Here is a 57,671-nt window from a genome sequence, read left to right as displayed (position 1 = left end):
AACCGGAGTTCTTGTGCGGGGCGGCGACCGCCACGCGGTCAGCCGTGGGTGGAAGGAAGTCCTTTGCCTGGGCCGACGAACGGGCGGTTCGTGGGTTGTTATGGTGCGCCCGAGGATACTGAAAGCTCATTGCATGATAGCACGCGAATATGACGCTTCCGCCCGTTCGGCGGGCCGCGAGCAGGACCTTACGTCGACCTGCGGCAGGATCGGCGCAGATGTCGTGCAAAGGGCTGTGACGCGTCCGTGTCATGCGGTGCCGGGGCCGTGCTGGCCATGGTGTCCATGAGGACCGCTGGTGTCGTGGGTGTTACGGTCGGCGCGCTCGATCCATGCGGCCAGTTCGTCGCGGCGAGCCAGCGCGTCGCGGCGGCCGAGGTCGATCAGTTCACGCGTGAATTCGCTTTCGAACAGCAGATAGCTCGCGAACGACGCGCCCGACGCGCGATTCCCGCCCACCGCGCCGAGCAGCCCGCGCACCGTCAGCGGCAGGCGCTTCAGATGCCGTGCGGCGATCAGCTCGATGCGCTCGCTCGGCGCGATCGCGAGCACCTCGACGTGACGCCAGCCGCTTTCCGGTTCGACCACGTGCGGCAACTGCAGCACCATCCGGTTCACGTGCTCCATCCGCTCGATGTCCGCGCCGATCGAATCGAGAAACACACTCGCGAGCACCTGCTGACCGATCTGCGCGAGCGACGGATAGCCGTTTTCCGGTGCGGTCGCCGGCACTTCGGGGCGCGCCGCGGCTGCGCCGATCACGACGATGCGGTCGGCGCCGAAGTGGATCGCCGGACTGAGCGGCGCGATCTGGCGGATCGAGCCGTCGCCGAAATACTCGTGACGACCGTCGACTTCAAGACGCACGGCCGGAAAGATGAATGGAATCGCAGACGAAGCAAGCAGATGCGCGGGCGTCAGCTCGACCATCCGCGCGGTGCGCTGCGCGCGCCGCCACGCGTGAATCGGCTCGCTCGCCTGATAGAACGTCAGATGCCGCCCCGACGAATAGCTGAGCGCCGTCACCGATAGCGCATGCAGCGCGCGCGACTCGAGCATCTGGTCGATCCGGTGGAAGCTGAGCGCCTCGTGCAGCAACCCCGCGAGCGGCGTGTTGTCGAACAACGCGCGCGGCGAGCGGCGCGCCGCCCAGCCGACCGTCATCGCCGCGAGCCAGCGCACGCCTGCGCCGACGACGCCCGGCCAGTCCGTGCGATACACGCGATTGGCGCGCATCGCCGACCACACGTCGACCAACCGGTCGGCGCCACGCAGGAAGTCGTCGGCGTGGCTCGCAATCGACGTCGCGTTGATCGCCCCCGCCGACGTGCCGCAAACGACGCTGAACGGCGACGCCCGATGCGCAGGCGCCACTTCGCGCGCGATCTGCGCGAGCGCGGCGAGTGCGCCGGCCTGGTAGGCCGCACGCGCGCCGCCACCCATCAGCACGAGCGCGAGCCGCATGCGTCACGCTCCGCCGTCGTCGCGCGGTTTCATTCGGGCTGCGGCGGCGCTTTCTTCGCGCTGCGTGTTGTGCCGGTTGCTCCGGTTCCGCCGGTCGCACTGGATTGCTTGCCGGGCGCCGCGCGCTTCGCGGCCGGACGCTTTGCCGCCGCAGGCTTTGCGTCAGCCTTCGACGACGCCGCGCCCGGTGCAGCGGTCGTACCCGCAGCGCCGGCAGCACCCGCTGCACCGGGTTGCGTCATCGCGAATTGCGCAAGCTGGTTGAACTGCGATTGCAGCAGGTTCCACCAGCCCGATGTATCGAATGCCGGCCCGGTCTGCACGCCACCTTCGGCGCCTTCGCTGCTTTCACTGGCTTTGGCCGATGCGCTGCTTTCAGTCGAAGCCGCAGGCTCGCTCTCTTTCTTCGCAAACGGCGACCCGCTCGCAGGCGACGACCATGGAGAAGGCGAAGGCGCAGCACCCGCCCCCGCCGGCGACTGCGCAAACGACGCACCGAACGCCCGCAACGTAGCGAGCGTCGCGCGCTGCACTTCGAGCGCCTGAATCGCCGATTGCAGCATGTTCAGATTCAGCTTCAGCCATTGCTCGACGGCGCGCATGTCGGTGATGCGTTTGTCGAGTTCTTCGACGTTCGTGAGCGGCGCCATCATGTCGGACATCATCGACAGCGACGGTCCGAGGCCTTGCGCCGCCCCAGGCTGCCCGCCCGGAAACGACGAGCCGAACGGCGTGAGACGCATCATGTCCCACATCCGGTCGACCATCTCGGCAGGAGGAAACCCCGGGAAACCGGGAAAGGGCGGCGTAACGCCGGGTCTATCGGTCATGCATTTCTCCTCGCACCGAATACAGATGAAACGATTGAAGCATTGCGCTCGTTCTCGCGCATTGTTTGTGTGTCGCGTCCGATCATACCGTGCGGGCGTCGGGGCGCGGCGTATGGGCCCCGGTCGCACGACGTATCGTGCGCCGTGCATCGCGTGCGCTGCGCGGCGAAGCACACCGCACCACCTGCAACCTCAAAACGGCTCACCGCCCGGAAAATCCGGCGCGCGCCGCTCGCGCAGCGATTTCACACCTTCATGGACATCAGGCCCCGCGAAGCCCATGAATTCGAGCGCCAGCGACGTGTCGAACGCCGGCCCGGCCGAGCGCAGCCAGTTGTTCAGCGCGTACTTGGTCCAGCGGATTGCGGTCTGCGAACCGTGCGCGAGTTTCTCCGCGACCTCGAACGCTTTCGGCACGACGTCGGCGTCGTCGACGGCGAGCGACACGAGGCCGATCCGCTCCGCCTCCTCGCCGCTCACCGGCTCGCACAGCAGCAGGTAGTACTTCGCCTTCGCCATCCCGCACAGCAGCGGCCACACGATCGCCGCGTGATCGCCGGCCGCGACGCCAAGGCGCGTATGGCCGTCGATGATCCGCGCCGACTTCGCCGCGATCGAAATGTCGGCCAGCAACCCCGCGACGAGTCCCGCGCCGACAGCCGGTCCATGCATCGCCGACACGATCGGCTTGCTGCAGTTGATCACGTTGTAGACGAGGTCACGTGCTTCGCGCCATACGCGGGTGCGCACGTCGAAGTCGGTCGCCATCTCTTCGACCAGATGCAGGTCGCCGCCCGCCGAAAACCCTTTGCCTTCGCCGCGGATCACCGCGACGCGGGTTTCGTCGTCGCGGTCGACGTCGCGCCAGATCTCCGCAAGCTCGCGATGCGTCTGCGCGTCGGCGGTCGCGAGACCACTGCGGTTCGCGCCCGCGCCGTTCATCACGATCTCGAGAATTCCATGCGGATGACGCCGCAACTGCAGCGACGTGTAGCGCTCATACGGCGCGGGATTGCCCGCAGGCGAGGCCGATGAAGGCGATCCAGATGAAGCAGACGGTTCTTGCGACATAACGTTCTTCCGTGAGTCGAGAGGATGCGGCAGGTGTCACCCGTTTCGCGTCAGCGCGGCTGGTAGACCCACTTCGCGTCGCGGATCTGCACCATCACGCGGGCACGTTGATCGAGCCCAAGATGATCGGTCGGGCTCATGTTGACGAGCCCGTTTGTATCGGCAAGGCCGCGCGTCGCTTCGAGCGCGTCGCGCAATGCACGGCGAAACGCTGGCGTACCCGGCGCGGCGCTCGTCAACGCGATCGGCACCGCGTTCCCGAGAAGCAGGTTCGCATCCCACGCATACGAGCCGAACGCCGATACGCTGCCGGGTCCGCGCAACGCCTCGAAGCGCGCGATGTAGTCGAGCGCGAGCCGCTTCGCCGGGTGATCCTGCGGCAGCTGCGCGGCGACGAGCACCGGGCTCGCGGGCAGGAACGTGCCGTTGCAGTCGGTGCCGCAGACGCGCAGGAAGTCGTTACTGCCGACCCCGTGGTTATGATAGATCTTGCCTTTGTAGCCGCGCGCAACGAGCGTTTTTGGCGGCAGCGCGGCCGGCGTGCCAGCCGCGCCGACGACGACCGCATCCGGATTCGCCGCAAGAATTTTCAGCACCTGACCCGTGACGCTCGTGTCCGTGCGATTGAAGCGCTCGTTCGCGACCACGCGGATGTGATGCAGCTCCGCGAATTTCGCGACCTCCGCGTAGAACGTCTCGCCGAGCGCATCCGCCTGGCCGATGTACGCGATCGTCTTCACGCCGTGCCCGCTCGCGTGTTCGGCGATCGCGGACGCCATCATCGCGTCGGTCTGCGGCGTCTTGAACATCCAGTAGCGCTTCGCGTCGACCGGTTCGATGATCTTCGCGGACGACGCAAGCGAGATCGCCGGCGTCTCGCCCTCGGCGACGACGTCGAGCATCGCCAGCGAGTTCGGCGTGATCGACGAGCCGATGATCGCGTCCACGTGATTTTCGGAGATCAGCTTGCGCGTGTCCTGCACCGCGAGCGTCGTGTCTGAGGCGTCGTCGAGCACGATGTACTCGACCTTCTGACCGGCAATCTCTTTCGGGAACAGCGTCGACGTGTCGCGTGCGGGAATGCCGAGCGATGCAGCGGGGCCAGTCAGCGACAGCACCAGTCCGATCTTCACCTGTGCGAATGCAAGCGCAGGCAGACTGCCCAGCATCAACACGCCGATCCTCCGCCAATGCGCTGACCATCGCGTCGTTCCCGTTGTTCGTGCCGACGCACTCCTCGCCCCGCGCAATCGCAGCATGCCTGTCTCCTCGCGTGTCTGTTATCGATGCCGGTTGCCCACTACACGGATACACAGGCTGTCGTGCGAGGCGGACGGACCGGCGCGCGTCCCGTGTCGCGCGTCAGCCAGTGTAGCGGGCGCCCGCTGGACCGGCATCGGGCGAAACCCTTTCGACGATCGGGTTTGTGGCTGGCTTGTGGTTGACCCTCGGCCGGCCTGGCGGCCGCCGCACGCGATGAGCCGCGCGTGTGCTCAGTGCGCCGGATCGAGCGGCGCGATCGCCTGTTCGATCGCACCGAAGATCGACTTACCGGCTTCGTCGAACATCTCGATCTTCACGGTGTCGCCGTACTTCATGAACTCGGTCTGCGGCGCGCCGTGCTCGATGGTTTCGAGACAGCGCTTCTCGGCGATGCAGCAGTAACCGCGCTTCGCGTCCTTGTTCGACACGGTGCCCGACCCGACGATCGAACCGGCCCGCAGGTTACGCGTCTTCGCCGCATGCGCGATCAACTGGCCGAAGTGGAACACCATGTCGGTGCCGGCATCGGGCTGGCCAACCTTCTTGCCGTTCCAGTGAACGATCATCGGACGATGCACGCGACCGCCGCGCCAGTGCTCGCCGAGTTCATCGGGCGTGACGGCGACCGGCGCGAACGATGTCGCGGGCTTGCTCTGGAAGAAGCCGAAGCCCTTCGCGAGTTCGGCCGGAATCAGGTTGCGCAGCGACACGTCGTTGACGAGCGTCACGAGCCGCACGCCCTTCAGCGCCTGGTCGGGCGTTGCCGTCATCGACACGTCGCCGGTAATCACCGCGACCTCGGCCTCGAAGTCGATGCCGTAGTCCTCGGACGCGCACACGACGTCGTCGCGCGGCCCGATGAAGTCGTCGCTGCCGCCTTGGTACATCAGCGGGTCGGTCCAGAACTCGGGCGGCATCTCGGCGCCGCGCGCGCGGCGCACGAGTTCGACGTGATTCACGTACGACGAGCCGTCGGCCCATTGGAACGCGCGCGGCAGCGGCGCCATGCAGTCTTTCGCGTCGAACGGGAACATGTTGCGCGCGCGGCCCTGGTTCAATGCGTCGGACAGGTCGTGCAGTTGCGGCGCGTAGAAGGTCCAGTCGTCGAGCGCGCGCTGCAGCGTCGGCACGATCGCGTCGGCGATCGCCGCGGTGTGCAGGTCGCGGGACACGACGATCAGTTGACCGTCGCGCGTGCCGTCCTTCAGCGAAGCGAGTTTCATAGGGGAATAAGCGGTAGGGATGACGGTAGAAGGAATCTATTCTACGATGGTGAATCGACGCGCCCCAAGCGCGCCTTCTTTCACCGCTGTTTATCGCGTGCCTTTGCGGCTCGCGCCACCTTCCGCTCATGCCGTCACCCGCCCGTCCCCGCGCCGCCCGCCATCCGTCTGCCGATGATGCCGCTGCACCATCGACAGCCGCTCCGTTCGATGCCGACGACGAAGCCGACGCCCGCGATCCCGCCGACGGCAGCGAAAACAGCGAAGAGAAACTGCGCTCGGGCATCCAGTCGATCGAGGTCGGCTTCCGGCTGCTCGACGTGCTCACGCACGAACCGCGCGCGATGATGCTGCGCGACCTCGCGCAACGCGCGGGCATGAGCCCGGCGAAAGCGCATCGCTATCTGGTGAGCTTCGCGCGACTCGGCGTGGTCGCACAAGACCCGCTGTCCGGGCGCTACGAACTCGGCGGTTTCGCGCTGCAACTGGGACTGGCGCGGCTCGCGCGCGTCGACGGCGTGAAGCTCGCGCGTGTCGCGCTCGCGGAATTGCACGACCGGCTTGACCTGACGGTCGGCATCGCGGTGTGGGGCAACCAGGGGCCGACTGTCGTTCACTGGATGGAATCGAGCCATCCCGCGAAGGCATCGCTGAAACTCGGCGACGTGATGCCGCTGCTCGGCTCCGCCACCGGCCTGCTGTTCGCCGCCTATCTGCCGCGCAGCAAGACCGCGGCGATGATCGAGCGCGAACTAGCGGTGGTGCATCGCTCTGCCCGCACCGACACGCCGCGCACGCCCGAAGACGTCGAGCGCACGCTCGCGGACGTGCGTGCGCATGAAGCGGCGCGCGTCGAAGGGATGCTGCTCGCGACGATCCACGCGTTCTGCATGCCGGTCTTCGATGCGACCGGCGATCTCGCACTCGGCCTGATCGCACTCGGTCACGAAGGCTCGTTCGACATCCGCTGGGACGGCGAGATCGATACGGCGATGCGCGAATGCGCGCGCAGGCTGTCGTACGAACTGGGTAATAGTCCGACGCCGCGTTGAGGCGTATAGCTGGCGTGGCTTTCCGCGCCGGTATCTTGCCGCAGGAACATCGGGCGCCGGCATGCGGTCGAACCTCCGTTCCGCTGTTTCACCCATCGCACCGCTTCGATCCGATCCGCCGCTTCGCATGTCGTCATCCACGCTTAACCATCGCCCGACTACGCCGCCCAACGCGGGGCGGTCGCGTGCGCGCACGGTGCGCTGGATCGCGGTGCTCGTGGCGGTGCTGGGCCTGCACTGGATTGCCGCGGAGTGGATCGAGCGACATCGCGAGACGTTCCAGCCTGTCGATGCCGCGCATGCGCCAGTCGAAATCGCGTTGCTGAAACCGGAGCGCATCGAGCAGCAGCCAGCCGCCCAGCCGCAGGCGGCCGCACCTAAACGGGCGCCCGCTCCGTCACGTGCGCCCCGTGCACCGAGTGAGCATGTGCTGACGGCGACGCGTTCCGAGCCGGCCGCTCCCACGCCCGCCGTCCCCGACACGGCATCGGCACCACAGGCCGCGTCTGCATCCGGCGCGGCAAGCACGTCAGCAAGCGGAGCAACGAGCGCATCGGCACCCGCTGCTGCAAGCGCACCGCACGCGGCGTCCGGCGTGAAGTTCTCAGTGCCGCCTTCCAGCGAGATGCAATACGACACGTTCTACAACGGCGTGCGCAACCAGCCAGGCACGATCCACTGGGCGAGCGACGGCCAGCATTACGAGATGATCGTCTCGATGCCGGTGCCGTTCGTCGGTACGTTCAGCTACTCGAGTCACGGGCGCGTCGACGCGTTCGGTCTCGCGCCGGATCAATACATCGAGAAACGCGGCCGGCGCGCAGAAGACGTGACGATCTTCAATCGCACCGACAAACAGATCGCGTTCACGCGCACGCCCACGACGCTCGCGCTGCCCGACGGCGCGCAGGACCGCTTCAGCATGGTGATGCAGCTCGCGAGCCTCGTGCGCGGCGATCCCGATGCGTACAAGCCGGGCGTCACGCGGCAGTTCTACGTCGCGGACAACGACAGCGGCGAGATCTGGCCGATCGAAACCATCGGCGACGAGACGGTGCGCACCGCGCAAGGCTTCATCGATGCGCGGCACTTCATGCGGCTGCCACGTCACGCAGGCGATGCGCGACGGATCGACGTGTGGCTCGCGCCGTCGCTCGGCTGGCTGCCGGCACGGATCGTACAGACCGAACCGAACGGCACGCAGATCGAACTCGTATGGCGCGGCAAGCTCGCGGCACCCGATGCGAATGGTGTAGCCGGTGTGAACGGTGCGACAGGTAACACGTCAGGCAACCCCAGCGGCAACGCAGACAATCCTTCTGCACCCGCGCCTCAACCCACACCAGACACCCCGCCAGAAAGCGAAAAGCCCTGACCCTGAACGGGTCTTCGGTCGATCGCGGAAACTTCGTAGCGCGACAGCGTTCGCATGAGGAAAGCCCCCGCCGCACGAAGGTTCTTCAAGTCTTACCAGTTCTTACGCAGCCCCCCTTTTTCGTGCGACGGTTCCCGTTCACCGCACCTTTTCGAGATGGAGTCCGCACGCAACTGAACCTCGACGGCGTCGACACGCGTTATGTCCTCAGCAACGAAGGCGGTGGCTCCTGGCTGACGTTCGTTCATCAACCAGGCGGCGATCTTTCGATCTGGGATCAGCTGGCCGGCTATTTTCGCGATGACCATACGGTGCTGCGCTACGACGTCTGCGGCCACGGTCGGACCGTTGTCGCCACTCAGGCCATCGCGAACGCCATTCAAGGCGCACAATACGAACTGCTCGATGCCGCACATCTCGCGCCCATTGAGCAGTCGCATCGATTTGCCGGGTTGCTTGAAACGTTTCTGGAAAGCCCTGTCTAACCTTCAGGTCCGGAAATTTTTACTAGCGTTGCTTCGGACCCACCCCTTGAATTCCACACCACACGCTCCATGTATGGCGCAGGAATGGCCAGGAGCCAACGGAAAGAAGGAGTGTCGCCATGCAAATGATCTACAACAGTCCCAACTACTGTGTTGTCGAGTTCCCGCCGGAAGACGGCCATCTCGCGATGAAGTCCGGTGGTTACGAGATCGTCGATAAAAATATGCAACGCGAGATCTATATCGATGGCGCAATGGCGGCGCGTTTCCGCGAGCACGTGCAGAAGCTGATCCAGGAAGAACCGTCTCTCGATGAAGTCGACGAATTCCTCGGTCAATTCGACAGTCTGATGAATCAACCGGTGGTGCTGCACTAAAGCTCGCACGGCACCTACTCGACTCCCGCTCCGGCGGCACTCCCTGAAAGCCCTGTCCGGCGTGCCGGACAGGGCTTTTTGTTGGCGCTCCGCCGACGGCCGCACGCGGAGCGCCATGGTCCGGCTGCGGCTACAATGCACGTTTCCCGACTGATCCGGCGCAAGGCCTTAGCCCGCGCGTCCTTTTAGTACGCTTACTAGCGCCCATTGCCATGAACCAGCCCGCCTCTTCCGCCGTCTCCGCCCGACCGGGTGCGCCCGCCACGGCCTACACGCGCGGCGCGACGCTGCCCGCGCTACTCGAGTCGCGCATCCTGATTCTCGACGGCGCGATGGGCACGATGATCCAGCGCTACAAGCTCGACGAAGCGGCTTATCGCGGCGAGCGCTTCAAGGACTTCGGGCGCGACATCAAAGGCAACAACGAACTGCTGTCGATCACACAGCCGCAGGTGATCCGCGAAATTCACGACCAGTACCTGGCCGCCGGCGCGGATATCCTCGAGACCAACACATTCGGTGCGACCACCGTCGCACAGGCCGACTACGGCATGGAAAACCTCGCGGTCGAGATGAACCTCGAATCCGCGAAGCTCGCGCGCGCCGCGTGCGACGCGTACTCGACACCCGACAAGCCGCGCTTCGTCGCCGGCGCCATCGGACCGACGCCGAAGACCGCGAGCATCTCGCCGGACGTCAACGATCCGGCTGCACGCAATGTCACGTTCGACGAGTTGCGCACGGCCTACTACGAGCAGGCGAAGGCGCTGCTCGACGGCGGCGTCGACCTGTTCCTCGTCGAAACGATCTTCGATACGCTGAACGCGAAGGCCGCGCTGTTCGCGCTCGACGAACTCTTCGACAACACCGGCGAGTGCCTGCCGATCATGATCTCGGGCACCGTCACCGACGCGTCCGGCCGCATTCTGTCCGGCCAGACTGTCGAAGCATTCTGGAATTCGCTGCGGCACGCGCGGCCGCTCACGTTCGGCCTCAACTGCGCGCTCGGTGCGGCGTTGATGCGCCCGTACATCGCCGAACTGTCGAAGCTGTGCGACACCTACGTGTCGTGCTATCCGAACGCGGGCCTGCCGAACCCGATGAGCGACACGGGCTTCGACGAAACCCCGGCCGACACGTCGAGCCTGCTGAAGGAGTTCGCGCAAGCCGGTCTCGTGAACATCGCGGGCGGCTGCTGCGGCACGACGCCCGAGCACATCGCCGCGATCGCGAAAGCGCTCTCAGACATCAAGCCGCGCCGCTGGCCGAACCACTACCGCGACGCCGCGTGAGCCTTGCCGCCTCGCCTACGCTCCGATCATAAAAAACACGACGCCATGACCGATCACACCCTGCGCCTTTCCGGCCTCGAGCCGTTCAACGTCACGCCCGGCACGCTCTTCATCAACGTCGGCGAACGGACCAACGTCACCGGCTCGAAAGCGTTCGCGCGGATGATCCTCAACAACCAGTTCGACGAAGCGCTCGCGGTCGCGCGGCAGCAGGTCGAGAACGGCGCGCAGGTGATCGACATCAACATGGACGAAGCGATGCTCGATTCGAAAGCGGCGATGGTCCGCTTCATGAATCTGATCGCGTCGGAGCCGGACATCTCGCGGGTGCCGGTGATGATCGATTCGTCGAAGTGGGAAGTGATCGAAGCAGGCCTGAAGTGCGTGCAGGGCAAGGCGATCGTCAATTCGATCTCGCTGAAGGAAGGCGAGGACGCGTTCCGCCATCATGCGAAGCTGATCCGCCGCTACGGCGCCGCTGCCGTCGTGATGGCCTTCGACGAAAAAGGCCAGGCCGATACCTACGAACGCAAGACACAGATCTGCAAGCGCTCGTACGATTTCCTCGTCAACGAAGTCGGCTTTCCGCCGGAAGACATCATCTTCGACCCGAACATCTTCGCGGTCGCGACCGGCATCGAAGAGCACAACAACTACGCGGTCGACTTCATCGAGGCGACCCGCTGGATCAAGCAGAACCTGCCGCACGCGAAGATCAGCGGCGGCGTGTCGAACGTGTCGTTCTCGTTTCGCGGCAACGATCCGGTGCGCGAGGCGATCCACACCGTGTTCCTGTATCACGCGATCCAGGCCGGCATGGACATGGGCATCGTCAACGCGGGGCAGCTGGGCGTCTACGCGGACCTGAACCCGGAACTGCGCGAGCGTGTCGAGGACGTCGTGCTGAACCGCCGCCCCGACTCGACGGACCGGCTGCTCGAAATCGCCGACCAGTTCAAGACGGGCGCTGCGAAGAAGGAAGAAAACCTGGAGTGGCGCAACCAGCCCGTCGAGAAACGCCTCGCGCATGCCCTCGTGCACGGCATCACGAACTTCATCGTCGAAGACACGGAAGAGGTGCGCGCGAAGATCGACGCGGCCGGCGGCCGCCCGATCAACGTGATCGAAGGGCCGTTGATGGACGGTATGAACATCGTCGGCGACCTGTTCGGCCAGGGCAAGATGTTCCTGCCGCAGGTCGTGAAGTCGGCGCGCGTGATGAAGCAGGCGGTCGCGCATCTGATCCCGTTCATCGAGGAAGAAAAGCGCCTGCTCGCCGAAGCCGGCGCCGACGTCCGCGCGAAGGGCAAGATCGTCATCGCGACCGTGAAGGGCGACGTGCACGACATCGGCAAGAACATCGTGACGGTCGTGCTCCAGTGCAATAACTTCGAAGTGGTCAACATGGGCGTGATGGTCCCGTGCAACGAGATTCTCGCGAGAGCGAAGGTCGAAGGAGCGGACATCGTCGGGCTGTCGGGGCTCATTACGCCGAGCCTCGAGGAAATGGCCTACGTCGCGTCCGAAATGCAGCGCGACGACTATTTCCGCATCAAGAAGATTCCGCTGCTGATCGGCGGGGCGACGACGTCACGCGTGCATACCGCCGTGAAGATCGCGCCGCATTACGAAGGCCCGGTCGTGTACGTGCCGGACGCATCGCGTTCGGTATCGGTCGCGTCGAACCTGCTGTCGGACGAAGGCGCCGCGAAGTATCTCGACGAACTGAAGGCCGACTACGATCGCATCCGCGACCAGCACGCGAACCGGAAGGTACAGCCGATGGTGACGCTCGCCGAAGCGCGCGCGAACCGCACGAAGATCTACTGGGCGAACTACCAGCCGGTGAAGCCGAAGTTCATCGGCCGCCGCGTATTCAAGAACTACGACCTGAGCGAGCTGGCTAACTACATCGACTGGGCCCCGTTCTTCCAGACGTGGGATCTCGCGGGTCCGTATCCGGCGATCCTGAACGACGAGATCGTCGGCGAATCGGCGCGGCGCGTGTTCTCCGACGCGAAGTCGATGCTCGCGCGGCTGATCCAGGGCCGCTGGCTCACCGCGAACGGTGTGATCGCACTGCTGCCCGCGAACACCGTGAACGACGACGATATCGAGATCTATACCGACGAATCGCGCTCCGAAGTCGCGCTCACGTGGCGCAACCTGCGTCAGCAGAGCGTGCGTCCGGTGGTCGACGGCGTGATGCGGCCGAATCGCTCGCTCGCCGATTTCATCGCGCCAAAAGACTCGGGCGTCGCCGACTACATCGGCCTGTTCGCGGTGACGGCCGGCCTCGGCGTCGACGTGAAGGAAAAGCAGTTCGAAAAGGATCACGACGACTACAGCGCGATCATGCTGAAGGCGCTCGCCGACCGCTTCGCCGAAGCGTTCGCCGAAGCGATGCACGCGCGTGTACGGCGCGACCTGTGGGGCTACGCGGCCGCCGAGTCGCTGTCGAATGACGACCTGATCGGCGAGAAGTACCGCGGCATCCGCCCGGCGCCGGGCTACCCCGCGTGCCCGGACCATCTCGTGAAGCAGGACATGTTCGACGTGCTGCGCGCGAACGAGATCGGCATGAGCGTCACCGAATCGCTCGCGATGCTGCCGGCCGCAAGCGTGTCCGGCTTCTATCTCGCGCATCCGGACAGCACGTATTTCTCGGTCGGCAAGATCGCTCAGGACCAGCTGGAAGACTTCGCGCAGCGGATGTCGCTGTCGAAGGCGGACGCGGCGCGGGCACTCGCGCCGCTGCTGTAGCCGCTGTTGCTATATCGGGCCACGAAATCCGAATATTTCACTCGACACGATTTTCGGTTTTGTAAACTGAAGTGGCTGTACCCGCCAGACGCGACGTGCATAACGCGTCGGCTCAACGACTAGCAACCGACCCGGAGAAAAATCGTATGAAGAAGCTGACGCTGGTACTCACCGCCCTGTCGCTCGCCGCGGGATCGTCGCTCGCGCTCGCACAGACTGCCGCACCCGCCGACGCGAGCACAGTCAGTTCGTACTCGCCGCCCACGCAAAAACACGTGAAGAAGGCGAAGAAGAAAAAGCATAAGAAGGGCGCATCGGCGCCGGCCGCGACACCGGAAGCGGCCAGCCAGTAACGCGAACGCTGCCAGGCTACCCCTGAAACAACGAAGCCCGCTTTACGCGGGCTCCGTTTTTTTCATGCTCAGCTTTCGTCGCCCTTGCGGTCTTCGCGCCAGACACACGACGCGCCTGCGCGCAACGCAGCGCGCCCTACCGCAAAGCACTCGTCACCGCGATCAGACGCCCCACAGCACGTCGGTGTTTTCCTTCTGCGCGAGGCGCAGCATGTCGAGGAACGGGAACGCGCGTTGCGCGAGGCCGATCGGAATCTCGTGGTGCTCACGGCCTTCTTCCCCTTCGTGGAAGTGACCGTCGTGTTCGGCGCGTTCCTGCTTGTCGGTGACGATGGCCGCCTCGAGCTTCGTGATCGCCTCGTCGAGTTCGTCATGCGCGATGACGCCGCGTTCGCCGAGCCGCTTGCCGACGATCCCGACCAGGTACTGCGCGAGGTTCTCCAGCATCATGACGTCTGGTGCGGAGCGGCATTTGAAAGTAACCAGCATGGCAATTCCCTTTTCGTTATGTGGATTCGCGCACGAACCACCGGACTGCAATGGGCTCGCGCGAGTTTCGTTGGCTTGCCGACTTATGCCGGCCGCCACGGCCCTTTGACCGGGCATCCTGTCTGAACACTCATTGGACATATTAGCACCTGCTAAAATCCGTCTACACCCGAAAACGCACCCCGGGGCGCCGGCCCGGCGCCGTGCGCCCGCTCCCGCCTCGCCGATTGCCGCCGCGCGGCCACGCGGCCACGCGGCCACGGCGCAGGCTGCGAGCCGGCGTACCGCCGGCGCCTCGATCGCCTGACCGCACTGCCTCACTGGACTCGCAACAAGCATGCTGCCCGCACAAAAACAGACTCTCGAAACCCTGCTCGCCGACACCGTCAAGCAGGTCGTCCAGACCACCCAGGGCGCGGCCGAAGCCGCGTTCGTCACGCCGTCGATCGCCCTCGAACGACCGAAGGTCGCCGCGCACGGCGACGTCGCGTGCAACGTGGCGATGCAGCTCGCAAAGCCGCTGCGCGCCAATCCGCGCCAGCTCGCCCAGCAGATCGTCGATGCGCTGCTCGCGCATCCGCAGGCGCAAGGTCTGGTGGATGGTGCGGAAGTCGCCGGTCCCGGCTTCATCAACCTGCGCCTCGCACAGGCCGCGAAGCAGGCCGTGATCGCCGCGGTGTTCGCCGAACAGGCCGCGTTCGGCCAGTCGCAGCGCGACGCGGGCAAGCGCGTGCTGATCGAATTCGTGTCGGCCAACCCGACCGGTCCGCTGCACGTCGGCCACGGCCGTCAGGCGGCGCTCGGCGATGCGCTCGCGAACGTGCTCACGTCGCAGGGCTACGCCGTGCATCGCGAGTTCTACTACAACGACGCGGGCGTGCAGATCCACACGCTCGCGACGTCGACCCAGGCGCGCGCGCGCGGCCTGAAGCCGGGCGACGCTGACTGGCCCGAAGCCGCGTACAACGGCGACTACATCGCCGACATCGCGCGCGACTACCTGGCCGGCGAGACCGTCGCGGCGAAGGACGGCGAGCCGGTGAAGGGCAAGGGCGACATCGAGGATCTCGATGCGATCCGCCGCTTCGCGGTCGCGTATCTGCGCCACGAACAGGACATGGACCTGCAGGCGTTCGGCGTGATCTTCGACCAGTACTATCTGGAGTCGTCGCTGTACAAGGAAGGGCGCGTCGAAAAAACCGTCGACTCACTGATCGCCGCCGGCAAGACCTACGAGCAGGAAGGCGCGCTGTGGCTGCGCACCACCGACGACGGCGACGACAAAGACCGCGTGATGCGCAAGACCGACGGCACGTATACGTACTTCGTGCCGGACGTCGCATATCACGTCGCCAAATGGGAGCGCGGTTTCACGAAAGTGATCAACGTGCAGGGCTCGGACCACCACGGCACGATCGCGCGCGTTCGCGCCGGCCTGCAGGGTCTCGGCATCGGCATTCCGCAGGGCTACCCCGACTTCATCCTGCACAAGATGGTCACCGTGATGCGCGACGGCCAGGAAGTGAAGATCTCGAAGCGGGCTGGCAGCTACGTAACGGTGCGCGACCTGATCGAATGGTCGGGTGGCGCGACGCAGGGCGCCGAGACCTCGCCCGATCTGCTCGACGAAGCGACGATTCGCCGCGGCCGCGACGCGGTGCGTTTCTTCCTGATCTCGCGCAAGGCCGACACCGAGTTCGTCTTCGACATCGACCTCGCGCTGAAGCAGAACGATGAAAATCCGGTGTACTACGTGCAGTACGCGCATGCGCGGATCTGCTCGGTGATCGCCGAATGGAAGACGCGCTTCAACGCCGACGAGGCCGCGCTGCCGTCGTTCGACGTGACGCCGCTCACGAGCGAACGTGCAATGGCACTGCTGCAGAAGCTCGCCGAATACCCGGACATCCTCGCGCACGCGGCCGACGAGCTCGCGCCGCACGTGGTCGCGTTCTATCTGCGCGACCTCGCCGGTGAATTCCACTCGTTCTACAATGCCGAACGCGTGCTCGTCGACGACGAAGCGCTACGCAACGCGCGCATCGCGCTGCTGGCCGCAACGCGCCAGGTGCTGGCCAACGGCCTCGCGGCGATCGGCGTATCGGCGCCCGCCAAGATGTAGGCTCGCAAGGGCGATGCGTGCGGCCGTCGTTATAATCGACGGTCGTTCCACGATTCTTTTCGCAGGTGATTCAAACGATGGCAAAACCGCGCCGCACTTCGAAGCAGTCGAAACAAACCGGGGGCACTTTTCTCGGTATCGTGCTGGGCCTGATCGTCGGCCTGGCGATCGCGGTAGTGGTGGCGCTCTATATCACGCGCGCGCCGACGCCTTTCGTCGCGAAGGTCGCGCCGCCATCGGCATCGGACGCGAGCGCGAGCCAGCCTCAATACGATCCGAACCGTCCGCTGCAGGGCAAGACGCCGGGCGTCGCGGTGCCGCAGGCCGCACAGCCGGCGCCGCCGAACACCGCGCCGGGCCAGTCGACCAACCAGACGCAGTCGTCGGGGATGCTCGAAGAGCCGCAGATCGTCGAAGTGCCGCCGACGAACCAGAACGGCGTCGCGGTCGGCTCGAAGCCCGCCGACAACACCACGCAGAAGAAACCGCAGGGCGCTTCCACTCCAGCGACGGGCAGCGCGGCCACCACCGCGAAGCCCGGCTCGACCGCCACGGCAGCAGCGAAGCCGGGCGCCTCGGCTGCCGCTGGCGACGCGAACACCGGTTACTTCCTGCAGGTCGGCGCCTACAAGACGTCCGCCGATGCCGAGCAGCAGCGCGCACGCCTCGCGTTCCAGGGTTTCGAGTCGAAGGTGACGCAGCGCGATGCGGGCGGTGTGACGTACTATCGCGTGCGCATCGGGCCATTCGCGAAGTTCGACGACATGAATTCGTCGCGTCAGCGGCTGTCGGACGCGGGCGTCGATACCGCGGTCATCCGCTTCAGTAAACAGTAAGCCGGACAGCCTGCGCGGCCGCTGAACCTTCAGTGTGCCGTGCGGGTCTGATCACGGCAAAGCCGTGCGCGGGCGAAAATGCCGGCGCGGGCACAGGGGCTGTCCGTCATATCGCTTTCGCCGCAGCGGCGCATGATCTGCCGGCGATGCCGCGCGCGGCGTAATGCCGCCCGGGTCGCCGCTGCACGCCGCCGTTCCTTCCGTCTCATGGGTCACATGACATGAAAAAACTGTTCAGCATTCTTTTCGTCTCTCTCGGTATCGTCGCGGGCGCCGCGCAGGCTTCGCCGTCCGCGCCGGTCGCCGGCAAGGACTACACCGTGCTGTCCACGCCGCAGCCCGTCGACGTGCCGGCCGGCAAGATCGAGGTCACCGAGTTCTTCTGGTACGGCTGCCCGCACTGCAACGAGTTCGATCCGTACCTCGAAGCATGGATCAAGAAGCAGGGTCCGGACGTCGTGTTCAAGCGCGTACCGGTTGCGTTCCGCGACGACTTCATCCCGCACTCCAAGCTCTATCACGCGGTCGACGCGCTCGGCCTCGCACAGCAGCTCACGCCGACGATCTTCAACGAGATCCACGTGAACAAGGACTACCTGCTGACGCCGGAGGATCAGGCCAAATTCCTCGCAACGAAGGGTGTCGATCCGAAGAAGTTCATGGAAGCGTACAACTCGTTCTCGACGCAGACGGCCATCCAGCGCGACAAGAAGCTGCTCGACGACTACAAGATCGACGGCGTGCCGACGCTTGCGGTACAGGGCAAGTATGAAACCGGCCCGGCCGCGACGAACAGCCTGCCGGGTACGCTCCAGGTACTCGACTACCTGGTGTCGCAGGTTCGCGCGAAAAAGATGTAATCCCCCGGGTGCCGGAATGACTACGCCGCTGAAGGTCTTCATTACCGGCGCCTCGAGCGGAATCGGCCTGGCGCTCGCCGCCGAATATGCGCGGCGCGGCGCCATCCTCGGCCTCGTTGCCCGCCGTGCCGACGCCCTCACCGCCTTCCAGCAAGCCCACCCCGATGCCACCGTCTCGATCTATCCCGCCGACGTGCGCGATGCCGAGACGCTCGCCGATGCCGCCCAGCAGTTCATCGGCCAGTACGGCTGCCCGGACGTCGTGATCGCCAACGCGGGCGTGAGCCGCGGCGCGGTCACCGGCCGCGGCGACCTGCGGACCTTCCGCGAGGTGATGGACATCAACTACTACGGGATGATCGCGACGTTCGAGCCATTCGCAGCGGCGATGATCGCCGGGCGCGCCGGCACGCTGGTCGGCGTCGCGAGCGTCGCCGGTGTGCGCGGTCTGCCGGGCTCCGGTGCGTACAGCGCGTCGAAGGCCGCGGCGCTGCGCTATCTCGAATCGCTGCGCGTCGAGATGCGCCCGCACCGCATCGCCGTCGTGACGATCGCGCCGGGCTACATCCGTACGCCGATGACCGAAGACAACCCGTACCGGATGCCGTTCCTGATGGACGCCGACCGCTTCGCCGCGAAAGTGGCCGATGCGGTCGCGCGCAAGGTGTCGTTCGCGGTGTTCCCGTGGCAGATGCGGATCGTCGCGATGCTGCTGCACGCCGCGCCACGCTGGCTCTACGATCGCGCGTTCGAAAAGGCGCCGCGCAAGCCGCGCGTCGACGACTGACACGGCTCGCGCGCGATCAGCGGCATCGGTTTATCCGCAGCGCCACGCGGGCACAGAGTGAGAGCCGACTGAACGGACAGCGGCCCGCCACCCATATACATATGCGGTATAAGTGGTTGTCGGCGCTACGGCCCACGGATAAGCTTTCCCCCGGGCGGGGAGCACCGACAGGCACAGAGTGGCACGATAGACCCCGCATTCGCACCGCGCTCCGTGGTTCACGATCGGAACGCCCGGCCGCCGCAGCCGGAACGAAGACGAACTGCCTGATACCACGACTGTTTTGGGAGATCCTATGCGCTTCACTCTGCTCGCCGCCGTGCTAGCCGTCGCGTTCGTTGCCACACCCGCGCTCGTCGCCGCCAAACCGCTGACGGTCTGCACGGAATCGAGCCCGGACGGCTTCGACGTCGTCCAGTTCAACTCGCTGGTCACGACCAACGCGTCGGCCGACGTGATCTTCAATTCGCTCGTCTCTTACGACGAAGCCGTGAAGAAGGTCGTGCCCGCACTCGCCGACAAGTGGGACGTGAGCGCCGACGGCCTCACGTACACGTTCCATCTGCGGCCCGACGTGAAGTTCCAGACCACCGATTACTTCAAGCCCACGCGCGCGCTGGACGCCGACGACGTCGTGTTCACGTTCAGCCGGATGCTCGACGACAGCAATCCGTGGCACAAGGTGGCAGGCGCGAGCGGCTTTCCGCATGCGCAGTCGATGGGACTCGTGAAGCTGATCAAGAGCGTGTCGAAGGTCGACGACAGCACGGTCAAATTCGAGCTGAACGAACCGAACGCCACCTTCGTATCGATCCTGACGATGGGCTTTGCATCGATCTATCCGGCCGAATACGCGGATCAATTGCTGAAGGCCGGCAAGCAGACCGACCTGAACGCGAAGCCGATCGGCACCGGTCCGTTCGTGCTGAAGAGCTACACGAAGGACGCGGTCATCCGCTACGACGTGAATCCGACGTACTGGGGACCGAAGCCGAAGATCGACCGGCTGATCTACGCGATCACGCCCGACGCCACCGTGCGTGCGCAGAAGGTGAAGGCGGGCGAATGCCAGATCGCGCTGTCGCCGAAGCCGCAGGACGTGGCCGAAGCGAAAAACGACAAGGCGCTGAAGATCGAACAGACGCCGGCGTTCATGACCGCATTCGTCGCGCTGAACACGCAGAAGAAGCCGCTCGACAACCCGAAGGTGCGTGAAGCGCTGAACCTCGCGTTCGACCGCACGACGTATCTGAAGACCGTGTTCGACAACACGGCAACACCGGCGACCAATCCGTACCCGCCGAACACGTGGAGCTACGACAAGGCGATCCAGCCGTGGCCGTACGACCCCGCGCAGGCGAAGAAGCTGCTCGCCGACGCGGGCCTGCCGAACGGCTTCGAGACGACCATCTGGGTGCGTCCGAACGGCAGCGTGCTGAACCCGAATCCGAAGGCGGGCGCGGAACTGCTGCAGGCCGACTTCGCGAAGATCGGCGTGAAGGCGGACGTGAAGGTGATCGAGTGGGGCGAGCTGATCAAGGAGGCGAAGCAGGGGCAGCACGATACGCTGTTCATGGGCTGGGCCGGCGACAACGGCGACCCCGACAACTATCTGTCGCCGCTCTTCAGCTGCAACGCGGTGAAGTCGGGCATCAACTTCGCGCGCTATTGCGACCCGCAGCTCGACAAGCTGATCGCCGACGGCAAGTCGACGCCCGATCAGGCGAAGCGCACGAAGGCGTATGAAGCGGCGCAGAAGATCATCCACGATCAGGCGCTGTGGATTCCGCTCGGCTACCCGACCGCCGCCGCGATCACGCGCACGAACGTGAGCGGTTATCACGTGAGTCCGTTTGGGCGGCAGAATTTTGGGGCGGTCAGCGTGCAGTAACGTCGCTGCGATCTGTTCGCACGGGATGTCGATTCGTGGAGAGGGCCGGTTGCGCAGCGACTGGCCCTTTGCTTTTTTACCGGGCTTTTCCCGCACATCGGCGGAACCGATGCGTGACAAAAGTGGACATTGAATGCGATTACCCGTGAGTACAATTTGTGGCCTTGCAACTCGATGGCCGCATCATGCACATCATAAATTCCCGCGTACTTTTGACACTTGCATGCTCACTGAGCGTAGCGTCTCATATCGCCGTCGCTCGGGAGAGCACCGCAACTTCTTCGCGAAGCGACACGCCTCGCTACCGGTTTGTCAGCCCGACACAAAATAACGTTGCCCACCCGCCTGGCCCGTCGGACGATCCGCAATGCAAGAAACTTTTGATTGAAATCGACAAAGCTGTCTCATCGCCGGAAAGAAAACGGGTGGAGGTCACCGAATTCAGATCCAACGGCACAACATACCGTGAGGCTGAAGAAGTAGATCCGCGTAGGGACCTTGAGGCCGAATACCTTCAGCATCATTGCCGATAGCGATCTGCGCTGTCTTCACGCAACAAACCGGATCACCCCATCCGCATCGTGCGTCCGCTTCAACTCCTCCGCGAGCCACAGCAGATGCAGATGCGCGAGCGCTTCGCCCATCGCGAAGGTCATCTGGTGAATGTCGAGTTCGCGTTTGAACATCAGCGGCACGATGTCCGCTGCGCTATGCGGCTTCGCAGCGCACGCTTCGCGCACTTCGGCGAGTCGCGCGTCGTGGTGCGCGCGTAGCTGCGCGATGCGTGTGTGCACGCCGCGAAACGGTTTGCCGTGCGACGGCAGCGCCAGCGTGTCGGCGGGCATCGTTTCATATCGGCCGAGCGAATCCAGGTACAGCGCGAGCGGATTGCCCTCGGGCTCGATGTCGAACACCGACACGTTCGTCGAAATGCGCGGCAGCACCATGTCGCCGGAAATCAGTACGCCAGCCGCTTCGCAATGCAACGCGCAGTGCTCCGGCGAATGGCCAAAGCCGGTGACGATGCGCCACGTCCGGCCGCCGATCGCGAGCGCATCGCCCTCGCGCAACCGGCGATATTGCGATGGCACCGACGGCACGAGGTTCGCGTAATAGCTCTTGCGGTTGCGCAATGCGTCGAGCGACGCGCTGTCCTTCATGCCATGCAGCGCGAAGTGGCGCGCGGCACCCTCGCCACCCGCGTTCGAGCCGTCGCCCGCCGCCATCACGCGGCCGAGCATGTATTCGCCGAGCGAGATCCACAACCGCACGTTCCAGCGCTGCCTGTCGCCGCCTTCGCATAGCCAGTGCGCAAGGCCCAGGTGGTCGGGGTGACAGTGCGTGACGATCACGCGCAGGATCGGCAGGCCTTCCAGCACGGTGTCGAACACCTGCTCCCAGTTCGCCTTGATCGTGTCGGACGCGATCCCGCAATCGACCGCGGTCCAGCCCGCCTGCCCGTCGATCTCGTCGCGCAGCAACCAGAGATTGATGTGATCGAGCGCGAACGGCAGCGGCATCCGGATCCACCGCACACCGGGTGCGACTTCGTACGCGTGGCCAGGCTCCGGCAGCGTGTCGCCGAACGGATAGTCGAGTTGGTGTTCCAGCGCGTTCATTGCGGGTGTCTTCCTCTTGGTTCTTCGGGTTTGCCGCGGCCTGGTTGCATCAGGCTCAAGTTGACGATAACGTAAACGTCGATTCTATCGTCCAATCCGGATCTGTGTCCGGCAGAGAACTTTCGATGCATCCGATCAATACCCACAATACCCAGTACACGATCACCGAGCTCGCCCGCGAATTCGACGTGACGCCGCGCGCGATCCGCTTCTACGAAGACCAGGGTTTACTCTCGCCGAGCCGTGAAGGATCGGGCGGTCTGCGCCGCGTGTATTCGGGCCGCGACCGCACGCGGCTGAAGCTGACGCTGCGTGGCAAGCGCCTCGGCTTCACGCTGTCGGAGATTCGCGACCTGCTCGACCTGTACGAGTCGCCCACCGACACGGTGCCGCAACTGCACGCGTTTCTCGCGACGGTCGCGCGGCATCGCGAGGTGCTCGAGCGTCAGCGCGAAGACCTGAACGCGACGCTCGAAGACCTCGCGCAATACGAAGCGCAGGGGCGCGCGTTGCTCGAAGGCGGCCGCACGGACAATGCTTCGCGGAATGCGGAGCCGGCAAAAGCCGCACGTGAACGCGCCTGACGCGATGCACGACAAGGTTTTAGAGCCCGGCGTTAAGCGCACGACTCGCGATTAACCCGCGCTTTGCAGGAAGATGAGCGAAACCGCGTCGAACGCCGCGCAACGTAACCGCACGCAACCGCGTGCGATCGGCCGCGGCCTCAGCGAACGGCACGTCGCAGCGCGAACCGGACGCTACAATCCAGAGCGGCTCCCGACATTGGATCAAACGCACGGCCACCATGAATCACTTTCCTAAACTGCTGTCGTCGCAGATCGGTTTCGACGTCGCGCAGACGATGCTCGAAGGATTCGACCGGCACTACCGGATCTTTCGCGAAGCCGCGATCCACGCGAAAACGCTGTTCGAGGCGGCGGACTGGCACGGCCTGCAGCGGCTCGCGCGCGAGCGCATCACGTCGTACGACGAACGCGTGAAGGAATGCGTCGAGCTGCTCGAAGACGAATACGACGCGGAGAACATCGACGACGGAATCTGGCAGCAGATCAAGCTGCACTACATCGGTCTGCTGACCACGCACCGGCAACCCGAGTGCGCGGAGACGTTTTTCAATTCGGTGTGCTGCCAGATCCTGCATCGCTCGTACTTCAACAACGATTTCATCTTCGTGCGGCCAGCGATCTCGACCGACTACATCGAGAACGACGAGCCCGCTGCGAAGCCGACATACCGCGCGTACTACCCGGGCAAGGACGGTCTCGAAGCGACGCTCGAGCGGATCGTCACGAACTTCCAGCTCGATCCGCCGTTCGAGGATCTGACGCGCGACGTCGGCTGCGTGATGCAGGCGATCCGCGACGCGTTCGGCGAATTCGACGAAGCCGCCAATTTCCAGATTCACGTGCTGTCGTCGCTGTTCTACCGGAACAAGGCCGCGTACATCATCGGGCGGATCATCAACGGCGACGCGGTGCTGCCGTTCGCGGTACCGGTCCATCACGTGTCACCCGGCATACTCGCGCTCGACACCGTGCTGCTCAAACGCGACCAATTGCTGATCATCTTCAGCTTCTCGCATTCGTATTTTCTGGTCGACATGGAAGTGCCGTCCGCGTGCGTCGAGTTTCTCGGCTCGATCATGCCGGGCAAGCCGAAAGCGGAAATCTACACGTCGGTTGGGTTGCAGAAGCAGGGCAAGAACCTGTTCTATCGCGACCTGCTGCGTCACCTGTCGCATTCGAGCGATCAGTTCATCATCGCGCCCGGCATCAAGGGCCTCGTAATGCTGGTGTTCACGCTGCCGTCGTTTCCGTACGTGTTCAAGCTGATCAAGGACAGCTTCCCGCCGCCGAAGGAAACCACGCGCGAGAAGATCCAGGAGAAATATCAACTGGTGAAGCGCCACGACCGCCTGGGGCGGATGGCCGATACGCTCGAATATTCGAGCGTCGCGCTGCCGCTGTCGCGGCTCGACGATGCGCTCGTACGCGAATTGAAGAAAGAAGCGCCATCGATGATCGAATACGAGGGCGACAACCTCGTGATCCGCCATCTGTACATCGAGCGCCGCATGGTGCCGCTCAACCTGTTCCTGCAGAACGGCAGCGACGAGGACGTCGAGCACGGCATCAAGGAATACGGCGACGCGGTGAAGGAGCTGATGCAGGCGAACATCTTCCCCGGCGACATGCTGTACAAGAACTTCGGCGTCACGCGCCATGGCCGCGTGGTGTTCTATGACTACGACGAGATTGAATACCTGACCGACTGCAACGTGCGCGCGGTGCCGGCGCCGCGCAACGAGGAAGACGAGATGTCCGGCGAGCCGTGGTATTCGGTCGGCCCGCACGACATCTTCCCGGAAACCTACGGCACATTCCTGCTCGGCGATCCGCGCGTGCGCCGCTATTTCCTGCAGCATCACGCGGATTTCTTCAAGCCCGAACTGTGGCAGCGGCACAAGGAGCATCTGATGAAAGGCGAACTGCCCGACTTCTTTCCGTACGACCGCCGCATCCGTTTCCAGGTCCGCTATCCGGAGCGCTTCATCGCGACGACAGCGGCTACGACGGCAACGTCAGCAACCGCGCGCGCCGCCTGAGCCCGAACATGCCCGAACACGATTCGACCGGCCCCGCCGGTCCTCATTGCAAAGAAGCACCATGAACCCAAAGTCCTCCACGCCCCATCCGCTCGCGCATCTGTTCGCCAACAACGATGCGTGGGTCGAGCGCAAGCTCGCCGAAGACCCCGATTTTTTCTCGCGACTCGCCGACCAGCAGACGCCCGAATACCTGTGGATCGGCTGCTCGGATTCGCGCGTGCCGGCGAACCAGATCATCGGCCTGCCGCCTGGCGAAGTGTTCGTGCATCGGAACATCGCGAACGTCGTCGTGCATACGGATCTGAACTGTCTGTCGGTGATCCAGTTCGCCGTCGATCTGCTGAAGGTGAAGCACATCATGGTGGTCGGTCACTACGGTTGCTCTGGTGTCGGTGCCGCGCTGCACGGACGCCGTATCGGTCTCGCGGATAACTGGCTGCATCACGTGCAGGACGTGCGAGCGAAGCACGCGGCGCTGCTCGAGGAGTGGCCGATGGGCGAAGCCCGGCATCGCCGGCTCGTCGAGCTGAATACGATCGAACAGGTCGTCAATGTTTGCCGCACCACGATCGTCAACGATGCGTGGGCGCGCGGCCAGGAACTGACGGTGCACGGCTGGGTGTACGGCGTGCACGACGGGCGCGTGCGTAACCTGGGTATGACCATCGCGAGCATCGACGATCTCGATGTCGCGTATCAACACTGCGTGGCGGCCGCAACCGCGAGCCGCGCGCATTCGACCGACAACGACGTTGTCGCCGCCGATGCGGCAAGGCTCGGCGACGTGCCGACTGTCGTCGCAGGTGTGATCAAGGAGCTGAAACATGAGTGAGACAACCGACATAACCCGCGATCCGGTCGTGATCGTGTCCGCCGCGCGCACACCGATGGGCGCGTTCCAGGGCGACTTCGCGGCGCTGACCGCGCCGCAGCTGGGCGCGGTTGCGATCGCGGCGGCGCTCGAACGCGCGGGCATGAAACCCGGGCAGATCGACGAAGTCGTGATGGGCTGCGTGCTGCCCGCGGGCCAGGGCCAGGCGCCCGCGCGCCAGGCCGCGCTCGCGGCCGGGTTGCCGCTTGCCACCGGCAGCACGACGGTCAACAAGATGTGCGGCTCCGGCATGCGCGCGGCGATGTTCGCTCACGACATGCTGATCGCCGGCTCAGTCGACACGATCGTCGCGGGCGGCATGGAGAGCATGACCAACGCGCCGTATCTGCTGCCGAAAGCACGCGGCGGAATGCGCATGGGCCACGGTCAGGTGATCGATCACATGTTCTATGACGGCCTCGAGGACGCGTACGAAAAAGGCCGCCTGATGGGCTCGTTCGCCGAAGAATGTGCGGCGTCGTTCGACTTCACGCGACAGGCGCAGGATGCGTTCGCGATCGAATCGCTGCAGCGCGCGAAACGCGCGAACGAGGATGGCACGTTCGCGTGGGAAATCGCGCCGGTGAAAGTCGAGAGCCGCAAGGGTGAAGTCACGGTGGACCGCGACGAGCAGCCGTTCAAGGCGAACCTCGACAAGATCCCGACGCTCAAGCCCGCGTTCAGCAAGACTGGCACGGTGACGGCCGCGAACTCGTCGTCGATCTCCGACGGCGCCGCCGCGCTCGTGATGATGCGCGAATCGACCGCGCGACGCCTCGGTGCGACGCCGCTTGCGCGCGTCGTCGGCCACTCGACGTTCGCGCAGGAGCCGGCGAAGTTCACCACCGCACCGGTCGGCGCGCTGCGCAAACTGTTCGCGAAAAACGGCTGGCGCGCGGACGACGTCGATCTGTTCGAGATCAACGAAGCGTTCGCGGTGGTCGCGATGGCGGCGATGAAGGAACACGGTCTGCCGCACGACAAGGTCAACGTGAACGGCGGCGCGTGCGCGCTCGGCCATCCGATCGGCGCATCGGGCGCGCGCATTCTCGTCACGCTGATCGGCGCGCTGAAGCAGCGTGGCGGACGACGCGGCGTCGCGAGCCTGTGCATCGGCGGCGGCGAAGCGACTGCAATGGGCATCGAGCTGCTGTGACTACCGACGCCGCTCCCCACGAGCGCGACGCGAGGTGACGACATGAAAACCGCGTTGATCGTAGGCGCGTCGCGCGGCATCGGCCGCGAGTTCGTGCGCCAGTACCGCCGCGCCGGCTGGCGCGTGCTCGCCACCGCGCGCGACGACGCCGCGCTCGATGCGCTCGCGGATCTCGGCGCGCAGACGTTTCCGCTCGACGTCGCCGAGCCCGACGAGATCGCGATATTCGGCGAACGGCTCGGCGGCGAAGCGCTCGACGTGGCGATCATCGTGTCCGGTGTCTACGGACCGCGCACCGAAGGCGTCGAAGCGATCAGCGCCGACGACTTCGATCACGTGATGATTACCAACGTGCGGGGCCCGATGCAGTTGCTGCCGATACTGCTGCCGCTCGTCGAGGACGCGCACGGCGTACTCGCGGTGCTGTCGAGCAAGATGGGCAGCATCGCCGAGGCGACCGGCACGACCGGCTGGCTGTATCGCGCGAGCAAGGCTGCGCTCAACGACGCGCTGAAGGTCGCGTCGCTGCAGACACGCCGCGCCGCGTGCGTCGCGCTACATCCCGGCTGGGTCCGCACGGACATGGGTGGTTCCCAGGCCGCGATCGATCCCGAACACAGCGTCACGGGAATGCGCAACGTGCTCGCGCAGGCTGCGGGTGCGCATGCGGCGTTTAATGGACGCTTCTATCAATACGATGGCACGGCGCTTGAGTGGTGAGACCGAACGAACGATGAACGCTTCGTCACTTGCGGCCCGGCCCGCTGTCTGTCCATGCGGCGGCGCCACGCCGAATCAGCGCGCCGACGCGAAAACACCGGCTTACCTGCAATGTTGCGGCCGCTTCATTGACGGCAGCGACACCGCATCGACCGCGCTCGAACTGATGCGCTCGCGCTACACGGCGTACGTGCTCGGCGCGACCGCCTATCTGCGCGCGACGTGGGCGCCGCACACCTGCCCCGTCGATCTCGACGCAGACCCCGCCGCCGACGACGCGCCGCGCTGGCTTGGTCTGCAGATCAAACGCTTCGACACACTCGACGCAACACATGCCGAAGTCGAATTCGTCGCACGATATAAAGTCGGCGGACGCGCGCACCGGCTGCACGAACTGAGCCGCTTCACGCGAGATGCGGACGGCTGGCGCTACGTCGACGGCGACATTCGCGAATGATTCAATGAGACGCGTCACGATGTGATGGCGTCGCTGCCGGCCCGGCCCGCTGTTGGCCTCACACCACAACCTTTCTTTCAACCCGTTACTGTCGTACTCCCTTCATTGGCGCCAGGCCCTTGTCGCGCCGTCGCATGGCCGGCCCGCGCCCCCGCCCGGCCAGCGGCAATTTTTGCGCTGCGGGGTTCCCCTGAATTGCACAAACCAAAATTGTCGTGCCAGTATCGACACACAGGTTGTGTAGCGTCACGTCGCGAGGTGCGGCTCACACCGTCCCGCGAGATGCCGGAGCGTTCGTCCGGCGTCGCGTGCCGCTCAATTCGGCGCGTGGGGTCGCGTCGGCCAGCAGTCGGTTCATGTATTGCGATCTCGAGCGGCATGCGGGTGCCCACGCCCCCGCATGTAAGTGGCTTGTTGTCGCCATGCGGACGGCCCACACAACCGGAGCAATCGTTTCAATGCTGCGCAGGAAGGCAGCGCGTCGAACCAGAACATCAATGCGGGTGCAGCGGATGGTATTCAGAAGGGTCAAGGCGGGATGTGCGGCAGTGTGTGCGTGTGCGGCGTTGGCCGCAACGTCCGCGCACGCCGATCCGCTCGCCCAGACAGCCGGCCCGCTAGCGAGCGCACACGTCCCGCGCCTCGCGCTCGAAGACGACGCATGGCTGCCCACGGCCCGTCTGAACGAGCAGGTCATCCGCATCCCCGTCGACACCTCCGGCGACGTCACGCTCGAAACCACCGTCTACAAACCCGACGGCGCGGGCCCGTTCCCGATGGTCGTGTTCAATCACGGCAAGATGCCGGGCGACCCGCGTAACCAGGCGCGCAGCGATCCGCTGCCGTTCGCACGCGAATTCGTGCGTCGCGGCTATGTCGTCGTCGCACCGAATCGCCGCGGCTTCGCGCAATCGGGTGGCACCTACGAACAGGACGGCTGCGATGTCGAGCGCAACGGCGTCGGCCAGGCCGCCGATGTCGCCGCGACGATCGACTACATGTCGAAGCAGCCATACGTCGACGCGCAGCACATCGTCGTCGCCGGCACATCGCACGGCGGCCTCGCGACGATCGCGTACGGCGCGCAGGCGGCACCCGGCGTGCGTGCGCTGATCAATTTCTCGGGCGGCCTGCGGCAGGACGCGTGCTCCGACTGGCAGGGCAACCTCACGCGTGCGTTCGGCACCTACGGCGAAAAGACGAACGTGCCGTCGCTGTGGCTGTACGGCGATAACGATTCGATCTGGCCGGCCTCGCTGATCGCGAAGATGTACGCGACCTACGTTGGCGCGCTCGCACCCGACGTGCGGCGCAACGTCGGCGCGACGATGGTCGATTTCGGCAGTTACAAGGACGACGCGCACCGGCTCGTCGGCGATCGCGACGGCGTGCGGGTCTGGTGGCCCGCAGTCGAATCGTTCCTCGCGCGAGTCGGCATGCCGACGGGCGTCCAGTACCGCGTCGAAGAACCGGCCGCACCGAAGGCCAGCGGCTTCGCGTCGGTCGAATCGGCCGATGCCGTACCGTTCGTCGACGAAGCGGGCCGCGCCGGTTATCGCAACTTCCTGCATCAGTTTCCGAGCCGCGCGTTCGCGGTCTCCGATTCGGGCGCGTGGTCGTGGGCCGAAGGCGGCGACAATCCGATGGCGGTCGCGGTCTCGAACTGCCAGAAGCACAGCAGCGACCCGTGCCGGCTGTACGCGGTGAACGAGGCCGTGGTGTGGAAGGACACGTCGACGGCCACGGCAGCGGTGCCTGCTGCCGCCGGGCCGGCTGTTACGGCTGCTGAACCGGCCGGTAAGCCGGCGCTGGCGAGCCGTTAGATTCAGGTACTTTCCTCGCGTTTTTCCTGGCTTTTCCTCGCTTCCTCCTCCCGTTTTCCTCCGTGGCGTCGCGCGTTTTTACGTGCGGTGCGCCGTGCATTCGCTCGGGACCACACCTGCCTCTCCATTTTCTCCCCGCCTGCCGCCTGATTTTTTTCACTCACCCCCCAACACTTTGCCGTCGTCATCTACGCGCATTTTCCCCCTTCTGGCGGCATCGGTTCCGACCTGTCGAAAACCGCCTCGAACTCCGCTGGAGCCTTGCTGGGCGGGGGTTTTGTCGATAGTGCATCGCCCCGGATAACACGCTAATCTCCGCCTGCAATGGTGAATGGGCGAATGGGTGATTGAGGCGGTACCCCCGCGCCCTTCGCCTGCTTTCGATTTCGGAGTACCAGTGAATCTTTCCGCATCCCCCGCAGCGGCCACGGACGACTGGGTGGCCCGCAGCCTGCGCGCCGTCTGGCATCCGTGCACGCAGATGAAACACCACGAGCGTCTGCCGCTCGTGCCGGTTGCGCGTGGCTCAGGCCCATGGCTCTACGACCGCGCCGGCCATCGTTACCTCGACGCGATCAGCTCGTGGTGGGTCAACCTGTTCGGCCACGCGAATCCGCGCATCAACGCCGCGCTGAAAACACAGCTCGACACGCTCGAACACGCGATGCTCGCGGGCTGCACACACGAGCCCGCCGTCGAACTCGCGGAGCGGCTCGGCGCATTGACGAACCACACGCTCGGCCACGCGTTTTTCGCGTCGGACGGCGCATCGGCCGTCGAAATCGCACTGAAGATGAGCTTCCACGCCTGGCGCAACCGCGGCTTCGCCGACAAGTGTGAATTCGTCTGCGTCGCGAACGGCTACCACGGCGAGACGATCGGTGCGCTCGGTGTGACCGACGTCGCGTTGTTCAAGGACGCCTACGATCCGCTGATCCGTCACGCGCACGTCGTCGCGTCGCCCGATGCGCGTCACGCACAACCTGGTGAGACCGCTGCGGATGTCGCCCGGCGCGCGCTCGACAGCGTGCAGGCGCTGTTCGAAGCGCGCGCGCCGCGCATCGCCGCGCTGATCGTCGAGCCGCTCGTACAGTGCGCGGCCGGCATGGCGATGCACGACGCGTCGTACGTCGCCGGACTGCGCGCGCTGTGCGACCGCTACGGCGTGCATCTGATCGCCGACGAAATCGCGGTCGGCTGCGGACGCACCGGCACGTTCTTCGCGAGCGAACAGGCGAACGTGTGGCCCGATTTCCTGTGTCTGTCGAAGGGCATCAGCGGCGGCTATCTGCCGCTGTCGATCGTGCTGTCGCGCGACGACATCTACGCCGCGTTCTACGACGACGACACCGCACGCGGCTTCCTGCATTCGCATTCGTACACGGGCAATCCGCTTGCGTGCCGCGCCGCGCTCGCGACGCTCGACCTGTTCGCAAGTGACGACGTCCTCGCGGCGAACGCGCGCCGGTCGGTGACGCTGCGCGCCGCGCTCGAACCGCTCGCCGCGCATCCTCAGGTGCGTCATCTACGCCAGTGCGGCACGATCTTCGCGTTCGACGCCGTAGTCGACGAGGCCGCGGCCGCGAAGACGTTCTCGCGCCGCTTCTTCGAACACGCGTTGCAGCGCGAGCTGCTGCTGCGCCCGATCGGCACGACGGTCTACCTGATGCCGCCATACATCCTCGACGACGACGAACTCGGCTGGCTCGCCGCGCGCACACGCGAAACGTTCGACGCCACCCTGACGGAGGTGCGCTGATGCATCTGCTGGACACACTCGAACAAGGCTTGCGGGATCTCGATGCGCGCGGTCTGCGCCGTCGTCGTCGCATCGCGGACACGCCGTGCGCCGCGCACATGACGGTCGACGGCCGTGAGATCGTCGGCTTCGCGAGCAACGACTATCTCGGCCTCGCCGCGCATCCGCTGCTCGTACAGGCACTGGCCGAAGGTGCGCTACGCTACGGCGCGGGAAGCGGCGGCTCGCATCTGCTCGGCGGCCACTCGCGCGCGCACGCGCAACTCGAAGACGATCTCGCGGCGTTCGCCGGCGGCTTCGTCGATGCGCCGCGCGCGCTGTACTTCAGCACGGGCTACATGGCGAACCTCGCGACGCTCACGGCGCTTGCAGGCCGCGGCACGACGATCTTCTCCGACGCGCTGAATCACGCGTCGCTGATCGACGGAGCGCGGCTCTCGCGTGCGGACGTGCAGGTCTATCCGCACGCCGACACCGCCGCATTGAGCGCGATGCTCGACGCGTCCGCGGACGGACCCAAGCTGATCGTCACCGACAGCGTGTTCAGCATGGACGGCGACGTCGCGCCACTACCGGCGCTGCTCGCGCTGGCAGAGCGGCACGGGGCGTGGCTCGTCGTCGACGATGCGCATGGTTTCGGCGTGCTCGGTCCGCAGGGACGCGGCGCGCTCGCGCAGGCCGCGCTGCGTTCGCCGCAACTCGTATCGATCGGCACGCTCGGCAAGGCGGCCGGCGTAGCGGGCGCGTTCGTCGCCGCGCATGCGACGGTGATCGAATGGCTCGTGCAGCGCGCGCGGCCGTACATCTTCACGACCGCTTCGACGCCGGCCTCCGCGTATGCGGTATCGGCGAGCCTGCGCATCATCGAGGGCGCCGAGGGCGATGCACGACGCGCGCATCTCGGCCAGTTGATCGAGCGCACGCGCGCGATGCTCGCGCGCACACCGTGGCAGCCGGTCGATTCGCATACCGCCGTGCAGCCGCTCGTCATCGGTTCGAACGAGGACGCGCTTGCCGCGGCTGCGTCGCTCGATCGCGCGGGGCTGTGGGTGCCGGCGATCCGTCCGCCGACCGTGCCCGAAGGTACGTCGCGGCTGCGCATCTCGTTGTCGGCTGCGCATTCGCACGAGGATCTCGATCGGCTGGATGCTGCATTTTCTGAGCTCACGGCGCTCGCGGAGCTCGCATGAACGCGCCGCTGTCGCTGTTCGTCACCGGCACCGATACCGAGATCGGCAAGACGCTGGTCTCCGCGGCACTGCTGCGCGGCTTCGCGGGTGAAGGGCTGCGTGCGGCGGCGATGAAGCCGATCGCGGCCGGCGCGTTCGAAGCGAACGGCGTGTGGCACAACGAGGACGCGGATCAACTCGACGCAGCCGCGAACGTGCAACTGCCGCCCGCGATACGCACGCCGTTCCTGCTGAAAGAACCTGCGGCCCCGCACATCGCAGCCGCACTCGAAGGCGTGACGCTCGACGTCGCGCGCATCGTCGAGTGCCATGCGCAGGCACGGCAGATGGCGGATGTCGTGGTCGTCGAAGGAGTCGGTGGCTTTTGCGTACCGCTCAATGACACGAACGACACCGCCGATCTCGTTCAGCAGCTAGCCGTGCCGGTCGTGCTGGTGGTCGGCGTGCGGCTCGGCTGCATCAGCCACGCGCTGCTTACCGCCGAAGCGATCGCCGCGCGCGGTCTGCGTCTCGCGGGCTGGGTTGCGAATCGCGTCGACCCCGCGATGCGTTTCGCCGACGACAACATCGCGACGATCGAAAGCCGGCTCAAGCGGTTGTACCGCGCGCCGCTGCTCGGCACCGTGCCCTATCTGAACCCGCCATCGGCTGACGTCGCCGCCACGCATCTCGACGTCGCGCGGCTTTTGCAGACGCTGCGCGACTCAGTACCGAACCCGACCCGCTCCCCTTCCTTCATATGAGGATCGACGACATGACTTCTCTTCACGCTGGCTCGAACGCCGCATCGGCAACCGCCCCGGAAAACACTCAGGCCATCGCGCGCTGGCGCGTCGCCGACATCGTCGCACTGTACGAGCTGCCGATGAACGATCTGCTGTTCCGCGCGCAACAGACGCATCGCGAGCACTTCGACGCGAACACCGTGCAGCTGTCGACGCTGCTGTCGATCAAGACCGGCGGCTGCGAGGAAGACTGCGCGTACTGCCCGCAGTCGTCGCATTACGACACCGGTCTGAAGGCCGACAAGCTGATGGACGTCGACGACGTGCTCGCCGCCGCGAAGGTCGCGAAGGACAACGGCGCGACGCGATTCTGCATGGGCGCGGCATGGCGCAATCCGAAGGACCGCCATCTCGAGCCGATCAAGGACATGATCCGCGGCGTGAAGGCGATGGGCCTCGAAACCTGCGTGACGCTCGGCATGCTCGAGCCGCATCAGGCACAAGGGCTGCGCGACGCAGGACTCGACTACTACAACCACAACCTCGACACGTCGCCGGAATTCTACGGACAGATCATCTCGACGCGCACCTACCAGGACCGGCTCGACACGCTCGAGCGCGTGCGCGACGCGGGCATCAACGTGTGCTGCGGCGGGATCGTCGGGCTCGGCGAATCGCGCCGTGAACGCGCGGGGCTGATCGCGCAGCTTGCGAACATGGACCCATACCCGGAGTCGGTACCGATCAACAATCTCGTGCAGGTGAAGGGCACGCCGCTGACCGGTACCGAAGCGCTCGATCCGTTCGAGTTCGTGCGGACGATCGCGATCGCGCGCATCACGATGCCGCGCGCGATGGTGCGGCTGTCTGCCGGCCGCGAGCAGATGAACGAGGCGCTGCAGGCGATGTGTTTCCTTGCTGGCGCGAATTCGATTTTCTACGGGGATCAGCTGCTTACGACGGGTAACCCGCAGGCTGAGGCGGACCGGCAACTGCTCGCGCGGCTGGGTATTCGGGCGGATAGTGCACAGCAGTCGGTGCAGCATGCGCACGCTCAACACGGTGAGCACGGTTGCGATGGGCACGCGAAGGGCGCTGCCCCTGCGCACGCTGTCGCGAACTGAACGAACCGCCTCGCAATGAAAAGAGAAAGTACGATTACCCGGGTATTGGCATGACAATACCGACAGGGTGACTACCTGAGTCACGAAATGCATGCAATGCTTGCACTCACCCCCGAAAGTGCTAGCGTTGCATGCATATATTGCGGGAGTACGAGTGTGGCCAATTTGACGGTAAGGAACCTGGACGACGATCTCGTTCAGGCGTTGAAGGAACGGGCGGCTGTGCACGGTCGTAGCGTGGCGGCTGAGCATCGCGAAATACTCGCGAAAGCGCTTCGACAGCCTCAGCGCAAGACATTTGCGCAAGTGCTGATGAGCATGCCGAACGTGGGACTGGAAGCCGATTTCGCTCGGATGGAAGACAGCGAGCCGGTGCATGTATCTGGTTGACACGAACGTCGTCAGCGAGATCCGTAAGAGGGACAAGGCGAACAAGGGGGCGTGGCGTTTTTCCGGCAGGCCGCTCAGAATGATGTGGGTCTGTACCTATCGGTCGTGACCGTTGGAGAGCTACGCCGCGGCGTCGAGCTGATCCGGCATCGCGGCGACAAGGCGCAGGCGACCAGACTGGAAAGCTGGCTGACTCGGGTGCTAAAGGAATTCGGGAATCACATTCTGGCGATCGACGAAGAGATCGGGCAGGTGTGGGGGCGGTTGAGGGTGCCGCGTCACGAGCATGCGCTCGACAAACTGATCGCGGCCACGGCACTGATTCATGACCTGACCGTGGTGACGCGGAATGTCGACGACTTCGTTGGGACGGGGGTTCGACTACTGAATCCCTTTGAGTAGGGCAACGAGGCAAATGGCGAAACGTACCCGCCCATTGGACCGATATTTCGGTCATATCGACGGGGTCGAGGTTCGATAGCACGATCTCTTACACCTGACACCGGCTTCCACACGACGTGATCAGCTATGCGATGCTCTCTTTCTTGCAACCCGCACCACATCACTTCCTGTCGACGACAATCTGATCGAACGTCCCGCCGTCCGAGAAGTGCGTCTGCTGGGCCTTCTGCCAGCCGCCGAAAATCTGTTCGACTGTGAACGTCTTCAGTGGCTTGAACTCGTTCGCATGCCGAGCCAGCACCGCGGCGTCGCGTGGCCGCAGATGATGCCGCGCGATGATCTCCTGCCCGGCCGGCGTGTACAGGTAGTCGAGATACGCCTGCGCGACCTTGCGCGTGCCGCGCTTGTCGACCACCTTGTCGACGATCGCGACCGGCGGCTCAGCGAGCAGACTCATCGACGGATACACCGCCTCGAAATTGCCCGCACCGACGCCGCCGTCGATCAGCGCGACTTCGTTTTCGAAGGTCACGAGCACGTCGCCGATGCCGCGCTGCGTGAACGTCGTCGTCGCGCCGCGGCCTCCGGTGTCGAGCACCGGCACGTTGCGGAAGATCGCCTTCTCGAAGTCGGTCGCCTGCGCATCGGTTCCGCCGTGCTGCTTGCTGTAGCCCCATGCCGCGAGATACGCGTAGCGGCCGTTGCCCGACGTCTTCGGATTCGCGATCACGACTTGCACACCCGGCTTCGCGAGATCGTCCCAGTCCTTGATGTGCTTCGGATTGCCCTTGCGCACGAGGAACACCATCGTCGTCGTGTACGGCGCGCTGGCGTCCGGCAGCCGCGTGCGCCAGTTGGCGGGCACAAGATGGCCGCGTTCGGCGAGCAGGTCGATGTCGTTCGGCTGGTTCATCGTCACGACGTCGGCCTGCAAGCCCTGCAGCACCGACAGTGCCTGCGCGCTCGATGCGCCGTGTGACTGGCGGATCGACACGGTCTCACCGGTCTTCTGCTTATAGTCGGCGATGAATGCCGCGTTGATGTCCTTGTACAGCTCGCGCGTGACGTCGTACGAAACGTTCAGCAGCGACGTGTCGGCGTGCGCGTTTGCGATACCGCCGAGCGTCAGCGTCAATGACGCCGTCAATGCAACAATACCCGCCGCGAGCCGGCGCCGGGTCCCCGAATTGCCTGTCATGTTGTGCCCACTCTTCGATGTCGATGGCCGATGCCGCCGTTGCGCGACGCGAAGCCGGATTCTAGCGGATCGGCCATGCGTCCCGGTGAGGTGAGGCGACGCAGCACACGCGTCGACAACGGAAACAGCAGCGCAAGGCCAGCTTAGACGAACGCGTGCGTCCCTGGCTCGATCGCTTCGTCGCGAAAGCGCAGCGGCGCCGCGCAATGCACGAGCGTATCGACGAAATATTTGGCGCGCGGCCACGGCCCGTAGCCCGCCGCAGTATTGATGTGCCCCGCGTCGCCGAGATTCACAAACGCGCTGCCGAAGCGCTGCGCGAGTTCGCGCGCGCCGGCGAGCGGCATCCACGGATCGGTCTCGCTGCCGATCAGGATCGACGGCACACCGATACGACGCGCGTCGAATCCGCCGGCAAATGCAAATTTCGCGGGGCTCGCGGGCGCGACGAACAGCACGCCGGCGACATCGGCCACATACGATGCCTGTTGCAACGCATGTGCCGCCGCGAGGCAGCCGAAGCTATGCGCGACCAGCACGAACGGCCCACGCTCGCGCGCGAGCAGATCGCGCACGGACTGCGCCCATAGCGCGAGATCCGGTGCATCCCAGTCGGCCTGCTCGACGCGCAGCGAACGCGCGAACTGCCGCTCGAGCCACGTCTGCCAGTGCGCGCCTTCGCTGCCGTGCAAGCCCGGCACCGTCACGATGCGCGGCGGCCATGTCGATTTGCTGCATGGGAACATGATTCTCCTCGCTGACGGAATCCGCTGAGCCAGTGAACCATTGTGGGTCACCGATGCGCGCGGCCGAACCAATTTTTCGTGCTTTGTTTATGGGTCGATTCCGGGTCGATTCGGTATGGCCGCGCGGGCTGGGCGGCAAAAAAGTAGAATGAAGCCTGCCCGTCGAGGAGAGGAGCCCATGTCGTCCCTGCAGTCCACACCGTTCGTCAGGCCGCGTGCGCGGCAGCCGTTTCATCCCGAGATCTGATGGCGCAGCCCGTGAAAATTCTTTTCTACACGCCGCAGGCCGATGCAGTTGCGTGGCTGCACGATTTTGCGCAGGCGCTACCCGGCGCGGAACTGCGCGAATGGCAGCCTGGCGACAACGCCCCCGCCGATTTCGCGATCGTCTGGCGTCCGCCGCGCGAACTGTTCGCGCCGCGTGCCGGACTGCGTGCGGTGTTCAATCTCGGCGCGGGCGTCGATGCGATTCTCGCGCTGGAAAACGAACAGCCGGGCACGCTGCCGCGCGACGCACTGCTCGTGCGCCTCGAAGACGGCGGCATGGCCCAGCAGATGGTCGAGTACACGACGCACGCGGTGCTGCGCTATTTGCGTCGCTTCGACGAATACGCCGAGCTGCAGACAAAACGCCGCTGGGAACCGCTCGAACCACATCCGCGCCGCACGTTCACAGTCGGCGTGCTCGGCCTCGGCGTGCTGGGCACACAGGTCGCGCGTGCGATCGCGTCGCTCGGCGTACCAGTGCGCGGCTATAGCATGAACCCAAAGCAGATCGAAGGCGTGAAGACGTACGCAGGCGCCGCGCAGTTCGACGCGTTTCTCACGGACGCGAAGATGATCGTGAACCTGCTGCCGCATACGCCCGACACACACGACGTGCTGAACGCGCGCGTATTCTCGAAGCTCGCGCGCGGCGCCTATCTGGTCAACGTCGCGCGCGGCCCGCATCTGGTCGAAGCGGACCTGCTCGATGCGCTCGCGAGCGGCCAGATCGCCGCAGCGACGCTCGACGTGTTCCGCCAGGAACCGCTGCCCGCAGATCACCCCTTCTGGACGCATCCGCGCATCACGATCACGCCGCATACGTCGGCGGAGACGCTGCGCGATGAAAGCGTCGCGCAGATCGCGGAGAAGATCGCCGCACTGTCGCGCGGCGAAACGATCGGCGGCGTGATCGAGATCGAGCGCGGCTACTGATACTGATATCCGTCATACCCGAGGAGCCGTTAAACGCGGCGAGGAGACAACCATCATGACTAGTGTGACCATGACCTTACCCCGTGCAGTAAAGATCGTCGAAGTCGGGCCGCGCGACGGCCTGCAGAACGAGAAGGAATTCGTATCGACGGCGATGAAGATCGAGCTGATCGACCGGCTGTCGGCGGCGGGTTTCCGCAATGTCGAAGCCGCGTCGTTCGTGTCGCCGAAATGGGTGCCGCAGATGGCCGACGGCGCCGAGGTGATGGCCGGCATCGCGCGCCGCCCCGGCACGATCTATTCGGTGCTGACGCCGAACTTGCGCGGCCTCGATGGCGCGATCGCCGGCCATGCCGACGAAATCGTGATCTTCGGCGCCGCGAGCGAGGCGTTCTCGCAGAAGAACATCAACTGCAGCATCGCTGAGAGCATCGAGCGCTTCGTGCCGGTCGCGCGCGCCGCGAAGGAGCAGGGCCTGCGCGTGCGCGGCAGCATCTCGTGTTCGCTCGGCTGCCCGTATCAGGGCGACGTGCCGGTTGCATCGGTGGTCGACGTCGTCGCGCGCTTCGCGGCGCTCGGCTGTGAAGAGATCGACATCGCCGACACGATCGGCGTTGGCACGCCGAAACGCACGCGCGAAGTGTTCGACGCGGTGACGAAGGTGTTTCCGCGCGAACGGCTGTCGGGCCACTTCCACGATACGTACGGCCAGGCGCTCGCGAACATCTACGCAGCGCTGCAGGAAGGCATCGAGATTTTTCATGCATCTGTCGCGGGGCTCGGTGGTTGTCCGTATGCGAAGGGCGCGACTGGCAATGTCGCGACCGAAGACGTGCTGTACCTGATGAACGGCCTCGGCATCGATACCGGCATCGACCTCGCGCAGGTGGTCGCGATCGGCGATTTCATCTCGACGTCGATCGGCCGGCCGAACGTGTCGCGCGCCGGCAAGGCGCTGCTCGCGAAAGCGCGCAGCGAACAACAAGACTGCGTTTAACACGCGCAACGCGTAACGTGAACAGGCATCTCATGGCAGACGACACCACGCTTCCATCCTCTCTCCCCACCGCGTTCGACGCGCTGCCCGACTCCGCGCGCCGCGTCGCGTCGCTGCTGCGCGAGCGCGGCCATTCCGGCGACGTGGTGATGCTCGCCGAGACCGGCAAGACGTCGGCCGAAGCGGCCGCCGGGCTCGGCTGCACGGTCGCGCAGATCGCGAAGTCGATTCTGTTCCGCAGGAAGCACGACGACGCGCCGGTGCTCGTCGTCGCGAGCGGCGCGAACCGTGTCGACGAACACAAGGTCGCTGCGCACGTCGGCGAGGTCGGGCGCGCCGATGCGAAGTTCGTGCGCGAGCAGACCGGCTACGCGATCGGTGGCGTGTGCCCGATCGGTCACGCGACGCCACCGGTCACGTTGATCGATGCCGACCTGCTCGCGCTCGGCAGTCTGTGGGCCGCCGCCGGCCATCCGCATGCAGTGTTCAACCTGTCGCCGCAACAGTTGGTCGAGCTGACCGGCGCGCCGGTTGTCGATGTCGCGCTGCGCGAATCCGTATGACCGATAAGCCGCGTCCCGATCCGCGCGACGTCGCGCCGGTGCCGTCGCCATGCATCGACGTGTGCCGGATGAATCCGGCGACCGGCTGGTGCGACGGCTGCCTGCGCACGATCGACGAGATCGCGGGCTGGTCGTCGTTCGACGACGAACGCAAGCGAACGGTGTGGGACGCGATCGAACATCGGCACGCGGGGGAAATCGCGCGACTGCGGGAGCACACATGAACCTGCCGCCGCGCGTCGTCACGATCGGCGAGACGTTCAACGCGACGCTCGTGTTGTCGGTGGAATCGATCAAGTCGTTCGCCACCGAGGTCAACGATCTGAACCCGCTGCATCACGACGACGCGTACGCGGTACAGAGCCGCTTCGGCGGTCTGATCGCGTCGGGCACGCAGCCCACCGCGCATTTCATGGCGATGCTCGCGACGCACTTCTCGCAGTACGCGCAACCGCTCGGCCTTGAGTTCGACATGAAGCTGAAGAAAGCGGCACACGCGAACGACACACTGACGATGACGTGGCGCGTCACCGATGCATGGTGGAAGCCAGGCCTGAATGGCGACCTCGTGCAGCTCGGCGGAGAAGTGCGGAGTCAGCGCGGCGAAACAGTGGTGATCGGTCGGGCCACGATTCTCGTGATGCCACGCGTTGACACGGCATCCGCCTCACCTAAGCCTCAAACGGACACGCGATGATCGAACTCCCCGCATCGATACGCGTGTTCGAGCGCGGCTGGCTGTCGTCGAACAACGTGCTGCTCGTCGACGATGCCTCCGCCACGCTCATCGATACCGGCTACGCGACGCACGCGCCGCAGACGCTTGCCCTCGTGCGTGCAGCACTCGGCACGCGGCCACTCGACCGGATCGTCAACACGCATCTGCATTCGGATCATTGCGGCGGCAATGCGCTGCTGCAATCGGTGTGGTCCTGTGCAACCGATATCCCCGAGCCGGATGCCGACGCCGTACGCGCGTGGGACGAGACACGTCTCACCTATCGCGCGACCGGCCAGACCTGCGAGCGTTTTGCGTTCACCGGGACGCTCGTGCCCGGCATGCGGCTCACGCTCGGTGCGCTGGACTGGTCGGTACTCGGCGCACCGGGCCACGATCCGCATTCGCTGATGCTCTACTGCGAGGACGCACGCGTGCTGATCAGCGCGGACGCGTTGTGGGAGAACGGCTTCGGTGTGATCTTTCCGGAACTGGAAGGCGACAGTGGTTTTGCGGAACAGCAGGCGGTGCTCGAACTGATCGCGACGCTCGACGTGAAGACGGTGATACCCGGTCACGGTGCGCCGTTCAGCGATGTCGACGCAGCGCTGGAGCGTGCGTTCTCGCGCATCGCGTGGCTGCGCGCGGATCCTGCGCGTAACGCGAAGAATGCGCTGAAGGTGTTGATCGTGTTCAAGCTGCTCGACGTGCGTACATTGTCGTTCGATACGCTCGTCGCGATGCTCGACGATGCGACCGCGATGCGCGCCGCGGCGGCGGCGCTCAGGCCGCGCAGCGAGTGGCCCGCGCTGTTGCGCGAACTGGTCGGTGAGCTGGCGCGAGGCGATGGGCCGTTGAAGGTGGAAGGCGATGTCGTGCATGCGCGTGAGGCGCAAGCGTAGCGTGGTGCAGTAAAAAGCCCAGCACAAAAAAAGAAAGCCGCTCGCCACCAAGGGCGAACGGCGTAATTTTCTCGACGTGATCAGCGTCGATTCGGATCATACTCGCGCGTACCTTTCGGACGCATCGGTGATTTCCCTACAGAACCTTGACGATCGCAGCGAAACACGCTTACGCGCCTGTAATACGCTCGTCATTCGTTGCTTCCCGGTTCGGAATCCATAACAACGTAACAACGACCCACGTCACGACGCGAGGCGCCGCTGCGGCACGATGCGCCAGCCCAGATTCACACCAGCGGCCGCAAGCAGGATCAGCACGGCGCCGAGCAGCTGCACCCACGCGAGCCTCTGCCCAAACGCGACGCGGTCGACCACGATCGCGACCACCGGATAGATAAACGACAGCGCGCCGGTCATCGCAGTCGGCAGCTTCTGGATTGCGCCGTACAGCAGCACGTACATCACGCCCGTGTTGACGACACCGAGCGTTACGAGTTCGAGCCAGTGCGCACCGGTCGTCGGCAGGTTGTCGAAGTGTACGAACGGTGCGAGCGCGAGCACGCCGAGCGAAGCCTGGATCAGCGCGAGCAGGTGCGGCGGCGTGCCCTTCAGATGCTTCGTGATGATCGACGACACCGCATACAGGAACGCCGCACCGACCGCATACGCGACGCCTTCCAGATACTGGCCCGGCACTGCAAGCACCGCCGGCTCCACCTTGACGACGAACACGAGCCCGATGAACGCGACCACGAGCCATGCGATCGTCGATGCGGTCACGCGTTCGCGGAACACCACCGCGCCGAGCGCGACCAGCATGAACGGCTGCGTGTTGTAGACCGCGGTCGCCATCGAGATCGACGCGCGCGAGTACGCGGCGAACAGCAGCGCCCAGTTCGCGATGATCGCCACGCTTGCGAGCACCGCCAGCCCGAACATGCGCCACGAAAAGAGCCCGCGCCGAAACAGCCCGAGCGCGCCGCACACGAGCGCCATCGTCGCGGCGCCGAACAGGCAGCGGAAGAACACGACGTTGGACACGGGCTGCTGCGACGAGACGACGAGCCAGCCGATCGTCCCCGACATCAGCATCGCGACGCTCATCTCGACAGCGCCGCGACGGATTTCACTGGTAGCCATGTTTCGATCCTTTTGCAGGTGAATTCATGGAAACAGTTTAAGTACTGCAATCGTCGATTGACATGGCTAAACTACGGAGCATCGGCAGATTAACTTAAGAAATGAAGGCTGAAATGAACAAACGCCTTGCTTCTCGCGTTGCCCCCGTTACCCCGCCCGCTGCGCTGGACGAAACGGACCGCGCCCTCCTCGCCGCGCTCGCGGAGGACGCGCGCCAGCCGGTCAGCGAGCTTGCGAAACGTGTTGGCCTGTCGGCGCCGAGCACCGCTGAGCGCGTGCGCCGGCTCGAAGCACAAGGTGTGATCGAGCGCTTCACGGTGCAACTCGATCCGCGGGCGCTCGGCTACACGCTGCAGGCGATCGTGCGCGTGAAGCCGCTGCCCGGCCAGTTGCATCTGGTGGAGGACGTGCTGCGGCGCATTCCCGAATTCGTCGAATGCGACAAGGTGACGGGCGACGACTGCTTCATCTGCCGGCTGGTTCTGCGCTCGATCGATCAGCTCGACGAGATTCTCTCGAAGGTGACCGAGCGCGCGGAGACCAGCACGGCGATCGTCAAGTCGACGCCCGTGCCGCGCCGGCTGCCGCCGCTCGGCTGATCGCGCCTTTACGCGCTACGCGGCGCTACTGCGGCACCGTCTCGAAGAACGCGAGCATCTCCGCGACGAGCGCGTCCGGCGCTTCTTCGGGAATGTAGTGGCCGCACGGCAGCGAGCGGCCGCTCACGTCACGCGCGACGCGACGCCATTCGGCGAGCGGCTCGAAGCACTGTTCGATCACACCGTGCTCACCCCACAGCACACGTAGCGGGCACGCGATCTTGTTGCCGCGCTCGAGGTCGGCGCGATCGTGTTCGAGATCGATCGTCGCGGACGCGCGGTAGTCCTCGCACATCGCGTGCACCGCACCCGGCGCGCGCAACGCGGCGCGATACGCGGCAAGCGCGGCCGGCTCAAACGGCTCGAGCCCTGCATGACGACTGCCCATCACGCGATCGACGTAGACGTCCGGGTTCCCGCCGATCAGCGTTTCGGGCAGCGGCTCGGGCTGGATCAGCAAGAACCAGTGGAAGTACAGCGTCGCGAACCTGCGGTCAGTGGCTTCGTACATCGCGAGCGTCGGCGCGATGTCGAGCAGCATCAGGCGCTCGACCGCATCCGGATGATCGAGCGCCATCCGGTGCGCGACGCGCGCGCCGCGATCGTGTGCGCAGACGAGAAAGCGCTCGAAGCCGAAGTGGCGCATCACCGCGACCTGATCGGCGGCCATCGTGCGCTTCGAGTATGGCGCGTGCGTCTCGTCGCTCGGCGGCTTCGACGACGCACCGTAGCCGCGCAGATCGGTGGCAATCACCGTGAAGTGCTGCGCGAGCTTCGCCGCGCAGCGTGCCCAGATCAACCGGGTTTGCGGATGACCGTGCAGCAGCAGCAAAGGCGGCCCATCGCCGCCCTTCACCCCGTGTATGTCGACGTCGCCGACGGCGACGCTAAAGGGCACAAAATCCTCGAAGGACATATCCGGTCTCTTGTCGTTGTCGGTCAACGCATTGTAGGAGCGCCGCATGACGCGGCAACGTTGCGCACCCCACCAGACCGTAGAAACTGAACACTCCTTCCAGCGCGAAGCCGCGCACGCGGCCCCGGCGGTTCGCCTATAATCGAACGATCGTTCTTAAATAAGGGCGACGCTGAATGGACCGGTCTCTCTGGCCACGTCCTTTGCGCCGCACCGCTACACTCACCTTACGCGCCGCCGACGCGGCCATGCCCTTCAGGAGACTCGCATCATGGCTCTGCCCGCCGTTCTGCAAAACCTTGCGTTGCCCGTCGTCGCCTCGCCGATGTTCATCGTCAGCTACCCCGAACTCGTGCTCGCGCAGTGCAAGGCCGGCATTGTCGGTTCGTTTCCCGCGCTGAACGCGCGGCCGGCCGAACTGCTCGACGAATGGCTCACGCAGATCCAGGCATCGCTCGCTGAGCACAAGGCCGCGCATCCCGATGCGGTCATCGGGCCGATCGCGGTGAACCAGATCGTGCATCAGTCGAACACGCGGCTCGAACACGACGTGCGTGTCTGCGTCGAGCACAAGATTCCGATCTTCATCACGAGCCTGCGCGCGCCCGCACAGGAAATGGTCGACGCGGTGCACAGCTACGGCGGCATCGTGCTGCACGACGTGATCAACATTCGCCATGCGCAGAAGGCGCTCGAAGCAGGCGTCGACGGTTTGATCCTGGTCGCGGCGGGCGCCGGCGGCCACGCGGGCACGACGTCGCCGTTCGCGCTGGTGGGCGAAGTGCGGCGCATGTTCGACGGTCCGATCGTGCTGTCGGGCGCGATCGCGAACGGCGGCTCGATCCTCGCCGCGCAGGCGATGGGCGCGGACCTCGCCTATATGGGCACGCGCTTCATCGCAACGAAGGAAGCACACGCGGTGGACAGCTACAAGCACGCGATCGTCAGCTCAAGCGCATCCGACATCATCTACACGAACCTGTTCACTGGCGTGCACGGCAATTACATTCGCGAAAGCATCGTCAACGCCGGGCTCGATCCGGAAGCGCTGCCCGAGTCGGACAAGACGAAGATGAACTTCGGCGGCGACAAGGCGAAGGCGTGGAAGGACATCTGGGGCGCAGGCCAGGGCGTCGGTCTGATGGACGACGTGCCGGCGGTCGGCGAACTGGTTGCGCGTCTGAAGCAGGAATACGACGAAGCGTGCAAGCGTCTGTCGATCGGACGCTAACCCGCCCGCGTCAGCGTGCCGCCAGCGCGCGGATCTGTTCGACCGACGGCCACAGCGTCTCGCTGCCGAACCGCTCCGCGAGGAAATCGACGAACGAGCGCACTTTCGCCGACAGATGCCGGCGGCTCGCATACACGACGTGGATGGGCAGCTCGCGCGGCGGCAGTTCGTCGACGAGCAGCGGCACGAGCCGGCCCGCCGCGAGGTCCTCGCCGATCACTTCGGTGCCGAGCAGCGCGATGCCCGCGCCCTGCAGCACGACGACCCGCTGCGCTTCGAGGTGGTTCACGACCATGTTGCCCGTCAGCCTTACGCGCGCGCCGTTCGCGCTGGTCCATGCGGTCAGCTCCTGAGCCGGCATGCCGGCGTACTGGATGAAGTTGTGCCGTTCGAGATCGGCGGCGCTGACCGGCGTGCCGTGCGTGCGCAGATAGTCCGGCGACGCGCACAGCACGATGTGCGCGGTAGCGATCTGCCGCGCGATCAGTGACGACGACTTCAGCCCCGACGGCGACGCGCGGATCGCCACGTCGAAGCCCTCGTCGATCAATTCGACCACGCGGTCCGACAACGTGATCTCGACGGTCACCTCCGGGTACTGCGCCGCGTAGTCGGCGACGGCGCTCATCACGTGACGCAGACCGAACGCCGATAGCGACGACACACGCAGCCGTCCCTGCGGCACGACGCTCGCGGCCCCGACGACCTGCCCGGCTTCTTCGAGTTCGGTGAGCGCCTGGCTCAGGCGCTCGTAGTATTCGCGGCCGGCCTCGGTCGGCGCGACGCGCCGCGTCGTGCGGTTCAGCAGACGCGCGCCAAGCTGCTGCTCGAGATGCATCACGTGCTTGCTCGCCATCGCCGCGGACATCTCCATCCGCTCGGCCGCGCCGACGAAGCTCCCCACTTCGACCACGTGGCGAAACACTTTCATGCTGACGAGGGTGTCCATCGGAATCGCTCGCGAAAAGAATCAATCGATCGGGTTTTCGCGACTTTATCAAAGAGCGATAAACAGAGCAGGGCGATCGCGCGGCGCCCCGCAGGAAATCCCCCTGGAGGCCACAAACGAAAACGCCCCGCCTTCGATAACCGAAGGCGGGGCGTGTGGACTGCAGTCAGGCCAGAAGCGCGAACCTCAGAACTTCGCGCGGATGCCGACGCCGAACGTGTCGCCGGTCGACTGGCTGCTGATGTGGTCGTACATATAGGCCGCGTAGATGTCCGTGCGCTTGGACAGCGGGTAGTCGTAACCGAGCGCGGCCGTCTGACGGGTCTGGTCGAAACCGCCACCGTCGCGCGAGTAAGCGTACGACGCCATCACCGTGCCGGTGCCGAGCGGCACGCTGACGCCGCCCTGCGCGGTGTTCACGTGCCAGCTGGTGATCTGCTGGTCGTTGTACGTGTACATGTACTGGGCGAAGAACTTCACGAACTTCATGTCGTACGACGCGCCGAGCTGCGCGACGCTCTGGCTCTTCAGGCCCGGCACGCCCGACGTGCTGAAGCTGCCGAGGTCGAGCGGCACGTTGTTGAAGTTCACGTACTGGTAGACGGCCGTCGCCGCGAACGGGCCGTGGAAGTACAGCACCTGACCGCTCCACTTCTTCGCGCTGTTCTGGCCGGCCGTGTTGCCGAGCCCGTACATCACGCTGCCGCTCAGGCCGCCGAAGTTCGGCGTCGAATACTGCACCGCGTTGTTCCAGCCGGAGTCGCCGGTCACGCCCTGATCGGTCGAGTACGTCGGGAACGTGCCGAGCCCGAGGTACACGTGAGCCACCATCGGCGAAAACACATACGAGTCGATGAACGGGTTGAACAGGATCGTCGACACGAACAGATGCGTCGTCAGACGGCCCGCCGTGACCGTACCGTACGGCGATTCGATACCGACGTACGCGTTGCGCGAGAAGAACGAGTCACCCGAGAAGCGCCCGTATTGCCCGTTTTGCGCGAGGAAGAAGTCTTCCAGGGTGAAGATCGCCTTGTAGCCGTTGCCCAGATCCTCCGCCCCCTTCAAGCCCCAGTACGATGTCGACATGCCGCCGCCGGACACCTGCGCCGACGCCTTGTTGCCCGGAAATTTCTGCGAGCCGACCCATTCGTCGACCTGTCCATACAATTGCACGCTCGATTGCGCGAATGCCGACGACGCGCCTGCCAGCAGACCGGCCGCGACGATTGTTTTCAGGGTCGTTTTCAGCACATCGCTCACCGCTGTGTTCATGGGTTGGTTCTCCTGTCTTTGTCAAAAAGGTAAGGCTGTGCGGCGGGCTCGCTCGAATCGTTGTTTTTAAATCCGTTCGATCGTCGAGCCGCTTGGGGGCTGGTTAATCGGGCAGGGCGGAACCATCTTTGCGGACCATTTTTATGAACAAAAATATGTGCGCTTATTGCCGGTATAGCGGCCCGATTAGTTTTTACGGATATCGGCTTGATATTGCTTGGGGATGAGTCGTCGGGAGCACAACGCGGTGAACAGCTCCGGCGGCCTGTGAGGCCCGCCGCGACTAGGGTTCAAGAATTGGCGAGCCGGTGAACCGGCTGCGGATCGTGCTCAACAGGACTCGCGCGTATGTTCGATGACAAGCGCGTGCGAGGACCAGTTCGATTTCAGGGAAGTGTGGTGTGCATACGTCACTTATATGCGACTTGCGTCAGCACGAGTGAGTTGCGGGAGCTGAGGGACGATCAACGGACCGCGCGGCTCGCGCGGCAATGCCAGTCAGTTGCGGTAGGGCGACGCGCCAGGGCGCGGCATGTCTTCCTGCGGCCGGGGAACCGGACGACCGAAGCCGCGTTCTTCGTTGTAGCGCGCCACGTCTTCGCGAATCGAGCCGGAGCGGATCAACGTCGAATTGCTGGGCGGACGCGGAACGGGCCGCCCTTCGGTGCTGACCGGCGTGATGCCGCCCGCGTACTGCTGGGCGACGTGCGGCATCATCCGCGGACCGCCTCGATAGGCCGGCATGCCTGCTGGCAACGCGTTGCGGCCCGGTGCGACGTTCATCGCACTCATCCTGCGGTCGGCATGCGCCGGACCACCGCCGAAGCCGAACCCACGCGCATTGCCTCTCGCGCCGAACGGGCTGCCGGCAAAGTGACCCGCACCGGCACCGCCATGAAAGCCGCCATGCGGCATCTCCGATCTCGCGTGGGCGAACGAAGCCAGCACGATGAGAATCGCGCCAGTGATCCACTGCTTCGTTTTCGACGACACTCCGTCCACGTTAATCTGCCTGCCCGATAATCCGCCCGGGCCCATTGCCTGGGCTGCGACGAACACCTGCTTCGATCTGCGCCACGATGCGTTATTCACCGCACCGATATGCCGGCCGGAAGACCCGAGCCAGATGGCCCAGGCCGATGGCCCTAGCAGTAATTTATGGGTGCCTCCAAAACGTGTCGAGCCAAAAAGTGTTATGCCCGCCGAAGGGTTGTAACACCGTGTTACTGCGTGCTTTTCGCGAATAATTTGCGCGAATGCGAAAGCAAAAAAATCGGCCTTCGATAATGCCCAATCAACAACGAATCTTTTAAGCGAAGCGCTTCCAGTCAATGTTGTCAGGTTGCGAGAGCGGAACAGAACTTCTAAAAAGTGCGAAGTCGATAAGCGGTTTAAAACGGCGACGAACGCACCCATCCGAACGAGGCCGCTGCCAGACCGCTACCAGGCCACTACCAGGCACGGCGCTCATGCCCGTGACGCATCAATCGATGCCTCAAATGAATTTGCATTTTCAATCGCTTTGCCGGGACAATAGCCCTATCTGACGGAGACGTGGCGCAGCCGAAGCGTGCCGCGCGCTCCCGCACCACCCGTTTCGAGTATCGAGATTCCAAAGATGGCCCGTCCCAAACTGCTACCCGACAACTTCACGCTGTGCCTGATCGGCACCGTGATCTTTGCGAGCTTCGTGCCCGTGCACGGCCAGCCGGCTGTCGCGTTCAACGGCGTAACGGACGTCGCGATCGGGCTGCTGTTCTTCCTGCACGGCGCGAAGCTCTCACGCGAAGCGATCGTGGCGGGCGCGACGCACTGGCGTCTGCACGTGGTCGTCCTGCTCAGTACGTTCGCGCTGTTTCCGCTGCTCGGCGTCGCGCTGAAACCTCTCCTTTCGCCGCTCGTTACGCCGGCGCTCTACGCGGGGGTCCTCTTCCTCTGCACGCTGCCATCGACGGTCCAGTCGTCCATCGCGTTCACGTCGATCGCCAAGGGCAACGTGCCCGCGGCGGTCTGCAGCGCATCCGCGTCGAGCCTGCTCGGCATTTTCATCACGCCCGCGCTGGTCGGGATCGTCGTGACGAATCAGTCCGCCGGCGGCGCATCGCCATGGCATACGGTCTGGAGCATCGTGCTGCAGCTGCTCGTGCCGTTCGTCGCCGGGCAACTGCTGCGACCGCTGATCGGTGGGTGGATCGAGCGCAATCGCAGCGTGCTGAAATTCGTCGACCAGGGTTCGATCCTGCTCGTGGTCTACGCGGCGTTCAGCGAAGCGGTCAACGAAGGCCTGTGGCATCACATTCCGCTCAGCGCGCTGGCCGGGCTCGTGGTGGTCAACATCGTGCTGCTCGTGCTCGCCCTTGCGCTGACGATGTTCGTCGGCAAGCGGCTCGGCTTCAATCGCGCGGATCAGATCACGATCGTTTTCTGCGGCTCGAAGAAGAGCCTCGCGGCCGGCGTGCCGATGGCGAAGGTGATCTTCGCGTCGCATGCGGTGGGCGCGGTCGTGTTGCCGTTGATGCTGTTTCACCAGATCCAGCTGATGGTCTGCGCCGCCCTCGCTCAGCGCTGGGGCGCGCGCGACATCAGCGACGAAGCGCGCGCCGCCGCGCAAAAACGCCGACCGGCCGCGGTGGCCCGACGCTGATCCCGCGCCGGGTGCGAAGCAAAGATTCATGAGCGCACTCCTTGCCGTGCATGACGAACGAACGCCGCCCCGTGCGGCTTTTCTTTTTGTCCGTGCGTCATTTCGCCAGCAAAACGGCACGGTGTCGCTTCAGCCAGATGGCATAGGACGATCCCCCCAGTTCGCATAACCCCGCGCACCACCCCGGTGCCATGCGTCACCAAAGATTCACTTAATTCAGCGCAATCGCCGCCGATAAGCTGGACGTCCTCCGTTTTTGGCCGCTTGCCATGTCTCTGCGCCTGCCGTCCCGTTCAGTCGCGTCGAATGTCGAAGACCTGATCGCGCGCCGCGCGCTCTCCGCTGTGTTCCAGCCCATCGTCGATTTCAACGACGGCCGCATTCTCGGCTACGAAGGCCTGATTCGCGGACCGCTCGGCAGCGCGCTCGAAACGCCGTCCGCGCTGTTCGCGCAAGCCGCGGTCGAAGGCTGCTCGATCGCGCTCGAGCACGCGGCCGCGCGCACCTGCGTCGAAGCGTTCGCGCGCCTCGACTGCGAAGGCAAGCTGTTCCTCAACTTCAGCGCGGGCGCGATCCGTCCGCTCGCCGACGCACACGCCGACACGCTTGCGCTGCTGCGCGACAGCGGCATCGATCCGGGCCGGATCGTGATCGAACTCACCGAGCAGAGCGCGATTCCCGATCCCGGCAACTTCCTGCCGGTGATCGCGACGCTGCGCACGGTCGGCGCGCAATTCGCACTCGACGACTACGGCACCGCGAACGCGAGCATGAATCTGTGGGTGCGCCTGCAGCCCGACGTCGTCAAGATCGATCGCTTCTTCATTCACGACATCGCGAGCGATCCGCTGAAGTTCGAAGCAGTCAAGGCGATGCAGCATTTCGCGAACGCGAGCGGCGCGCGACTCGTCGCCGAAGGGATCGAGAACGAAGCCGATCTGACCGTCGTGCGCGATATGGGAATCGGCTGCGGCCAGGGATTTTTCTTTGGCCGGCCGCTCGCACAGCCGCTGCGCTTCGTCACCGACGACGCGAAGCAGGCGATCCGCGCGGGCCACATCGCCGTGTTTCCTGGTGCGACACGTCACGCGGGTAGCTCGCCGTCGGGCGGCATGGCGTCGGAGAAGATGCTCGTGCCCGCGCCCGCGCTGCCACGCAAGGCAACGAACAACGACGTGCTCAACCTGTTCAACCGCTTGCCCGAACTGCACGCGGTTGCCGTCGTCGAGCACGACGTGCCGGTCGCGCTGATCAACCGGCGCAGTTTCATGGACCGCTACGCGCTGCCGTATCACCGCGAGCTGTTCGGCAAGCGTCCGTGTCTGCAGTTTGCGAATGCGTCGCCGGTCGTGATCGAGAAATCGATGACCGTCGAACAGATGGCGAAGCTGCTCGCGAGCGACGACCAGCGCTATCTCGCCGACGGTTTCGTGATCACCGAGCGCGGCAAATACGCGGGCCTCGGCACCGGCGAAAGTCTGGTGCGCGCCGTCACCGAAGTGCGCATCGAAGCGGCGCGCTACGCGAACCCGCTGACGTTCCTGCCCGGCAACATTCCGATCAGCTCGCACATCGCGCGGCTGATCGGTAACGACGCCGGCTTCTACGCGTGCTACGTCGACCTGAATCACTTCAAGCCGTTCAACGATCAGTACGGCTACTGGCAGGGCGACGAAGTGCTGAAGTTCGCGGCGGTCGTGCTCGCCGACGTCTGCGAACCGACCCGCGATTTTCTCGGCCACGTCGGCGGCGACGATTTTCTGATCCTGTTCCAGAGCGACGACTGGCAACGTCGCGTGCACCAGGCGATCCGCACGTTCAACGAAGGCGCGCAGCGTTTCTATGCGCCTGCCGATCGCGTGGCCGGCGGCATTCACGGCGAGGACCGGCGCGGCAATCCGACCTTCTTCCGCTTCGTCACGATGGCGATCGGCTGCGTGCACGTGCCGCCGGATGCGGCCGCGATGCGCTACGGCAGCGAGGAAATCGCGTCGGTCGCCGCACTCGCGAAACGGCGTGCGAAGCAGAACGAGTCCGGCTTCGAGCTGATCGGCGACAGCGAAGGCTCGGCGCTGCTGCGCAGCCGCAACGACGTCGCGCACGTCGGCGCCGATTGATTTAGCACCCGGTGAGCACGCACCCCACCGCACGCCACCCAGGCTCATAGAGCCGCCGGGTCTCCCCCCGTTTCCCGTGGCGCACTTCCCGGTGCGCTGCCGACCGCGTTCCAACCCTGCGCATGAACACGAACCGTCTGACCGTTAAAACCCGGCGGCATCGGCGGCCGGCGCGCTCGTCGACGAAGCGTCGGCGTTGCGCCAGGCGGCCGCGATTTTCCGCGTGGACGGCACCGTGTAAACGCCCGTCATCGCGCGAGTTTAGCAACTTTTACTAAACAAATATAAAAGCGCCAGACGGCCTGAATACGGGTATCTACGGGGGTATCCAGGCCATACGGAAGGGTTTGCCGGAAACGTTTTACTATACAATTCACCGGACCTGAAACCCGTCCGGCGCGTTCGCGCGCCCCCCCCCCGATGGCCACTACCATCCGCGATGTCGCCCGTGAGGCGAGCGTGTCGATTGGCACCGTCTCACGTGCGCTGAAGAACCAGCCGGGTCTGTCGGACGCGACGCGCCGTCGCGTCGTCGAGACCGCGCGACGCCTCGGCTACGACGCCGCGCAACTGCGTCCGCGGATCCGTCGGCTCACGTTTCTGCTGCATCGTCAGCACAACAACTTCACGACCACACCGTTCTTCTCGCACGTGCTGCACGGCGTCGAGGACGCATGCCGTGAACGCGGCATCGTGCCGTCGCTGCTCACCGCGGGTCCGACCGAGGACGTAATCCAGCAGATGCGTGTGCACGCCCCCGATGCGATCGCGATCGCCGGCTTCGTCGAGCCGGAAACACTCGCGACGCTCGTCACGATGCAGCGGCCACTCGTGCTGATCGACCTGTGGTCGCCGGGTCTGCGTTCGGTGAACCTCGACAACGCGACCGGCGCCGCGCTCGCGATGCAGCATCTGTTCGCGCTGAAGCGCAAACGCATCGCGTTCATCGGCGGTTCGCTCGCGCACTTCAGCATCGCGGAGCGTGCGCTCGGCTACCGTCGCGCATTCTTCGAGGCGGGGCTGCTGTTCGATCCGTCGCTCGAAGTGACGATCGACGCGGGCCTCGATCCGGACACCGGCGCCGCGCGCGCAATGCATCGATTGCTCGACGCGCCCGGCCCGCACCCCGACGGGCTGTTCGCGTACAACGACGCCGCCGCGCTCGCCGCGTTGCGCGTGTGCCTTGCACGCGGATTGCGCGTGCCGGAAGACATCGCGATCGTCGGCTTCGACGATATTCCCGCCGCCGCGCACGCCACACCACCGCTGTCGACCATCGCCGTCGACAAGGAAGCGCTCGGCCGCCTCGGCGTCGAGCTGCTGCTCGCGGACACGCCGGCCGAACTGGAAATCCGCGTACCCGTCCATCTGATTACCCGTGCCAGCACTTCGGTGAACAAGCCATGACGCAAACCGACACGCCCCATTCGACCCGATCCGCCGACACGCCCGCGGGCGTCCCTCCCGTTCCGCACGTTGCGAACTTCCGCGACCGCGCGTTCCTGCTGTCGCACATCGACGACACGCTGCGCTTCTACGCGCCGAACGTGTTCGATCCGAGCGGCGGCTTCTTCCATTTCTTCCGCGACGACGGTTCGATCTACGACCGCACCACACGCCACCTCGTCAGCAGTTGCCGCTACGTGTTCAACTACGCGATGGCGTACCGGCAGTCCGGCGATCCGCAGCATCAGGAATACGCTCGTCACGGCCTGCGTTTCCTGCGCGACGTGCATTGGGACCCGCAGCACGAAGGCTACGACTGGGAATTCGAGTGGCGCGACGGCACGAAGCGCACGCTCGACGCGACGCGCCACTGCTACGGCCTCGCGTTCGTACTGCTCGCCTATGCGCATGCGGCGATGGCCGGCATCGATGAAGCGAAACCGATGATCGCGGCGACCTTCGAACTGATGGAGCACCGCTTCTGGGACGCTGCCGCGGGCCTCTACGCCGACGAGGCGACCGCCGACTGGCGCGTGAGTTCGTACCGCGGACAGAACGCGAACATGCACACCACCGAGGCGCTGCTCGCCGCCTACGAGGCGACCGGCCATCTCGTCTACCTCGACCGCGCGGAGCGCGTCGCATCGAACATCACGCTGCGTCAGGCGAAGCTGTCGCAGGGGCTCGTGTGGGAGCACTTTCACGCGGACTGGTCGGTGGACTGGCATTACAACGAGGAAGACAGCTCGAACATCTTCCGGCCGTGGGGCTTTCAGCCGGGTCACCAGACCGAATGGGCGAAGCTGCTGCTGATCCTCGAACGGCACCGGCCGCTGCCGTGGCTGCTGCCGCGCGCAATCGAACTCTTCGACGCCGCGATGTCGCGCGCGTGGGACAACGATCACGGCGGCCTGTACTACGGCTTCGGACCGGACGGCACGGTCTGCGATCACGACAAGTATTTCTGGGTGCAGGCCGAAACCTTCGCGACCGCCGCACTGCTCGGCAAACGCACTGGCAACGAGCGCTTCTGGGATTGGTACGACGAACTGTGGCGCTATAGCTGGGGCTGTTTCGTCGACCATCAATACGGCGCGTGGTATCGCATACTCACATGCGACAACCGCAAGTACAGCGACGAAAAGAGCCCCGCCGGCAAGACCGATTACCACACGATGGGCGCCTGCTACGAAGTGCTCATGCACGCGCTCGCCGAAAGCGAATCTGCCACGACCGCGGCCCCGGCCACGGCCGCCCTGTCCTCTTCTGCACGGTGAGCACGATGACCGATTCGACTCCCCTGCCGCAGTTCGTTTCCGCCGGCGATATCCTGACCGACCTCGTGCGCACCGACACGTCGCGCTGGCTGTCGGTGCCCGGCGGCGCGGGCTGGAACGTCGCACGCGCGGTCGCGCGTCTCGGTGTGCCGACTGCCTGCGCCGGCGCAGTGGGCACTGACTATTTCTCCGACGCGATCTGGAACGCGAGCGTCGCCGGCGGTCTCGACATGCGCTTCATGCAGCGCATCGACCGCGCGCCGCTGCTCGCAGTGGTCCACGAGACGCATCCGCCGACTTATTTCTTCATGGGCGACAACAGCGCCGACCTCGCGTTCGATCCCGCGTTGCTGCCGGCAGGCTGGACGAACGAGGTGAAGTGGGCGCACTTCGGCTGCATCAGTCTCGTGCGTCAGCCGCTCGGCGAAACGCTGGCGACACTCGCGGCCGAACTGCGCGCGAACGGCGTGAAAATCAGCTTCGACCCGAACTACCGCAACCTGATGGCGCACGGCTACGAGCCGACGTTGCACCGGATGGCGGCGCTCGCCGATCTGATCAAGGTGTCCGACGAGGATTTGCGTCTGCTGTTCAAGACCGATGACGAAGCCGCCGCGCTCGCGCAGCTGCGTGCGCTGAATCCCACCGCGACCGTGCTCGTCACGCGCGGGCCGGAACCGGCGACGCTGATCGACGGCGACAATATCGTCAAAGCGCAGCCGCCGCGCGTCGAGGTGGTGGACACCGTCGGTGCCGGCGACGCGTCGATCGGCGGGCTGCTGTTCAGCCTGATGACGGCACCGCAACGCGCGTGGAGCGAGCACCTGTCGTTCGCCCTCGCCGCGGGTGCGGCGGCGTGCCGTCACGCAGGCGCGCATTCGCCGTCGCTCGACGAAATCGTGGCGCTGCTGGGCCCGTAAAACCGGCGCAATAGCTGCATTACCCGCGTCACGCGGCTCACGTCGCGCGACGCGAAACTCACACGCGCCTCGTGCGATCACGCACCAAAAATACGCACCGGTGCGCATCGAATCGTCGTGCTAGGATGGAATCTCCCGTGCGACACGCACCGTTCGCTCACGTTACGAGCATCGACTATCAAACCCACTGTTCTTTGGGGGTTTGGGGGATCTATATCCCTACCTTCTGTGTGAGTGCATAAACCCGTAAGGGCACATGCCATGTATTGATCCGATTACCGTCGGATTCCGCCCCGTCAGCGGCACTACTACCGCTGACCAAGCGGAGTAGCGTCTACTATTTGACCCTTCTGCTCAGAGGGTCTCTCACCTCGATGCGAGCGACAAGCTCGATCTGTCATTGTTCAACCCGGTCCTGCTACACGGATGACTCTATCCGCTAACACGACCGTGGTAGTGAACCTGCTATGCGACTGGCAGTAGCCCAAGAAGACATGCGTCACTGGTAACGGTGGGGTGTGAAGCTCTTCTGAAAATGCAGCCCCCGGATACCCCGGGCAGGTGGTTGCCGTGAGGCAATCATCTGGAGACTCCTAGCAGAAAAGGGGTTGAGGTGCGGGCTGGCTGATACGGTCAACATATGTGAACTGCTGATAAACCTCGTCACCATCAGTGAGCCAAAGCTGCTGACTGGCTCTAACCAAAACGGTGTGCGGTCGGATAACCCCTTGGGAGTACGGGTTACGTCGCCACTATGACCGCCGGGGAAGAGGCAGGACCTAAATCAGTCGTGTGATAGATCGGGAACGTGGTAAGCCCGTATGGTTGCCTGTGCTGTTGACGGGCAGGCGAACCGCAAGGAACGCTGTTAACTGTGCGGGTATGGGAGGACGGAAAAAGCGAATGGTGTCCTGTAATGGGATGCATAGGGGTTGGGACATTACCCCACGCGAAAGCGGGCAGACTTCCGTCTGGTCTACCGTCGCAAGACGGCTGACTGACCTTTAGCTGGAACTGGTGATTGCTGGCGGTTTCCCTAGCCGTCAGCGTATGTATTTAACCCCCTTGCGGGAGCAGATCGCTCCCGCAAGGGGCGATCTGTTCTCCGTTCGGGATTCACTTCTTCGAGCAGGAGAGCAGCATGAAAGTATCTGGCCGAAAGACTGGATCTGCGCTCCCCCACGCGCCTGACAGCTGGCACGCCGTCGATTGGCGTCGGGTTGAACGGAACGTGAGAGGGATGCAGATTCGAATTGCGAAGGCGACGCGGGAAGGTGACTGGCGCAGGGTGAAAGCCCTGCAACGGATGCTGACCCGCACGTTGTCCGCAAAGCTGCACGCGGTACGACGTGTTACGCAGAACCAGGGTGCGCGAACGGCGGGAGTCGATCGCGAGCTATGGGATTCGCCTGAGAGTCGACGGCAGGCCGTCAAC

Annotated in this window: 51 protein-coding genes and 2 pseudogenes; 39 read left to right on the top strand and 14 right to left on the bottom strand. The window is 64.9% G+C overall.

Going from position 1 to position 57,671, the window contains the following annotated elements:
* Positions 1-249: 249 nt before the first annotated feature.
* From ACREXZ_RS16905 to ACREXZ_RS16885, 5 genes are all read right to left on the bottom strand, one after another.
* Positions 250-1,464 (bottom strand): patatin-like phospholipase family protein, encoded by a 1,215-nt coding sequence (locus ACREXZ_RS16905; protein WP_431765251.1) that lies wholly within the window; start codon positions 1,462-1,464, stop codon positions 250-252.
* 29 nt (positions 1,465-1,493) lie between these two features.
* A complete protein-coding gene (locus ACREXZ_RS16900; protein ID WP_431765250.1) occupies positions 1,494-2,294 on the bottom strand; it encodes a PhaM family polyhydroxyalkanoate granule multifunctional regulatory protein in 801 nt (266 codons plus the stop codon).
* 192 nt (positions 2,295-2,486) lie between these two features.
* Positions 2,487-3,365: an enoyl-CoA hydratase/isomerase family protein gene (locus ACREXZ_RS16895; RefSeq protein ID WP_431765249.1), complete on the bottom strand. Its 879-nt coding sequence runs from the start codon at positions 3,363-3,365 to the stop codon at positions 2,487-2,489.
* Between the two features lie 50 nt (positions 3,366-3,415).
* Positions 3,416-4,534 (bottom strand): ABC transporter substrate-binding protein, encoded by a 1,119-nt coding sequence (locus ACREXZ_RS16890; RefSeq protein WP_431765248.1) that lies wholly within the window; start codon positions 4,532-4,534, stop codon positions 3,416-3,418.
* Positions 4,535-4,858: 324 nt separating this feature from the next.
* Positions 4,859-5,851, bottom strand: coding sequence for a fumarylacetoacetate hydrolase family protein (locus ACREXZ_RS16885; RefSeq protein WP_431765247.1), 993 nt, complete (start codon positions 5,849-5,851; stop codon positions 4,859-4,861).
* Between the two features lie 128 nt (positions 5,852-5,979).
* Between ACREXZ_RS16885 and ACREXZ_RS16880 the strand changes: the two genes are divergently transcribed.
* The 7 genes and pseudogenes from ACREXZ_RS16880 (at position 5,980) to ACREXZ_RS16850 (ending at position 13,548) form a co-directional block, all read left to right on the top strand.
* Complete coding sequence (locus ACREXZ_RS16880) at positions 5,980-6,903, top strand: IclR family transcriptional regulator (RefSeq protein WP_431765246.1); 924 nt, start codon at positions 5,980-5,982, stop codon at positions 6,901-6,903.
* A gap of 127 nt (positions 6,904-7,030) precedes the next feature.
* Entirely contained in the window at positions 7,031-8,278 is a 1,248-nt protein-coding gene (locus tag ACREXZ_RS16875) for a DUF3108 domain-containing protein (RefSeq protein ID WP_431765245.1), read from the top strand.
* A gap of 173 nt (positions 8,279-8,451) precedes the next feature.
* Positions 8,452-8,649: pseudogene (locus ACREXZ_RS16870) on the top strand (3-oxoadipate enol-lactonase); the annotation flags it as partial.
* Between the two features lie 233 nt (positions 8,650-8,882).
* On the top strand, positions 8,883-9,140 hold the full coding sequence (locus tag ACREXZ_RS16865) for a BTH_I0359 family protein (RefSeq protein WP_431765244.1): 258 nt from the start codon (positions 8,883-8,885) through the stop codon (positions 9,138-9,140).
* A gap of 212 nt (positions 9,141-9,352) precedes the next feature.
* Positions 9,353-10,432 (top strand): homocysteine S-methyltransferase family protein, encoded by a 1,080-nt coding sequence (locus ACREXZ_RS16860; RefSeq protein ID WP_431765243.1) that lies wholly within the window; start codon positions 9,353-9,355, stop codon positions 10,430-10,432.
* Positions 10,433-10,477: 45 nt separating this feature from the next.
* On the top strand, positions 10,478-13,195 hold the full coding sequence (gene metH, locus ACREXZ_RS16855; RefSeq protein WP_431765242.1) for a methionine synthase: 2,718 nt from the start codon (positions 10,478-10,480) through the stop codon (positions 13,193-13,195).
* Between the two features lie 146 nt (positions 13,196-13,341).
* A complete protein-coding gene (locus tag ACREXZ_RS16850; RefSeq protein WP_431765241.1) occupies positions 13,342-13,548 on the top strand; it encodes an acid-shock protein in 207 nt (68 codons plus the stop codon).
* Positions 13,549-13,710: 162 nt separating this feature from the next.
* Here the strand turns inward: ACREXZ_RS16850 and ACREXZ_RS16845 are convergent, their stop codons facing one another.
* Positions 13,711-14,037, bottom strand: coding sequence for a DUF1840 domain-containing protein (locus ACREXZ_RS16845; protein ID WP_431765240.1), 327 nt, complete (start codon positions 14,035-14,037; stop codon positions 13,711-13,713).
* A 337-nt stretch (positions 14,038-14,374) separates the two neighbouring features.
* Between ACREXZ_RS16845 and argS the strand changes: the two genes are divergently transcribed.
* From argS to ACREXZ_RS16820, 5 genes are all read left to right on the top strand, one after another.
* Positions 14,375-16,159 (top strand): arginine--tRNA ligase, encoded by a 1,785-nt coding sequence (gene argS / locus ACREXZ_RS16840; protein ID WP_431765239.1) that lies wholly within the window; start codon positions 14,375-14,377, stop codon positions 16,157-16,159.
* Between the two features lie 77 nt (positions 16,160-16,236).
* Complete coding sequence (locus ACREXZ_RS16835; RefSeq protein ID WP_431765238.1) at positions 16,237-16,995, top strand: SPOR domain-containing protein; 759 nt, start codon at positions 16,237-16,239, stop codon at positions 16,993-16,995.
* Positions 16,996-17,216: 221 nt separating this feature from the next.
* Positions 17,217-17,855: a thiol:disulfide interchange protein DsbA/DsbL gene (locus ACREXZ_RS16830; RefSeq protein ID WP_431765237.1), complete on the top strand. Its 639-nt coding sequence runs from the start codon at positions 17,217-17,219 to the stop codon at positions 17,853-17,855.
* A gap of 16 nt (positions 17,856-17,871) precedes the next feature.
* Positions 17,872-18,642, top strand: a complete 771-nt coding sequence (locus ACREXZ_RS16825) for an SDR family oxidoreductase (RefSeq protein ID WP_431765236.1) — start codon at positions 17,872-17,874, stop codon at positions 18,640-18,642.
* A 295-nt stretch (positions 18,643-18,937) separates the two neighbouring features.
* On the top strand, positions 18,938-20,533 hold the full coding sequence (locus ACREXZ_RS16820) for an ABC transporter substrate-binding protein (RefSeq protein WP_431765235.1): 1,596 nt from the start codon (positions 18,938-18,940) through the stop codon (positions 20,531-20,533).
* A gap of 548 nt (positions 20,534-21,081) precedes the next feature.
* On the opposite strand, the gene ACREXZ_RS16815 is transcribed toward ACREXZ_RS16820, so the two are convergent.
* The gene (locus ACREXZ_RS16815) at positions 21,082-22,152 is read right to left on the bottom strand and encodes an MBL fold metallo-hydrolase (protein WP_431765234.1); all 1,071 of its coding nucleotides are present in this window, start codon (positions 22,150-22,152) and stop codon (positions 21,082-21,084) included.
* Between the two features lie 125 nt (positions 22,153-22,277).
* On the opposite strand from ACREXZ_RS16815, the gene ACREXZ_RS16810 reads away from it, so the two are divergent.
* From ACREXZ_RS16810 to ACREXZ_RS16750, 13 genes and pseudogenes are all read left to right on the top strand, one after another.
* Positions 22,278-22,736 (top strand): MerR family transcriptional regulator, encoded by a 459-nt coding sequence (locus ACREXZ_RS16810; RefSeq protein WP_431765233.1) that lies wholly within the window; start codon positions 22,278-22,280, stop codon positions 22,734-22,736.
* A 221-nt stretch (positions 22,737-22,957) separates the two neighbouring features.
* A complete protein-coding gene (aceK, locus tag ACREXZ_RS16805; protein WP_431765232.1) occupies positions 22,958-24,778 on the top strand; it encodes a bifunctional isocitrate dehydrogenase kinase/phosphatase in 1,821 nt (606 codons plus the stop codon).
* Positions 24,779-24,839: 61 nt separating this feature from the next.
* Positions 24,840-25,613, top strand: a complete 774-nt coding sequence (gene can / locus ACREXZ_RS16800; RefSeq protein ID WP_431765231.1) for a carbonate dehydratase — start codon at positions 24,840-24,842, stop codon at positions 25,611-25,613.
* Entirely contained in the window at positions 25,606-26,808 is a 1,203-nt protein-coding gene (locus ACREXZ_RS16795; RefSeq protein WP_431765230.1) for an acetyl-CoA C-acetyltransferase, read from the top strand. The genes can and ACREXZ_RS16795 overlap by 8 nt, the downstream gene beginning before the upstream one ends.
* A gap of 42 nt (positions 26,809-26,850) precedes the next feature.
* Positions 26,851-27,528, top strand: coding sequence for an SDR family oxidoreductase (locus ACREXZ_RS16790; protein WP_431765229.1), 678 nt, complete (start codon positions 26,851-26,853; stop codon positions 27,526-27,528).
* A gap of 13 nt (positions 27,529-27,541) precedes the next feature.
* On the top strand, positions 27,542-27,985 hold the full coding sequence (locus ACREXZ_RS16785; protein ID WP_431765228.1) for a YchJ family protein: 444 nt from the start codon (positions 27,542-27,544) through the stop codon (positions 27,983-27,985).
* A gap of 512 nt (positions 27,986-28,497) precedes the next feature.
* A complete protein-coding gene (locus ACREXZ_RS16780; RefSeq protein ID WP_431765227.1) occupies positions 28,498-29,808 on the top strand; it encodes a dienelactone hydrolase family protein in 1,311 nt (436 codons plus the stop codon).
* A 397-nt stretch (positions 29,809-30,205) separates the two neighbouring features.
* The gene (gene bioA, locus ACREXZ_RS16775) at positions 30,206-31,567 is read left to right on the top strand and encodes an adenosylmethionine--8-amino-7-oxononanoate transaminase (RefSeq protein ID WP_431765226.1); all 1,362 of its coding nucleotides are present in this window, start codon (positions 30,206-30,208) and stop codon (positions 31,565-31,567) included.
* Complete coding sequence (gene bioF, locus ACREXZ_RS16770) at positions 31,567-32,757, top strand: 8-amino-7-oxononanoate synthase (RefSeq protein ID WP_431765225.1); 1,191 nt, start codon at positions 31,567-31,569, stop codon at positions 32,755-32,757. Before bioA ends, bioF begins: the two co-directional genes overlap by 1 nt.
* A complete protein-coding gene (bioD, locus tag ACREXZ_RS16765) occupies positions 32,754-33,500 on the top strand; it encodes a dethiobiotin synthase (RefSeq protein WP_431765224.1) in 747 nt (248 codons plus the stop codon). Before bioF ends, bioD begins: the two co-directional genes overlap by 4 nt.
* Before the next feature lie 11 nt (positions 33,501-33,511).
* Entirely contained in the window at positions 33,512-34,606 is a 1,095-nt protein-coding gene (gene bioB, locus ACREXZ_RS16760; RefSeq protein WP_431765223.1) for a biotin synthase BioB, read from the top strand.
* A gap of 156 nt (positions 34,607-34,762) precedes the next feature.
* Entirely contained in the window at positions 34,763-34,996 is a 234-nt protein-coding gene (locus ACREXZ_RS16755) for a FitA-like ribbon-helix-helix domain-containing protein (protein WP_431765222.1), read from the top strand.
* A pseudogene (locus ACREXZ_RS16750) lies at positions 34,983-35,398 on the top strand (type II toxin-antitoxin system VapC family toxin). Before ACREXZ_RS16755 ends, ACREXZ_RS16750 begins: the two are co-directional and overlap by 14 nt.
* A gap of 160 nt (positions 35,399-35,558) precedes the next feature.
* On the opposite strand, the gene ACREXZ_RS16745 reads toward ACREXZ_RS16750, so the two are convergent.
* Positions 35,559-36,596: a sulfate ABC transporter substrate-binding protein gene (locus tag ACREXZ_RS16745; RefSeq protein WP_431765221.1), complete on the bottom strand. Its 1,038-nt coding sequence runs from the start codon at positions 36,594-36,596 to the stop codon at positions 35,559-35,561.
* 143 nt (positions 36,597-36,739) lie between these two features.
* Positions 36,740-37,342, bottom strand: coding sequence for an RBBP9/YdeN family alpha/beta hydrolase (locus ACREXZ_RS16740; protein ID WP_431765220.1), 603 nt, complete (start codon positions 37,340-37,342; stop codon positions 36,740-36,742).
* 258 nt (positions 37,343-37,600) lie between these two features.
* Here ACREXZ_RS16740 and ACREXZ_RS16735 point away from each other — a divergent pair, with 258 nt between their 5' ends.
* The 6 genes from ACREXZ_RS16735 (at position 37,601) to ACREXZ_RS16710 (ending at position 41,722) form a co-directional block, all read left to right on the top strand.
* Entirely contained in the window at positions 37,601-38,542 is a 942-nt protein-coding gene (locus ACREXZ_RS16735; RefSeq protein WP_431765219.1) for a 2-hydroxyacid dehydrogenase, read from the top strand.
* Between the two features lie 70 nt (positions 38,543-38,612).
* Entirely contained in the window at positions 38,613-39,539 is a 927-nt protein-coding gene (locus ACREXZ_RS16730) for a hydroxymethylglutaryl-CoA lyase (RefSeq protein ID WP_431765401.1), read from the top strand.
* A gap of 32 nt (positions 39,540-39,571) precedes the next feature.
* The gene (locus ACREXZ_RS16725; RefSeq protein WP_431765218.1) at positions 39,572-40,102 is read left to right on the top strand and encodes a YbaK/EbsC family protein; all 531 of its coding nucleotides are present in this window, start codon (positions 39,572-39,574) and stop codon (positions 40,100-40,102) included.
* Positions 40,099-40,326 carry a DUF1289 domain-containing protein gene (locus ACREXZ_RS16720; RefSeq protein ID WP_431765217.1) on the top strand — a complete coding sequence of 76 codons (228 nt, stop codon included), beginning with the start codon at positions 40,099-40,101 and terminating at the stop codon, positions 40,324-40,326. Before ACREXZ_RS16725 ends, ACREXZ_RS16720 begins: the two co-directional genes overlap by 4 nt.
* Positions 40,323-40,799: a MaoC family dehydratase gene (locus ACREXZ_RS16715; protein WP_431765216.1), complete on the top strand. Its 477-nt coding sequence runs from the start codon at positions 40,323-40,325 to the stop codon at positions 40,797-40,799. The genes ACREXZ_RS16720 and ACREXZ_RS16715 overlap by 4 nt, the downstream gene beginning before the upstream one ends.
* Positions 40,796-41,722, top strand: coding sequence for an MBL fold metallo-hydrolase (locus tag ACREXZ_RS16710; RefSeq protein WP_431765215.1), 927 nt, complete (start codon positions 40,796-40,798; stop codon positions 41,720-41,722). The genes ACREXZ_RS16715 and ACREXZ_RS16710 overlap by 4 nt, the downstream gene beginning before the upstream one ends.
* A 243-nt stretch (positions 41,723-41,965) precedes the next feature.
* Here the strand turns inward: ACREXZ_RS16710 and ACREXZ_RS16705 are convergent, their stop codons facing one another.
* A complete protein-coding gene (locus ACREXZ_RS16705) occupies positions 41,966-42,862 on the bottom strand; it encodes a DMT family transporter (RefSeq protein WP_431765214.1) in 897 nt (298 codons plus the stop codon).
* Positions 42,863-42,975: 113 nt separating this feature from the next.
* Between ACREXZ_RS16705 and ACREXZ_RS16700 the strand changes: the two genes are divergently transcribed.
* A complete protein-coding gene (locus ACREXZ_RS16700) occupies positions 42,976-43,461 on the top strand; it encodes an Lrp/AsnC family transcriptional regulator (RefSeq protein WP_431765213.1) in 486 nt (161 codons plus the stop codon).
* A 25-nt stretch (positions 43,462-43,486) separates the two neighbouring features.
* Here the strand turns inward: ACREXZ_RS16700 and ACREXZ_RS16695 are convergent, their stop codons facing one another.
* Entirely contained in the window at positions 43,487-44,377 is an 891-nt protein-coding gene (locus ACREXZ_RS16695) for an alpha/beta fold hydrolase (protein WP_431765212.1), read from the bottom strand.
* 271 nt (positions 44,378-44,648) lie between these two features.
* On the opposite strand from ACREXZ_RS16695, the gene ACREXZ_RS16690 reads away from it, so the two are divergent.
* Complete coding sequence (locus ACREXZ_RS16690) at positions 44,649-45,608, top strand: NAD(P)H-dependent flavin oxidoreductase (RefSeq protein ID WP_431765211.1); 960 nt, start codon at positions 44,649-44,651, stop codon at positions 45,606-45,608.
* A gap of 10 nt (positions 45,609-45,618) precedes the next feature.
* Here the strand turns inward: ACREXZ_RS16690 and ACREXZ_RS16685 are convergent, their stop codons facing one another.
* From ACREXZ_RS16685 to ACREXZ_RS16675, 3 genes are all read right to left on the bottom strand, one after another.
* A complete protein-coding gene (locus ACREXZ_RS16685; protein ID WP_431765210.1) occupies positions 45,619-46,557 on the bottom strand; it encodes a LysR family transcriptional regulator in 939 nt (312 codons plus the stop codon).
* A gap of 186 nt (positions 46,558-46,743) precedes the next feature.
* Positions 46,744-47,832 (bottom strand): porin, encoded by a 1,089-nt coding sequence (locus tag ACREXZ_RS16680; RefSeq protein ID WP_431765209.1) that lies wholly within the window; start codon positions 47,830-47,832, stop codon positions 46,744-46,746.
* Between the two features lie 498 nt (positions 47,833-48,330).
* Positions 48,331-49,248 carry a hypothetical protein gene (locus ACREXZ_RS16675; RefSeq protein ID WP_431765208.1) on the bottom strand — a complete coding sequence of 306 codons (918 nt, stop codon included), beginning with the start codon at positions 49,246-49,248 and terminating at the stop codon, positions 48,331-48,333.
* Positions 49,249-49,450: 202 nt separating this feature from the next.
* On the opposite strand from ACREXZ_RS16675, the gene ACREXZ_RS16670 reads away from it, so the two are divergent.
* The 6 genes from ACREXZ_RS16670 to ACREXZ_RS16645 all read left to right on the top strand — a co-directional run.
* The gene (locus ACREXZ_RS16670) at positions 49,451-50,476 is read left to right on the top strand and encodes a bile acid:sodium symporter family protein (protein ID WP_431765207.1); all 1,026 of its coding nucleotides are present in this window, start codon (positions 49,451-49,453) and stop codon (positions 50,474-50,476) included.
* 269 nt (positions 50,477-50,745) lie between these two features.
* Positions 50,746-52,593 carry an EAL domain-containing protein gene (locus ACREXZ_RS16665; protein ID WP_431765206.1) on the top strand — a complete coding sequence of 616 codons (1,848 nt, stop codon included), beginning with the start codon at positions 50,746-50,748 and terminating at the stop codon, positions 52,591-52,593.
* Between the two features lie 420 nt (positions 52,594-53,013).
* Entirely contained in the window at positions 53,014-54,000 is a 987-nt protein-coding gene (locus tag ACREXZ_RS16660) for a LacI family DNA-binding transcriptional regulator (RefSeq protein WP_431765205.1), read from the top strand.
* Positions 53,997-55,316 carry an AGE family epimerase/isomerase gene (locus ACREXZ_RS16655; RefSeq protein ID WP_431765204.1) on the top strand — a complete coding sequence of 440 codons (1,320 nt, stop codon included), beginning with the start codon at positions 53,997-53,999 and terminating at the stop codon, positions 55,314-55,316. The genes ACREXZ_RS16660 and ACREXZ_RS16655 overlap by 4 nt, the downstream gene beginning before the upstream one ends.
* Positions 55,317-55,321: 5 nt before the next feature.
* Entirely contained in the window at positions 55,322-56,236 is a 915-nt protein-coding gene (locus ACREXZ_RS16650; RefSeq protein WP_431765203.1) for a carbohydrate kinase family protein, read from the top strand.
* A 1,141-nt stretch (positions 56,237-57,377) separates the two neighbouring features.
* Positions 57,378-57,671: reverse transcriptase N-terminal domain-containing protein (locus tag ACREXZ_RS16645; RefSeq protein ID WP_431765202.1), on the top strand; the 294-nt coding region annotated here is incomplete at its 3' end.

The organism is Paraburkholderia sp. (assembly GCF_050742655.1).
Taxonomy (GTDB): Bacteria; Pseudomonadota; Gammaproteobacteria; order Burkholderiales; family Burkholderiaceae; genus Paraburkholderia.
The sequence above is the reverse complement of the archived record's forward strand: the minus strand, read 5'-3'. Positions and strand labels throughout refer to the sequence as shown.

Excerpts from the sequence above, each read along its gene's own strand:
- ACREXZ_RS16905 (WP_431765251.1), bottom strand. The coding sequence starts at position 1,464 with ATGCGGCTCGCGCTCGTGCTGATGGGTGGCGGCGCGCGTGCGGCCTAC.
- ACREXZ_RS16900 (WP_431765250.1), bottom strand. The coding sequence starts at position 2,294 with ATGACCGATAGACCCGGCGTTACGCCGCCCTTTCCCGGTTTCCCGGGG.
- ACREXZ_RS16895 (WP_431765249.1), bottom strand. The coding sequence starts at position 3,365 with ATGTCGCAAGAACCGTCTGCTTCATCTGGATCGCCTTCATCGGCCTCG.
- ACREXZ_RS16890 (WP_431765248.1), bottom strand. The coding sequence starts at position 4,534 with ATGCTGGGCAGTCTGCCTGCGCTTGCATTCGCACAGGTGAAGATCGGA.
- ACREXZ_RS16885 (WP_431765247.1), bottom strand. The coding sequence starts at position 5,851 with ATGAAACTCGCTTCGCTGAAGGACGGCACGCGCGACGGTCAACTGATC.
- ACREXZ_RS16880 (WP_431765246.1), top strand. The coding sequence starts at position 5,980 with ATGCCGTCACCCGCCCGTCCCCGCGCCGCCCGCCATCCGTCTGCCGAT.
- ACREXZ_RS16875 (WP_431765245.1), top strand. The coding sequence starts at position 7,031 with ATGTCGTCATCCACGCTTAACCATCGCCCGACTACGCCGCCCAACGCG.
- ACREXZ_RS16865 (WP_431765244.1), top strand. The coding sequence starts at position 8,883 with ATGCAAATGATCTACAACAGTCCCAACTACTGTGTTGTCGAGTTCCCG.
- ACREXZ_RS16860 (WP_431765243.1), top strand. The coding sequence starts at position 9,353 with ATGAACCAGCCCGCCTCTTCCGCCGTCTCCGCCCGACCGGGTGCGCCC.
- metH (WP_431765242.1), top strand. The coding sequence starts at position 10,478 with ATGACCGATCACACCCTGCGCCTTTCCGGCCTCGAGCCGTTCAACGTC.
- ACREXZ_RS16850 (WP_431765241.1), top strand. The coding sequence starts at position 13,342 with ATGAAGAAGCTGACGCTGGTACTCACCGCCCTGTCGCTCGCCGCGGGA.
- ACREXZ_RS16845 (WP_431765240.1), bottom strand. The coding sequence starts at position 14,037 with ATGCTGGTTACTTTCAAATGCCGCTCCGCACCAGACGTCATGATGCTG.
- argS (WP_431765239.1), top strand. The coding sequence starts at position 14,375 with ATGCTGCCCGCACAAAAACAGACTCTCGAAACCCTGCTCGCCGACACC.
- ACREXZ_RS16835 (WP_431765238.1), top strand. The coding sequence starts at position 16,237 with ATGGCAAAACCGCGCCGCACTTCGAAGCAGTCGAAACAAACCGGGGGC.
- ACREXZ_RS16830 (WP_431765237.1), top strand. The coding sequence starts at position 17,217 with ATGAAAAAACTGTTCAGCATTCTTTTCGTCTCTCTCGGTATCGTCGCG.
- ACREXZ_RS16825 (WP_431765236.1), top strand. The coding sequence starts at position 17,872 with ATGACTACGCCGCTGAAGGTCTTCATTACCGGCGCCTCGAGCGGAATC.
- ACREXZ_RS16820 (WP_431765235.1), top strand. The coding sequence starts at position 18,938 with ATGCGCTTCACTCTGCTCGCCGCCGTGCTAGCCGTCGCGTTCGTTGCC.
- ACREXZ_RS16815 (WP_431765234.1), bottom strand. The coding sequence starts at position 22,152 with ATGAACGCGCTGGAACACCAACTCGACTATCCGTTCGGCGACACGCTG.
- ACREXZ_RS16810 (WP_431765233.1), top strand. The coding sequence starts at position 22,278 with ATGCATCCGATCAATACCCACAATACCCAGTACACGATCACCGAGCTC.
- aceK (WP_431765232.1), top strand. The coding sequence starts at position 22,958 with ATGAATCACTTTCCTAAACTGCTGTCGTCGCAGATCGGTTTCGACGTC.
- can (WP_431765231.1), top strand. The coding sequence starts at position 24,840 with ATGAACCCAAAGTCCTCCACGCCCCATCCGCTCGCGCATCTGTTCGCC.
- ACREXZ_RS16795 (WP_431765230.1), top strand. The coding sequence starts at position 25,606 with ATGAGTGAGACAACCGACATAACCCGCGATCCGGTCGTGATCGTGTCC.
- ACREXZ_RS16790 (WP_431765229.1), top strand. The coding sequence starts at position 26,851 with ATGAAAACCGCGTTGATCGTAGGCGCGTCGCGCGGCATCGGCCGCGAG.
- ACREXZ_RS16785 (WP_431765228.1), top strand. The coding sequence starts at position 27,542 with ATGAACGCTTCGTCACTTGCGGCCCGGCCCGCTGTCTGTCCATGCGGC.
- ACREXZ_RS16780 (WP_431765227.1), top strand. The coding sequence starts at position 28,498 with ATGGTATTCAGAAGGGTCAAGGCGGGATGTGCGGCAGTGTGTGCGTGT.
- bioF (WP_431765225.1), top strand. The coding sequence starts at position 31,567 with ATGCATCTGCTGGACACACTCGAACAAGGCTTGCGGGATCTCGATGCG.
- bioD (WP_431765224.1), top strand. The coding sequence starts at position 32,754 with ATGAACGCGCCGCTGTCGCTGTTCGTCACCGGCACCGATACCGAGATC.
- bioB (WP_431765223.1), top strand. The coding sequence starts at position 33,512 with ATGACTTCTCTTCACGCTGGCTCGAACGCCGCATCGGCAACCGCCCCG.
- ACREXZ_RS16745 (WP_431765221.1), bottom strand. The coding sequence starts at position 36,596 with ATGACAGGCAATTCGGGGACCCGGCGCCGGCTCGCGGCGGGTATTGTT.
- ACREXZ_RS16740 (WP_431765220.1), bottom strand. The coding sequence starts at position 37,342 with ATGTTCCCATGCAGCAAATCGACATGGCCGCCGCGCATCGTGACGGTG.
- ACREXZ_RS16730 (WP_431765401.1), top strand. The coding sequence starts at position 38,613 with ATGACCTTACCCCGTGCAGTAAAGATCGTCGAAGTCGGGCCGCGCGAC.
- ACREXZ_RS16725 (WP_431765218.1), top strand. The coding sequence starts at position 39,572 with ATGGCAGACGACACCACGCTTCCATCCTCTCTCCCCACCGCGTTCGAC.
- ACREXZ_RS16720 (WP_431765217.1), top strand. The coding sequence starts at position 40,099 with ATGACCGATAAGCCGCGTCCCGATCCGCGCGACGTCGCGCCGGTGCCG.
- ACREXZ_RS16715 (WP_431765216.1), top strand. The coding sequence starts at position 40,323 with ATGAACCTGCCGCCGCGCGTCGTCACGATCGGCGAGACGTTCAACGCG.
- ACREXZ_RS16710 (WP_431765215.1), top strand. The coding sequence starts at position 40,796 with ATGATCGAACTCCCCGCATCGATACGCGTGTTCGAGCGCGGCTGGCTG.
- ACREXZ_RS16705 (WP_431765214.1), bottom strand. The coding sequence starts at position 42,862 with ATGGCTACCAGTGAAATCCGTCGCGGCGCTGTCGAGATGAGCGTCGCG.
- ACREXZ_RS16700 (WP_431765213.1), top strand. The coding sequence starts at position 42,976 with ATGAACAAACGCCTTGCTTCTCGCGTTGCCCCCGTTACCCCGCCCGCT.
- ACREXZ_RS16695 (WP_431765212.1), bottom strand. The coding sequence starts at position 44,377 with ATGTCCTTCGAGGATTTTGTGCCCTTTAGCGTCGCCGTCGGCGACGTC.
- ACREXZ_RS16690 (WP_431765211.1), top strand. The coding sequence starts at position 44,649 with ATGGCTCTGCCCGCCGTTCTGCAAAACCTTGCGTTGCCCGTCGTCGCC.
- ACREXZ_RS16685 (WP_431765210.1), bottom strand. The coding sequence starts at position 46,557 with ATGGACACCCTCGTCAGCATGAAAGTGTTTCGCCACGTGGTCGAAGTG.
- ACREXZ_RS16680 (WP_431765209.1), bottom strand. The coding sequence starts at position 47,832 with ATGAACACAGCGGTGAGCGATGTGCTGAAAACGACCCTGAAAACAATC.
- ACREXZ_RS16675 (WP_431765208.1), bottom strand. The coding sequence starts at position 49,248 with ATGGGTGCGTTCGTCGCCGTTTTAAACCGCTTATCGACTTCGCACTTT.
- ACREXZ_RS16670 (WP_431765207.1), top strand. The coding sequence starts at position 49,451 with ATGGCCCGTCCCAAACTGCTACCCGACAACTTCACGCTGTGCCTGATC.
- ACREXZ_RS16665 (WP_431765206.1), top strand. The coding sequence starts at position 50,746 with ATGTCTCTGCGCCTGCCGTCCCGTTCAGTCGCGTCGAATGTCGAAGAC.
- ACREXZ_RS16660 (WP_431765205.1), top strand. The coding sequence starts at position 53,014 with ATGGCCACTACCATCCGCGATGTCGCCCGTGAGGCGAGCGTGTCGATT.
- ACREXZ_RS16655 (WP_431765204.1), top strand. The coding sequence starts at position 53,997 with ATGACGCAAACCGACACGCCCCATTCGACCCGATCCGCCGACACGCCC.
- ACREXZ_RS16650 (WP_431765203.1), top strand. The coding sequence starts at position 55,322 with ATGACCGATTCGACTCCCCTGCCGCAGTTCGTTTCCGCCGGCGATATC.